This is a genomic window from Bradyrhizobium sp. WSM3983, assembly GCF_000473045.1.
Taxonomy (GTDB): Bacteria; Pseudomonadota; Alphaproteobacteria; order Rhizobiales; family Xanthobacteraceae; genus Bradyrhizobium.
On record NZ_AXAY01000001.1, the window covers coordinates 510,811 to 566,887 of the forward strand.

The following is a 56,077-nucleotide window of genomic DNA, read 5'->3' on the forward strand; positions in this document are numbered from 1 at the left end:
ACCGGCGTCAGGAAATCGTGTTCATCGGCCTTGCCGATCAGATGGACGAAATGGCCATCCGCGCCGAACTCGACGCCGCACTGACCGGCATGATTGATGCTTTCACGCCAGATGCCTGGTGTCATCTCCCCGATCCATTTCCCAGTTGGGACAGGCAAGTGGCGTGATGCGCGACATCCGAAGTTGCAGGAATATCACATCGCTTTGTCGAACGAGTTTAGCGGCTCGGCCAAGGTTGACATCGGTCAAGTCGCCCTGCGACTGTAATTCAGTTGGCAGAGGAATTCTGCCGGCGGCGGGGTGCATTTTCATATGATGTGGGTTCGGTCGAACATTCAGCACGGTGCCCGGCTCGCGCTGTTCGCGCTGCTGGTGCAGCTTGTGCTGACGTTCGGCCACAGTCACGGGTTCGCCCAGGCTGCCCCCGTCATTCACTCGTCACAACAACAAGCTGACAGTCACAAACGCAGTACGGCGATCGATCACGTGTCGGTCGACAAGCAGTCTCCGGCCGGTCCCCACCGGGAGCACCCGGCGGAAGACAATTGCGCAATCTGTGCCATGGTCGCGATGGCGGGCACGGTCGTGTTTGCCACACCTCCGTTGCTCGAACTGCCGCAGGCCGTTCAACTCCTCTACCTCACCACCGACGCCGAATTCATCCATCTGAAATCGGCGGGCCGGGCGTTCCAGCCCCGCGCCCCTCCTGTGTCCTGACTTCCAATATTTGATCACGCTCGCGCCGGTGCCGCCTCACACGCGGACGAAACCTGCAAGAGCAATCGAAGTGGAATTCCGTTGTGCATCGACGGCAGGTAAACCACCGATCGACCATTCCGATCGGCGCCTGAGTGGGAATTGAGACGGGGATTGGGACAATGATATTCTTTTCAAGACGCGCGCAGCATTTGGGCGGAGCGAGTCTGCTCATGCTGTGTGCCGGCGCGACGCCGGCGATCTCACAAGACGCGGCGCCAGCCGAGCTCCCCTCCGTAACGGTTACGGCGCCGAGTCCGATCGTGCGGCGACACCCGGTCGCGGTGCCGTCGCGTACTGCTGCCCCACGCGTCGCACGCAGGGCCCGCACTCCGCAACCGCAACCGGCGACGCCAGCTGCCGCAACTGTTGCCGCGGCACCCCAGCAGGGCGTGCTGCCGATCGTGACCGACCAGTTCGCAACAGTTACGGTGGTGCCGAATGAGGAGATCCGCAGGGAGGGTGGCGCCCAGCTTGGCGATCTCCTGTTCTCCAAACCCGGCATCACCGGTTCGAGCTTTGCGCCCGGCGCTTCCAGCCGGCCGATCATCCGGGGTCTCGACGTCAACCGCGTCGGTATCCTCGAGAACGGCACCAATGCCGGCGGCGCATCCGATCTCGGCGAAGATCATTTCGTTCCGATCGATCCCCTTGCGACCAACCAGGTGGAAGTGATCCGTGGGCCCGCGGCGCTTCGCTATGGATCACAGTCGATCGGCGGTGTCGTCGCCGCCACCAACAACCGGATTCCCGACGCGGTGCCGTCTTGCGCCGCCGCGCCCTTCCAAAGTTACGGCTTGCCAGTCAAGGCACCGCTGGCGTCAGCGCAAACCTCGCCCTGCGTCACGGCCGAGACCCGCACCTCATTCGACTCCGTCAACCGCGGCGTCGAGGGCGGTATCCTGCTCGACGGCGGCGGCAACAACTTCGCCGTCCATGCCGACGCCTACGGCCGCAACACCTCCGACTACTACATTCCGGGTTATCCCTATCTGTTCGACAATACGCGGCCTGTCGGCAACCATCAGCCGAACTCGGCAGCCCGGTCGGACGGCGCCTCGATCGGCGGCTCGTACTTTTTCTTCGGCGGCTTCATTGGCGCGGCGATCACGCAGAACGACGCGCTCTACCACATCCCTGGCATCGACGGCGCCGACCACCAGACCCGCATCGATGCGCATCAGACCAAGATCACCATGAAGGGCGAGTACCGGCCGGACGCGGCGGCAATCGATGCAGTCCGATTCTGGGCCGGTGCGACCAATTACCGCCACAACGAGATCGGGCTCGCCGACCCGGCCGATCTGACCACCTTGGGCGTCCGGCAGACCTTCACGAACAGGGAGGAGGAGATCCGGGTCGAAACGCAGCTGATGCCGTTCAATGTACGCTTTGCGGAGGTGACGACTGCGTTCGGCTTTCAGGTCGGCCATCAGGAGCTGACCGCGCCGAGCCCGGACGACCCGGGCACACTCTTCAACGGCCTGTGGGACCCGAACCGCAACATGCGCGAAGCGGGTTACGTCTTCAACGAGCTGAAATTCACCGACACGACCAAGGCCCAGATTGCCGGCCGCATCGAGCATGTCGATCTGAGCGGATCGACGCCCGATTTCCCGGCCGATTTCCTGCCGAACGGCGATCCTCAGACCAGCATTGCGCGCAACCTGCATTTTACGCCAAAGAGCGGCAGTGTCGGCTTGATCCAGATCCTGCCATACGACCTCGTCGGCAGCCTCACGGCGCAATATGTCGAGCGCGCGCCCAAGCCCGCCGAGTTGTTTTCGCGCGGCGGACATGACGCCACGGCGACGTTCGACATCGGCAACCCCAACCTGACGATCGAGACCGCCAAAACGGTCGAGGTCGGCTTGCGCAAGGCGACGGGACCATTGCGATTTGAAGCAACCGCCTACTACACGCGCTTTGACAATTTCATTTTCCGCCGCCTCACCGGCGTGATGTGCGACGGCGACTTTGCCTCGTGCGGAGCGCCCGATGCAGAGCTCAACCAGGCAGTTTATTCGCAGCGGAACGCGATCTTCCGCGGCGGCGAATTCCAGAGCCAGGTCGATGTCGGGCCGCTCTACGGCGGCATCTGGGGATTTGAGGACCAGTTTGACATCGTCCGGGCCACCTTCACCGATGGCACCAACGTTCCCCGGATTCCGCCGGCGCGTATCGGTGCCGGCCTGTTCTGGCGCGACTCCAATTGGCTGACGCGCATCAACCTGTTGCACGCCTTCCCGCAAAGCAATGTCGCGGAGATCGCCGAGACGCCGACGGCCGGCTATAACCTTCTGAAGGCGGAGGTCACCTACAAGACCAAGCTCGGGCCCAACTGGATCGGCGCGAAAGAAATGTATGCGGGCCTGATCGGCAACAATCTTCTCAACGAGAAGATTCGCAATTCGGTCTCCTACAACAAGGACGAGGTCTTGATGCCCGGCATCGGCGTGCGGGCGTTTGCGAACTTCAAGTTCTAGGCTTGTTCCAGTCGGGGCCCTAGCGGCCCCGACGTCTGGTCCTCTCCGCCAGCGCCGCTTTGCGAGCGCCCGCCAATCACCTGCGATAGGCGACGCAGTCGATCTCCACCTTGCAATCCACCACCATGCTCGACACCACGCAGGCCCGCGCCGGCGGATTGGCGCCGAAATATTCGGCGAAGACCTTGTTGAAGCTTTGAAAGTCTCTGGGATCGTCGAGCCAGACGCCGCAACGCACGACATCCCCGGGCTCATAGCCGGCTTCAGTCAGGATGGCGAGCAGGTTGCGGATCGCCTTGTGCGATTGGGGGATGATGCCGCCCTCAATCACCTCGCCGTTTTCCATCGGCGTCTGCCCCGAAACGTAAAGCCAGCCGTCGGCCTCGACGGCGCGGGCAAAAGGAAGGTGCTGGCCGCCGGTGCCAGTGCCGCCGGCCGCGCCGTATCGTTTCAAGGTCATGGGTCTTGTCCTGTGTGTGGTGATTGGACTTGCGGGGCCGTCATCCCGCGATCAAGGCCCGGCCCGGCCGCGCGAACGTGCTGCGTCCGTCTGTGACCACGGCCTCGCCTGCGACGAATACCGAACGGATGCCTGCGGGCATTTCCGTCGGCGTCTCGAACGTCGCCTTGTCCATGATGGTCTCGTCGAACAGCGTGAGATCCGCGATCATGCCCGGCCGCAGGATGCCGCGGTCGGACAGGCCAAAGCGCTGGGCGGGCATCGCCGTCATCCGCCGTACGGCATCTTCCAACGTCAGCCAGCCTTGCTCGCGCGTCAGGCGGCCGGCGACGCGCGGGAAACTGCCATAGGCGCGCGGATGCGGCTTGGTGCCCGGGCGCGGAATGCCGTCGGAGCCGACCATGTGCAGGCGATGGGTGAAGGCCGCGCGCAGATCGGCCTCATCGAGCTGGAACATGATGATGCCGGTCTGGCCCTGGTCCTCCTCGATGCACCGAACCATGAGATCGAACGGCGAGATGCCCAGCTCGCGCGCGGCATCGACCATCGACTTGCCCTCGAGCGGCTTCAGCGCGGGATTGCCGGTGCCGGAGATGCGCACATTGTGCCAGCCGATCAGCACGATCTTGGACTGCGCCGCATGCGGATCGGGATCGCCCTCCTCCACCAGCATGCGCAGCGCCTCGCGCTCGGCCGGATCGCGCAGCCGCGCACGCAGCGCGTCGATGCCGCCTTCGAGCGCGGGCGGCGGCAGCAATTGCAGCATGTAGGAACTGCCGGCGGGATACGGATACATGTCGAAGGAGATATCGATCCCCTCCGCGCGCGCGGCCTCGAGCCGGTCGAGCGCCTTGGGGATCGCGCCCCAGTTCGGCTTTCCCGCCGATTGCAGATGCGACAGCAGCCCCGCCGCGCCCGAGGCGCGCAGGATCGCGATGAACTCGTCGATGGATTGCAGCAGACCCGCCTCGTAGCTGCGGATATGCGCGGTGAGCAGCTTGCCGTGAGCCCGCACCGTCTCCGCCAGCGCGCACAGCTCGTTGGTGTCGGCATAGGCGCTCGGCGGATAGACGAGGCCGAGCGACAGGCCGGCGGCGCCTTGGGCGAGCTGCTGCGCGAGCAGCGCCTGCATCGCCGCGATCTCCGGCTCCGTCGCCGCGCGGCGGTCGTAACCGAGCACGGCGAGCCGGATTGCGGCATGCCCGACCAGCGAGACGAAGTTGAGCGCCACGCCCGGCCCTTCCAGCGCCAGCCGGTAGCCGTCAAAACTGTCGAAGACTTCGTTCGCCCGGGTTTCGCCGGCGAGACCCGAGAAGTGCAGGCGCAGCATCTCGGCGGAGCCTGCGGTCGCCGGATAGAGCGAGAAGCAGCAATTGCCGACCACAAGCGTGGTCACGCCCTGCAACGCCTTCTCGGGCCGATCAGGCTCGCGCAGGCAGATCAGGTCGTCATGGCAATGGGCGTCGATGAAGCCCGGCGCGAGATAACATCCGCGCGCGTCGATGATGTCGGCCCCCTCCGCCGGCAGCGAGCCGCCGATCGCCGCGATGTGGCGACCACTGATGCGCAAATCGGCCTCGAACCACGGTGCGCCGGTGCCGTCGATCAGCCGGGCATTGCGGATGAGCGTGTCCTTAGCCCTGCTTTGGCTTGTACCTTGGGGCATGCCCCTCTCCTCATTGGGCCGGCACGACGTCCGGCGGCAGCGTTTCGGCGAAATCGGGAATCGATTCGATCCGCCCCAACACCACGACATAGAAGAAGATACCGATCAGCAGCACGACGCCGGCGATCATGAAGGCACCGGCAAAGGATTGCGTCCAGTCGACGACGATACCAGTCACGATCGGCGCGAGCACACCCATCATGTTATTGGTGAAATTGAGAATGCCGCCGACAGTTCCCGCGCCGCCCTTCGGCGCGATCAGCGACACGATCGAGGACCCGACGGGCGCGGCGGCGGACAATCCCGAGATCGCGATCGACAGCCACAGCAGCGCCCAGCCAGGCTTCACGGTGAAGGCGGCGCCGATGACGGCAAGCCCCATCAGCATGCCGACGATGATCACCGACTGGCGCACCCGCGTGCTGTCGTAACAGCGCGTGATCAAATGATCCACCAGGAACCCGCCGATCAGGAGGTCCGACAGCGTCGCGAAAATCCAGGGAATCGTCGAATAGCCCGCAGCCGACATCAGATTCATATGCATGGTCTGGGCGAGATAGCCCGGCAACCATGTGAGGAAGAGATAGAAGGTGTAGCCATAGGCGGAGAACCCGATGGTCAGGCCCCAGACCTTGCGGTTGCGCAAGAGGTAGCCGAGCATGCGGCTCTGCCCCGCCGTGGCAGGACCTTCCGGCGTGCCGCCGCCGGCGATGATGTAGTCGTGCTCCGCCTTGGAGAGCTTCGGATCTTCGCTCGGATTTCGATAGATGACGTAGTAGGCGACGAAATACAGAAAGCTCAGCAGCGCGGTGACGCCGAAACCCCAGCGCCAGCCGTAGAGAAAGATCACATAGGCGACCAGCGGCACGCCGATCACGTTGGAGAATTTGGCGGCGGAATCGAAGATCGCAGTCGAACGCGCGCGTTCGTCGAGCGGAAACCAATGGCCGGTCGCCTTCTGGCTGGCCGGAAAGGCCGGTGCTTCCGCGACGCCGAGCAACAGGCGCGCGCCGGCGATGCCCCAAAGTCCGCTGGCAAGCGCGGTGATGGTGGCGGCGACCGCCCACAGGAAGGTGCTGGCGCGGCCGACCATGGTGACGCCGAAGCGGTCGAGCACCATGCCGCCGGGGACTTGCAGCAGCGAATAGGTCCAGAAGAACGCGCTGCCGAGCAGCCCGATGTCCGTGGCGGAGAGGCCAAGCTCCCTGGTGAGTTCGGGCGTCGCGGCGGAGAGCCCGACGCGATCGATGTAGTTGATGAGAATTCCGACGCCGAGGAGGCAGCCGATCAGCCAGCGTCGCCCGGGTACCTGTTGGCCTGCCTTCGCCATTTTGAATCCTCGCTTGGAACGCAGGCTCGCGTCTCTCGCCCCGAATGGGAACGAGAACTTCGCCGCGCCTGCTGTTGCATTGTCTCTTATAGTGGACAATATTATCTTATAGCGTCACGTTAGATATTCTGGCGGCGTGATGTCAAGAGTGGACATGCGAGGGCGCGATCGGCCCGCAGCCGGGACGCGCGACGACGGCGCTACGGCCCGATGCAGGTGCATCGGCCGCAGCGCTGCCGCTCGACTGAATTCAGGGACGATCCGAGAGTTCGGTTGCGGTGGCGACGAGGTCGTCGAGCAGCGCAGTCCTGCGCTCCTTCACCGAGTCCGCGGGAACGACGAAGCAAAGCGTCGCGACCGCGACACCCTTCTTGTCGCGGATGGGGGCGGCAAGACACGACGTGAACCGATCGGACAGCGCCGTCGTCACGCATTTGCCGTCACGTCGCGCGCGCGCGACGTCCTTGATGAAATCGTCGATATCGAGGACGCGGCCGTCCGGAAGGCGGAAATCCTCTTTCGGAACGAACGCGCGAATGTCTGTCGGGCTCATATGATCCAACAGCAACCTGCCGGATGCGGTCCACGGCAGCGGCACCTCGATGCCGACATCCGTCGTGATCCGGAACAGGCCCGACCCGTCCCTTGTATCGACCACAACGTATTTGCGGCCACGCAACGCACAGAGTTGCGCGGTGGCACTATGCTGGGTCGCCAGCCGGTCGAGGGCTTCGCGGCATCGGCGATGCAGCGGATTGGCCTCCGCATAGGCGCGCCCGTAGAGATGCACGGCCTTGCCGAAATAGACCTGACCGCCTTCGCCAACGCTCTCCAGCAGGTCCGCCTGGATCAGGCGGTTGGCGATGGCATAGACGGTCGATCGCGGCGCGCCCATTTGCTTGGCGAGGTCGCTGAGCCTGGAGGGCGCGCGCAAATGCAACAGCGCTTCCAGGAGATCGATGGTCCGATCAATCCCGTTCTGGCGTTCCGCGGGCGAGGTGCCCTTTTTGGATGCGGCCAAACCTCACATATCCTTCGTCAGCTTCGCCTGCGGTTTTTGGCATAAACCGCGCCGACGGTATAGCGTGTCCGGCTTTTCCGCTTTCAGAATTCGGCTTAAAGTTGCTCAGCGCCAGCCGACGGTGTTGCCGTCGGTGTGGCACCGGTGAGTCACGAGCCCTGCATCTAGCGAACGGGGTTCTCAGGATCCAATTCGAAGATGCCGGCAACCTCCGCGAAGAGGGTCGATACGGCATCTTGCCTCGGGCATTCCTCGATGGAAATAGCGCGCCTCGACTACCCGCGCGCCTTGCTCCAGTCGGGCGCGACCGTGCCCGAGACGCCTTCGAGGGCGCCGTCGACGAGCTCGAACACCAGGACGCGGGCGGCATCGACCGGGCCCGGCATGGTGACGCGTCCCTTGGGGACGAGCTTGAAACCGACGCGGCTGTAATAGAGCTCGTCGCCGACCAGCAGCACGAGGCGATGGCCTTTGTCCCTGGCGTCCTTCAACGCCCGCTCCATCAGCATGCGGCCGATGCCGCGGCTGCGAAATGGCGGCTCGACGGTGAGCGGCCCGAGCAGCAGCGCCGGCGTCTCACCGATCATGACAGGCAATTGCCTGACGGAGCCGACCAGCAGCGTGCCGATGCGGGCCGTGAACGAGACGTCGCGCACATGGTCGACGTGTTCGCGGATGCGATAGGCGCTGAGCACGAAGCGGCCGGGGCCGAAGGTGCGCTCGTGCAGCCGCTCGATCGCCTGGGCGTCGCCTGGGGCTTCAGGACTGATGGTGATTGAGAGATCGTTCATATGACCAGAGCGTTTTTCGAGCGAAGTGAATCCCGATTCGCGTTCAGAAAACGCGTCAATACAGGAATCGGAGTAGCATCTGCGTATGTGGAGGTCCATGGGCGTTGCGCCCGACTTCAGTCCCTTTTCGGCGCCGGCTGGGACAGATAGGCCAGCATCTTCATCTCCCGCCGTCCCCGCGTCACGGTATCGAGCACGAGGCCCGACGAGACCGACAACATCGCCACGATCGTCAATCCCATCGACAGCACGGCGGTCGGCAGGCGCGGCACGAGGCCGGTTTCGATGAATGTGACGACGATCGGGATCGCAAGGATGATCGCGGCCAGCGCCAGCAGGATCCCGATCACGGTGAAGAAACGCAGCGGCCGCTCCGAGCGGTACAGCTTCAGCATGGTCCCGAGAATGCGAAAGCCGTCGCGCCAGGTGTTGAGCTTCGAGAACGAGCCCTCCGGCCGCGCGTAATAGGGCGTCTCGACCTCGGCGACCGGCAGCGACAGTTCCAGCGCGTAGACCGCGAGCTCGGTCTCGATCTCGAAGCCATCGGACAGCACGGGGAACGATTTGACGAAGCGCCGCGAGAACACGCGGTAGCCGGAGAGGATGTCCTTGAAGGCGTGGCCGAAGGTCGAGGACAGGAAGCCGGTCAGCATGCGGTTGCCGGTGCGATGGCCGAGACGGTAGGCGGCCTGCGACTGGTCGATGCGGAGCCCGACCACCATGTCGAGATGTTCGTCGAGCAGCTTATCGATCATGCGCGGGGCGCTCGGCGCATCGTAGGTGGCGTCGCCGTCGACCAGCACGTAAATGTCGGCCTCGACGTCGGCGAACATGCGGCGCACGACATGACCCTTGCCCTGCCGCCGTTCGCTGCGCACGATCGCGCCGGCCTCGCGCGCGACAGCCGCGGTGCTGTCGCGCGAATTGTTGTCGTAGACATAGATCTCCGCCGCGGGCAGCGCCTTGCGGAAGTTGGCGACGACCGTCGCGACCGCCGCCTCTTCATTGTAGCAGGGCACCAGCACGGCGATGCGGGGTTGGGCAGATGTCATCGCGGCAGCGCTCCCAGACTGGCCGGCTCGCAGCCAACCGATGCAGCCTCACGCATCTCGGCCGGTTGCGAGAGCCGGGCAAACGACAGCGTCCACAGTGACAGCATCGCGATCGGCACGACGTAGTACGGCGTGAAGATCGGATGGCTGAGGAAGAAGCCGAGATTGACGACGAGGTTGCCGGCAACGACGAAGGCGCCCTGCCGCTCATGCCCCTCGCCGGACCACAACAGCGAGAGCGTCGCGCCGATCGCAAGCACGACCAGCACGATCTGCATGTCGCGCAGATACTGGCCGAGAATCGCGAGGTCGAACGCCGGCGCGACCACATCGGCGCTGCCATAGGTCGTCGCCAGCGCGCTGCCGGCGTTGATGGCCTGGGCGGCCAGCGTCGGCGCCATGCCGACGAGCACGCCGGCACCGAAGGCGAGGCCCTGCACGAATATCGCGAGCGAGCGCGTCCACAGGAAGGGAATGCCGAGGAACAGGAAATAGCCGGCCGCGAGCAAGGCATTCGGCAGTCTGAAATTGACGGATGCGCCGAGCAGGAGACCGATCAGCGCGATCAGCAGGACGCTGCGCTTGCCCCTGGCCAGCCACAGTGCCGTCAGGAAGCCCGCGACCGCGCACAGCGCCATGGTCGGTGCAACCGAATAGCTCGCTTTCGCCGGATTGATCATGAGGTAGACAGCAAGCGCGCCGAACAGGCCTGCGCCCAGGATCGACGGCAGCGTCCGCGCCATGGCAATGCCCGATAGCGCGAGACCGCACACGATCAGGCTCGCGGCAATGTAGAGCGGCACGACCTGGTGGCCTTCTGGAAACAGCGCCAGCAGAAAGCCGGTGCCCGGCGGATATTGCAACACGACCTTGCCGTCCGGCATCGGATTGTGGCAAGGCCAGCGGATCGGATCCTTCCATTCGGCGAAGGCAATTTGCTTCAACTTGCCTTCGAAATAACGGTCGTCGTCCCTGACCGCATTGGTGTCGAGCCCACCGGCGCCAAAGCGCTGGAACAGATGCGCCTGCCGGAGATAGCAGATGTCGTCATAGACCCCGCGCGCCTCGCTCCAGCGCGACATTGTCGCAATGTTGCTGGCGAGGATCGCGAGGCAGATCAGGCCGAAGGTGAGTTTCGCGGCTTTCATCAGGTTTCCGTGGCGCCCATTCGGACTGGTACTAGCATAGCTCGCCCTCAGCGCCACGTCGCAATCAGGGGCTTGCCGTGAAGCACTTCCGCGATCCGCAGCCGCGTGCCGGGGGTTGCCTCCTCCGGCAGCGCAGCGGTGTCGAAGAAGCCGCATTCGATGATCTCGTGATTGGGCGCCGGCAGCCGGTCCTGCCGGAAATGCCTGACCACATAGACCGCGACATGGTCGCGGCGGGAGATATGGCTGTTGAGGAAGATGCCGTGCAGCACAGCCTCGCCGGTCAGGTCGATATCGCCCTCCTCCTTGAGCTCGCGGCGCATCGCCTGCTCCATGGTCTCGCCATAGTCGACGCCGCCGCCGGGCAGATACCAGCCCGAGACGTAGCTGTGCTTGACCAGAAACACCTTGTCGTCGGCATCGAGCACCACCGCGCGGACGCCGAGCGTCATGCCGCGGACCAGCAGGAAATAGGCGTGGAAGACATGCCGCAGCAGCGGCTCGAATCTCTGTCGGATCTTGTCCAGGCGTTCCCCCATCAGACTCTCTTGACGCGCCCTTTCAGGCGTCCCTTGCGCAGTCGTCGCGACCTTGCCATTACAGCAAGGGAATAGCGAGGCAATCGCGCGCCATGGCACCTTTCACGCTCGCCCATCTGTCCGACCCGCATCTGCCGCCGCTGCCGAAGCCGCGGCTGATCGAACTCGCCGGCAAGCGCGCGCTCGGCTACGTCAACTGGACGCGCAACCGTCACAAATACCAGCGCCGCGAAGTGCTCGACGCGCTGGTCGCCGACGTGCAGGCACAAGCGCCCGACCACATCGCGGTCACAGGCGATCTCGTCAATCTGGCGATGGAGGCGGAGTTCGCGCCGGCACGCGCCTGGCTCGACGGGGTCGGCGCGCCCGACCGCGTCACCACGATTCCCGGCAATCACGACGCCTATGTCCGCGCAACGTATCACCGCTTCGGTGAGACCTTTGCGCCCTACCTTGCCAGCGACGATGGCGGCGTCGGCTTTCCCGGCGTGCGCCGGCGCGGCCCGGCTGCGCTGATCAGCCTCTCCAGCGCCGTGCCGACGCCGCCCTTGATGGCGACGGGCACGCTCGGACGCGATCAGCTCGACGCGCTCGAGCAGGTGCTCGACGAGCTCGCCGCCGAAGACGTCTTCCGTGTGCTGCTGGTGCATCATCCCCTGAAGTCCGATGCGCGCCAGAAGCGGCTGACGGATTCGGCAGCGCTGCTGGCGCTGCTCAAGCGCCATGGCGTCGAGCTGATCCTGCACGGGCACGACCACATTCACTCGACGATGTGGTTCGAAGGCCCCAATGGCAACATTCCCGCGATCGGCGTGCCGTCGGCCTCGGCGCTCGCGCACGGGCGCTATCCGGCAGCGGCCTACAATCTGTTCGCGATCGAAAGGGATAATGCCGGCTGGCACTGCGAGCAGATCGTGCGAAGCATCGATCATGGCCTGCAGATCCGGGAGATCAAGCGCGCGCGGCTGCTTTGAGGCGCGCGCGTCAGCGCGAGCACGGACGACGGCAAGCAATCACCAGCTCCGCAGCGCCGCGAGCACGGCGACGCCGAACAGCCCGGCGACACCGAGGATGAAGCCGAACACGAACGGCCACACCCGCGAGTGGCGGCGCGGCTCCGCGACCTCCAGCTTCGGCTCGGGCAGCACCACCATCGCGCGCTCGCGCTCGATCATGCGGCGGGCGACATAGTCGGTCACGGCGTCCACGATCACCGAAGTGTCGTGCGATTCGGCGAGCACGATGCGGCCGAAGCGGGTGTCCTGGACGAAGCGGTACATCCGCTTGTCGCGCCCCATCATGATGTGGGCGACGACGTCGATCCAGAGTCGCGGCGTATCACCCTGGCTGATACCGCGGTCGAACAGATCGATCTGCTCGGGCACCTGGGCGAACAGCGGGTCGAGCGCGTCGTTGAGGATCTCGAGCCGCGCCACCTCGGCGTCGCGCAAATCGACGACGACGCCGGTGCGGTCGGCGGCCTCGATCCGCGCGCGCAACAGCGCATCGCGCAGCCGCACCGGGCGCGGCTGGCTGGGATGGGTCCCGCTGGTTTCGGGCTCTGACATTGTCGGCCTCGTTCTCACTCGACGCCGTTAACCTATCAGCAACCATCACGTCCGCAAAGCGCCCATCATTCCAGATACTTACGGCGCCCACAGGGGCGTCACCTGTGCCAAAAACAGACGATCCCACCCGGCTTGCGCCGGATGGGACCCTCCGTCCTTGGACGTCTTCTTAGATTTTGTCAGGCAGCCGTCAGGCCGAGACCCGCGACGGCTCTTCCACGATCGAGAAACGGACGCCGGCCTTGTGGCGGTTCTCTTCCGAAACCGAGCGCCAGGCATCTTCGGCTTCCTTGCGGGTCTTGAACGGACCCTGCACCTGGGCCGAGCCTTCGACGAGCTTGTGGAAGTTCATCGAGCCGAACTCACCGCCGATCACCCAGAAATTGCTGCCTATGGTCATTGTCAGTCTCCTGTTGCGTGGCGTTAGCCGAACTGGTTCATCGTGTTGTGGGCGCCGCCCGCCTTGAGGGCGGCTTCACCTGCGAAGTATTCCTTGTGGTCGTCGCCGATATCGGAGCCGGCCATGTTCTGGTGCTTGGCGCAGGCGATGCCCTGACGGATCTCCTGGCGCTGGACGTTCTTGACGTAGCCAAGCATGCCCTGCTCGCCGAAATACTCGCGTGCGAGGTTGTCGGTGGACAGCGCGGCCGTGTGGTAGGTCGGCAGCGTAATCAGGTGGTGGAAGATGCCGGCACGCTTGGCCGAATCCGCCTGGAAGGTACGGATGCGCTCGTCGGCTTCGATCGCCAGCGGCGTATCGTCGTATTCCGGCTTCATCAGCTCGGCGCGGTTGTACTTCGAGACATCCTTGCCGGCTTCCTTCATCGCGTCGTAGACCTGCCAACGGAAGTTGAGCGTCCAGTTGAACGAGGGCGAGTTGTTGTAGGCGAGCTTCGCGTTCGGAACGACCTTGCGGATGCGGTCGACCATCTTCGCAATCTGCTCGATATGCGGCTTCTCGGTCTCGATCCAGAGCAGGTCCGCACCGTTCTGCAGCGAGGTGATGCTGTCGAGCACGCAGCGGTCTTCACCCGTGCCGGGACGGAACTGGTAGAGGTTCGAGGGCAGCCGCTTCGGACGCATCATCTTGCCGTTGCGGTTGATGATGACGTCGCCATTGCGGGCGTTTTCAGCAGTGATTTCCTCGCAGTCGAGGAAGCTGTTGTAGAGGTCACCGAGGTCGCCCGGCTTGTGGCTGACGGCGATCTGCTGCGTCAGGCCGGCGCCGAGCGAGTCGGTGCGGGTGACGATGACGCCGTCTTCGACGCCGAGTTCGAGGAAGGCGTGGCGGCAGGCACGGATCTTCGCGATAAACACCTCGTGCGGCACGGTGACCTTGCCGTCCTGGTGACCGCACTGCTTCTCGTCGGAGACCTGGTTCTCGATCTGCAGCGCGCAAGCACCCGCCTCGATCATCTTCTTCGCGAGCAGATAGGTCGCCTCGGCGTTGCCGAAGCCGGCGTCGATGTCGGCGATGACGGGCACGACATGGGTCTGGAAGTCGTCGATCTTCGCAATCAGCTCCTTCTCGCGGGTCGCGTCGCCTTCCTTGCGCGCCTTGTCGAGCAAACGGAAGATGTCGTTGAGCTCACGGGAATCCGCCTGACGGAGGAAGGTGTAGAGCTCCTCGATCAGCGCCGGCACCGAGGTCTTCTCGTGCATCGACTGGTCGGGCAGCGGCCCGAACTCGGAACGCAGAGCCGCAATCATCCAGCCGGACAGGTACAGGTAGGTGCGATCGGTCTTGCCGCCGAAGTGCTTCTTGACCGAGATCAGCTTCTGCTGGGCGATGAAGCCGTGCCAGCACCCGAGGGACTGGGTGTACTTGGTTGGATCGTTGTCATAGGCCGCCATGTCGGCCCGCATCAGCGCCGCGGTGTAGCGGGCGACGTCCAGGCCGGTCCTGAAACGGTTCTGGAGGCGCATGCGCGCGACGGCTTCGGCGGTGACGCCATTCCAGGTGTCCTTGGTCTTGAGGAGCGCCTCGGCGGCCTCAATCTCGCTCTGATACGACGCCGGCCCCTGGATGGTCTGATCATTGATCCCGCGTGGCTGGAAGTTCATCTGCGTGCTCTCTCTCGACATTTTTGACAGTGCATTGCGAAATGCGTGACATGAGCTAAACGCGAGAAAGAGAAGTTCGTACAGAGGGCTTGTATCTGAATGGTGATGTCATGTAACATCAGAACTTGTAATAGATGTAATATTGTAAATATTGTCAAAAATATGGGTTAGCCTGTCTGTCCTTAACGCGTCTGGAGGCCTGAAAATGCCCGCCGAGTCCGGGAAAAAGCTGTTCGTCGGTCCCCGCTTCCGGCGGATCCGGCAGCAATTGGGGCTGTCCCAGACCCAGATCGCCGAGGGGCTCGGGATCTCTCCGAGCTACGTCAATCTGATCGAGCGGAACCAGCGCCCGGTGACGGCGCAAATCCTGCTGCGGCTGGCCGAAACCTACGACCTCGATCTGCGCGATCTCGCGACCGCCGACGAGGACCGCTTCTTCGCGGAGCTCAACGAGATCTTCTCCGATCCGCTGTTCCGCCAGATCGACGTTCCCAAGCAGGAGCTGCGCGACCTCGCCGAGCTCTGTCCTGGCGTCACCCATGCGCTGCAACGGCTGTACGCAGCCTATACCGAGGCGCGTCAGGGCGAGACGTTGGCGGCAGCCCAAATGGCCGATCGCGACGTCGGTACGCGCTATGAGGCCAATCCGGTCGAGCGCGTGCGCGAGCTGATCGAGGCCAACCGCAATTATTTCCCGGAGCTCGAGCAGGCGGCCGAGACCTTGCGCGACGAGTTGAACGTCCCGGCCGAAGGGCTCTATGCCGCGCTCGCCGCGCGCCTGCGCGAAAAGCATTCGATCCAGACCCGCATCATGCCGGTCGACGTGATGCGCGAGACGCTTCGCCGCTTCGACCGTCATCGCCGCCAGCTCCTGATCTCCGAGCTGGTCGACCCAGCCGGCCGCGCGTTCCAGCTCGCCTTCCAGCTGGGCTTGGGCGAATGCACGCAAGCCCTGGAAACCATCATCAGCCGCGCCGGCCCGCTCGACGACGCGCCGCGACGGCTGTTCCGCATTACGCTCGCCAACTATTTTGCCGCCGCCGTGATGATGCCTTATCCGACGTTCCTGGCTGCCGCCGAAGCGCTCAACTACGACATCCACGTGCTGGCGCAGCGCTTCAATTCCGGCTTCGAGCAAGTCTGCCACCGCCTCACCACGCTGCAACGGCCGAACGCGCGCGGCATTCCGTTCTTCCTGCTGCGGGTCGACAATGCCGGCAACGTGTCGAAGCGGTTTTCGTCGGGGACGTTCCCGTTCTCGAAATTCGGCGGCACCTGTCCGCTGTGGAACGTGCACTCGACCTTCGACACGCCGGATCGCCTGTTGAAGCAGGTGATCGAGCTTTCCGACGGCACGCGCTATTTCTCGATCGCGCAGATGGTGCGCCGGCCCGTCGCGCCGCACCCGCTGCCACAACCGCGCTTCGCCATCGGCCTCGGCTGCGAAATCCGCCACGCTACGCGCCTGACTTACGCCGCCGGCATGGATCTGGAGAAGACGGAAGGCACGCCGATCGGCGTCAACTGCCGGCTCTGCGAGCGCGAAAACTGCGCCCAGCGCGCCGAGCCGCCGATCACGCGCACGCTGATCCTGGACGAGACCACGCGACGTGTGAGCTCGTTCGCGTTCTCGAATGCACGGGAGTTGTGAGGGGCGGTTGCACGTTTGGCGGACGGCTGGCATCACAAACTCGCTGTCGTCCCGGCGAAGGCCGGGACCCATAACCACAGGCCGTGGTTTGGCGACGACAGGCCACTCCGATCTCGCGCCACACTCCTTCCTGGGGTTATGGGTCCCGGCCTTCGCCGGGACGACACTGCGGGGAGAGTTCGCGCCTAACGCCTACGCCAGCGTATGCACGATCACCGGCCCCGCGGCGGCACTCGCATGCCCCGCCAGCAGCGGGCCCAACTCCTTCTCGATCCAGGCGATCGCGCGCCGGTTCGCCTCCTCCGCCTGCTCGAACTTGTCGAAGATGGAGATCGCGGTCACCGTGTCGTCGCCGGCATAGACCACGTAATAGGCCCTGAAACCGTCGACATCGCTGATGATCGGAACGGCGCCGTCCTTGATGCGGCGCGCCAGCTCTTCGGCGCTTCCACTTTTCGCCTTGGCCTGACGGATGGCGGCATACATGGCATCCTCCCTTCCGGCTTCTGATGTGGGGCGTGGTGCCCGCCGGCATGTTACGCCGAAGTGCGCGGCCGATCTACGGCTTGGTTAATCCTGCCCTAATGCACCTCCGCGATCTGCAACCAACGATTAAGCACGCCTCAACATCGGTGCCTTAGTCTCGCCCCACTCACTTTTCGCAAACAACGGCAGCCTATCCTGCCGCGTGAAGTGACATCAGGGGGTTCATCATGCGCATTGCGTTGCTGCTGACCGCGACCATCGTCGGCGCGCTGTTCGCCAATCCGTCCAACGCCGGCTCGCTCGACGTCGCGTCCGCCGATGCCGCGAAGGCGCTGCCGCCCGGCTTCCAGAGCTATCGCGGCTACATGTTCGACGTGTCGGAGAATTCCGATCGCAAGGACGTCGACAAGCTCACCGCGAATCTGAAGCAGCAGATCGACGTCGTCGAAGGCGCCGGTTTCTCCCCGCGTGTGCTGCGCTTCTTCCGTACCGTCCCGATCATCGCGAGCGAGCTGGCCTGCCTCGACGAAGGCGCCGCGACCGCGTGCTACGGCCGGGTCACGCCGGACATCCAGCGCACCACGCCGCGCACGCTGACGGTCTGGGACCACGACAAGCAGCGCTGGACCAACCCGAACGCCGTCGACCTCGCGGTCGATTCCGGGCTCGGCGTGATCATGGTCCGGCCGGACATGATGCGTTACGAGAAAGAGGCCGTGCTGCTCCACGAGATGCTGCACGCCTATCACGCGCGGCTGCTGCCGGACGGCTACGCCAACAAGGGCGTGATCGGCTATTATGCCTATGCCAAGTCCAAGGATTTCCTGCCCAAGGAAGCCTATGCGCTGAAGAACCACATGGAGTTCTTTGCGGTGACCGCCAGCATCTTCCTGGCCGGCAAGAGCGAATTCCACGATCCCAAGACCCGCGAAGCGCTCAAGGAAAAGATGCCGGACTATTACAAATATCTGGTCGGCGTGTTCGGCTTCGACCCTGATCCGGCAGCGGCTTCGAGCGGACCGGTCGCCTCGCTGAAATAAGGCCGACACGGCGCGCCTCGCGCCAGACCAATGCCAAAAGCCGCGCGACATGCGCGGCTTTTCTGGTTTGGTAACCGGAAGCTGCGGATGACGCCCGGGCGGGAATTGCCAAGGTGGGGCCTGATCTGCATAGTCCCGCCGCATCGATTGGGACTGTTTCGAAGAGGATAGAAGACATGGCGGAAGCCGACCTGGATGTCGTGATCCGGCAACTGGCCAGACAGCTGCAGACGGGCCTGATGACCCGCGCCAAGGAGCGGCGGGATCGCTTCAGCGGCCTTGCGGCCAAGGCCAAGGGCAAGGAGACCGGCAACCGCTTCAAGATGATGGCCAAGGCCACCATGGAGCAGGCCACCGCCGCTGCCCGGCGCCTCCAGATGTCCGCCGACAACGTCGCCGACAGCTACGCCCGCGCCATGCGAGTAGCCGCCAGCACGCCTGTCGAGGCGAAGGCCGAGAAGCCGGCCAAGGACAAGCCGGCGAAGAAGGCTGCAAAGGCGAAGAAGGCCAAAGCCAAGAAGGCGAAGTAGTCGCCGCTTGCCCTTCACCTCGCCCCGCTTGCGAGAGGAATTCATTTCACCGCCGCGGTGTGGAGACCTGGGTCGGCTCAGCGTGCGCGAGCTCGGCGAGTTTGGCGCGCGCTGCGTCGCGTGTGCGGCTGTCCTTGCCGGGCGGCAGCGTGAGGGCGACTTCAAAATCAGCGCGGGCATCATCGGCCTGGCCGCGGGCAAGGAACGCAAGGCCGCGATCGAAGCGGGTCCGCGCGTCCGTTGGGGCAAGGCGGACCGCTGTGCTGTAGCTCAGGATCGCGCGATCGAGATCGCCCTTGGCGGCGAGTGCGAGGCCGCGCTCGTGATAGGGCATCGCTGGCTTTGGATCGAGCGCGATCGCCTCGTCAAAATCGGCAATCGCAAGACTCAGCTCGCCGTTCTGACGGTACGCCTGCGCGCGGTCGCGATAGAGCGAGGCGCGGTTGGGATTGAGGTGGATGGCCTCGTTGAAATCGGCGATCGCCCGGCCGTTGTTGCCGTGGCGCAGCGCGATCCGTCCGCGCCCCTCATAGGCGAAGGCGATCAGGGAGCCGCGAAACGGCGAGAAGCCGATCACGGCCGAACAAATGTCGGGCTCGTCCTCATCGCCGCAATTCACGACCGTATGCGTGGACAGGCCAATGGCCACGCCCAGGACGATCAACAATGGCACGGTGACTCTGGTCATCTTCGACGGTGACCGGCGACAGACCGACCACACATCCCCTTTCGAAGGAGTACTCTCGATCGGGTGTTAACACCGGCCGGGCCGGCCCTCTGTGCGCCAGGTCACAAAGCAGGGCAAAATCCGGCCGGCTCGTATCAGCCCCAAGGACCACGTGCAGGCCCGTTTGAAGGACCTCGCCATGATGAGCGGCCCCACGGGCCCTGCGGCGGATAGTTCTCGTTGGCGCCGACCGACGGCGCAGCATGAGCCCCGAGCTCGGCCGCGAGCTGCCGGAGCGCCGCGATGCGGTTCTGCGTCGAGGGATGAGTGGCGAAGAGACTGTCGACGCCATGGCCAGACAGCGGGTTGATGATGAACATATGCGCGGTCGCGGGATTTCGTTCGGCGTCATAATTCGGCACCTGATGCGCGGCGCCCTCGATCTTCACCAGCGCCGAGGCGAGCCACATCGGCTGTCCCGCGATGCGCGCGCCGAGATTGTCGGCGGCATATTCGCGGGTACGGCTGATCGCCATCTGCACCAGCATGGCGCCGAGCGGGGCCAGGATCATCATCAGGATCGAGCCGACGATGCCGGGGCCGTTGTTGTCGCGGTTGCCGCCGAAGAACATGCCGAACTGCGCCAGCATGGAGATCGCGCCGGCGATGGTCGCGGTGATCGTCATCAGCAGCGTGTCGTGGTTCTTGATGTGCGCGAGCTCGTGCGCGATCACGCCGGCAAGCTCTTCGCGGCTGAGCTGGTTCATGAGGCCGACGGTGACGGCGACGGCGGCATTCTCGGGATTGCGGCCCGTCGCGAACGCGTTGGGCTGTGCCTCGTCCATCACGAACACGCGCGGCATCGGCAAGCCGGCGCGGCCAGCAAGCTCGGCAACGAGCCCGACCAGCTCCGGCGCGCTTTGACGGTCGACCTCATGGGCGCCGTACATCGAGAGCACCGCGCGGTCGGAGTTCCAGTAGGTGAAGAGATTGGTCGCGGCAGCAATGACGAGCGCGATCATGGCGCCGGTGGCGCCGCCGATCAGATAGCCCACGCCCATGAACAGGGCGGTGAGGCCTGCGAGTAGCATTGCGGTACGCAGATAGTTCATGGTCGTCTCCCGGAGCCGGCCGCGGCCGTTTGGCGGCCGGCCATGACGAGGTAGGAATGACCCCTGCCCGGCCGCAAGGTTTCCGGGTGCGGCCCGAAGACGCGGCACTGGTTTGGGCCCGATCATTCCATTAAACTTCGTCAAGAATCCTCGCGCCTTCCCCCCTCCGGAAACCTCATGTCCAAGACCCGATTTGCGATCGCGGCCGCCGCTCTGCTCGCGCTCTCCGTTCCCGCCGCCGCCCAGTTCGCACCGCCACCCGCAAGGCCTGTGGCGCCGAAGGCCACCGCGCCCTCGCCGCGCGCCGCGTCGTGCCACAATGGGCAGAGCTTCGATCGCTTCCTCGCCGACGTGAAACAGCAGGCGGTTGCCGCCGGCGTGTCGCAGCGAACGATATCGGAGGCGTCGCCCTACCTCGTCTACGACCAGGGCATCGTCAATCGCGACCGCGGCCAGCGCGTGTTCGGCCAGCTCTTCACCGAATTTTCCGGCCGCATGGCCGCGCCCTATCGCATGCAGAACGGCCAGCAGCACATCAAGCAACACGCGGCGGCGTTCGCGCGCGCCGAAAAGGAATACGGCGTGCCGCCGGCGGTGATCGCCGCGTTCTGGGGCCTGGAGAGCGATTTCGGCGTCAACATGGGCAATCTGCCGACGCTGAAATCGCTGGTGTCACTCGCCTATGACTGCCGCCGTTCGGAGATGTTCGTGAACGAGACCATCGCCGCGCTGAAGATCATCGATCGCGGCGATCTCACGCCCGACGAGATGATCGGCTCCTGGGCGGGCGAGCTCGGCCAGACGCAGTTCCTGCCCGTGCACTACGTGAACTATGCCGTCGACTATGACGGCGACGGGCGGCGCGACCTCTTACGCAGCGAGGACGACGTGATCGGCTCGACCGCGAACTACATCGCCAACGGGTTGAAGTGGCGACGCGGCGAGCCGTGGCTCGAAGAGATCAAGGTGCCGCAGAACCTGCCATGGGATCAGACCGATCTCAGCGTGCAGCTGCCGCGTTCGAAATGGGCGCAGTTCGGCGTCACCTATCCCGACGGCCGGCCGCTGCCGAATGACAATCTCGCGGCGTCCGTGCTGCTGCCGATGGGACGCAACGGGCCGGCCTTCATGGCGTATGCGAATTTCGCGGCCTACACCGAATGGAATAACTCGCTGATCTATTCGACCACCGCGGGCTATCTCGCCTCGCGCATTGCGGGCGCTGCGCCGATGCGCAGGCCGGCCGGACAAGTAGCGCAGCTGCCGTTCAACGAGCTCAAGCAATTGCAGCAGCTTCTGGTCCAAGCCGGCTTCAATGTCGGCAAGGTCGACGGCGTGCTGGGCCAGCAGAGCCGCGCCGCCGTGAAGGCGATGCAGATCAAACACGGCCTGCCGGCCGACTCCTGGCCGACCGCCGAGCTCCTGGCTCGCATGCGCGGCGGCACGGCACAGGCGCAGCCGGCGGGGGTGGTGCGGTAGAAATTTCGCACCGCACAGGCCGCTTTGGCGATTGTATTATTCCATGAGGCTCCCATGTGAGTGGCTCAGGTTTTCCCCTGAGATTTCCCACCATTTGAAGCGAGCATCACATGTCCTTCCACGACGCCGTCGTCCCCGCCTATCTGCAGATGCTGAACAGCCTCACCGGCCTGCTCACCAAGGCCGAGGCGCATTGTGCGGCCAAAAAGATCGACCCGAATGTCATGCTCGGCTCGCGCCTCTTCCCGGACATGCTGCCGTTGTCGAAGCAGATCCAGCTCGCCAGCGATTTCGCCGCCAAGGGCTGCGCCAGGTTGACCCATAGCGAGGTGCCTTCGATGCCCGACACGGAAAAGACGTTTGAGGAGCTGAAGCAGCGGCTCGCCAAGACGATCGACTACGTGAAATCGTACAAGCCTGAGCAGTTCGAAGGCGCCGATACCAGGGACGTGACCTTCCCGGCCGGCCCGGACCGGACCATGACGCTCAAGGGCCAGCAGTTCTTCAGCGCGGTCTCGCTGCCGAACTTCTATTTCCACACCACCACCGCTCACGGCATTATGCGTCACAACGGCGTCGAGATCGGCAAGCGTGATTTCCTCGGCGCGAACTGAGTTTCAAGTCGCACGGCCACGGCAGCGGAAATCCGCTGCCGCGGCCGAAGATGCGCATGAATTATGCTGCGCGGGCCTGCCGCGTAGCTCGCCTGCACTTTCCGTATGGCTCGTCCCTTGCGCTGATTGCCGCAATGCACAAGTGTTCCGGACCTCTTAACCCCTGGAAGCACACCAATGAGCCGTTCGACCAAACTGTTTGAGACCTACAAGCTCGGCCCGATCACGCTGGCGAACCGCCTGGTGATGGCGCCGCTGACGCGCAACCGCGCGGCGCCCGGCACCTTCGTCCCCTCGCCGCTCGCCGCCGACTATTACGGCCAGCGCGCTTCCGCAGGCCTGCTGATCACCGAAGCGAGCCAGGTCTCGCAGCAGGGCCAGGGCTACCAGGACACTCCCGGCATCTATTCGAAAGACCAGGTCGCCGGCTGGCGCAAGGTCACCGACAAGGTGCATGAGCGCGGCGGCAAGATCTTCATCCAGCTCTGGCACGTCGGCCGCATCTCGCATGTCGATCTCCAGGCCAATGGCGCAGCCCCGGTGGCGCCGAGCGCGATCCGCGCCAAGGGCAAGACTTTTGTGAACGGCACCTTCGCCGACGTCTCCGAGCCCCGCGCGCTCGAGCTTTCCGAAATTCCGGGCATCATCGACGACTTCAAGCGCGCGACCAGCAATGCGCTCGAAGCCGGCTTTGACGGCGTCGAAATTCATGGCGCCAACGGCTATTTGCTTGAGCAATTTGCCAAGGACGGCACGAACAAGCGCACCGACGCCTATGGCGGCTCCATCGAGAACCGCGCCAAGCTGATGCTGGACATCTCCAAGGCCGTCGTGACCGAGGCCGGCGCCGACCGTACCGGCATCCGGATCTCGCCGGTGACCCCGGCCAACGATATCTCGGACTCCAACCCGCAAGCCTTGTACGACCATATTGTCGACGGCCTCAGCGCGCTGAAGCTGGTCTATCTCCACGTCGTCGAAGGCGCCACCGGCGGCCCGCGCGACATCGCGCCATTCAACTACGCGAGCCTGCGCAAGCGCTTCTCCGGCGCCTACATGGCCAACAACGGCTACGACTTCGACCTTGCGACCAAGGTGCTCGACGCAGGCGCGGCCGATCTCATCGCGTTCGGAAAGCCGTTCATCTCCAACCCCGACCTCGTCGAGCGGCTGAAGAAGGGCGCGACGCTGAACGATTGGGACAAGAACACCTTCTACGGCGGCGGCGCGAAGGGGTATACGGATTACCCGACGCTGGAGGCGGCGGAGGCGGCGGAGTAAGGGGCCATCCGCACGACGGCTGTCATGCCCCGCGAAGGCGGGGCATCCAGTACGCCGCGGCTTCTCGGTTCAATCACGACCGTCTCGGAGCACTGGATTGCCCGCCCCAGTGCGCAACTGCGCACAAGGCGGGCAATGGCAGCGAGTGTGTGAAACGCACTCGCGCCACAAGCACCAAGACAAAAGGCCGGGATCGCTCCCGGCCTTTCGTCGTTGCGGATGGCGTGGGCTGGTGCGCCTTACTGCAGCGAGGCGCGCTTGGGCGGGGTGGCCGGCCACGACTTGATCAGGGTGTCGTAGTCGACCGTTTCGCCCTTCGGCTTCTCGTTGGCGAGCTTGCGCTGCGGCGCGATGGTGCCGTCCTTCTGGGCCTTGGCGAACCAGAACTCAGCCGACTCCTTCTTGTGCAGCTTCGGACCGCAGGCGCCCTGCACACCGGACTTCTCGATACGCTCCATGACGGAGTCCTGCGCGGCGGCAAGAGCATCCATCGCGGCTTGCGGCGTCTTCGTACCGGACGACGCATCGCCGATGTTCTGCCACCACAGCTGCGCGAGCTTCGGATAGTCAGGCACGTTGTTGCCGGTCGGGGTCCACTGCACGCGCGCGGGCGAACGGTAGAACTCGATCAGGCCGCCGAGCTTCGGCGCACGCTCGGTGAACGACTTGTCCCAGATGTCGGATTCACGGATGAAGGTGAGACCGACATGGCTCTTCTTCAGCGACACCGTCTTGGAGACGATGAACTGGAGATAGAGCCAGGCAGCCTTGCGGCGATCCGCCGGGGTCGACTTCAGAAGCGTGAGCGAGCCCGCGTCCTGGTAGCCGAGCTTCATGCCTTCCTTCCAGTAAGCGCCATGCGGCGACGGAGCCATACGCCACTTCGGCGTACCGTCCGCGTTCATCACGGCGATGCCCGGCTTCACCATGTCGGCGGTGAAGGCGGTGTACCAGAACATCTGCTGGGCGATGTTGCCCTGCGCCGGGACCGGACCCGACTCAGAGAAGGTCATGCCCTGCGCCTGCGGCGGAGCGTACTTCTTCATCCACTCGAGATACTTGGTGATCGAGTAGACCGCCGCGGGACCGTTGGTGTCGCCACCACGCTCGATCGACGAACCGACCGGGCGGCAGCCTTCCATGCGGATGCCCCACTCGTCGACCGGCAGGCCGTTCGGAATGCCCTTGTCACCGTTGCCGGCCATCGAGAGCCAGGCGTCGGTGAAACGCCATCCGAGCGAGGGGTCCTTCTTGCCATAGTCCATATGGCCGTAGACCTTGACGCCGTTGATCTCCTTGATGTCGTTGGTGAAGAACTCGGCGATGTCTTCATACGCGGACCAGTTGACGGGCACGCCGAGATCGTAGCCATACTTGGCCTTGAACTTGGCCTTGTAGTCCGGGTTGGTGAACCAGTCGTACCGGAACCAGTAAAGGTTCGCGAACTGCTGGTCGGGCAGCTGGTAGAGCTTGCCATCCGGCGCCGTGCCGAACGACTTGCCGATGAAGTCGTTGACGTCGAGCTGGGGATCGGTGACGTCCTTGCCCTCGCCGGTCATGTAGTCCGACAGCACGATGGTCTGGCCGTAGCGGAAGTGCGTGCCGATCAGGTCGGAATCGTTGATCCAGCCGTCATAGACATTCTTGCCGGACTGCATCTGGGTCTGCAGCTTCTCGACGACGTCACCTTCCTGGATGATGTCGTGCTTGAGCTTGATGCCGGTCAGCTCGGTGAACGCCTTGGCGAGCGTCTGCGACTCATATTCGTGGGTCGCGATGGTCTCGGAGACGACGTTGATCTCCATGCCCTTGAAGGGCTCGGCGGCCTTGGCGAACCACTCCAGCTCCTTCTTCTGGTCGTCCTTCGAAATGGTCGAAGGCTGGAATTCCGCGATCCACTTCTGGATCGTGGCATCATCCGCGGCGCGGACCGGCGCCGAGGCAGCGAACGCGGTGGCGAGAATGGCCGCGGCGCTCGATACGGTCAGAAAACTGATCTTGGTCAATGGACCTTTCCTTCTCCTAAACTGTCGCATGTTGTTCCTCCGTTGCAGCGACAAACTTTTATACAGGCCCGGGTTGCCCCCGGATCTGGCCGTCCCTTCGCGAGCTTCAGACCGTGCGAAAAACAAGCACGGCCGTGACCAGCGAAATTCCACTTGCGAGCCACAGGCTCGAAATCTCAATCCCGTCCTCGCCGAGCGGCAGCGAGGCGATCGGGTCGGTGCCGACGAGGCCGATCCACACGAGGTGGATGACGGCAGCCAAAATCAGCGAGATGAACAGGCGATCGCCGCGCGTGGTCGGAATGCTGAGCACGCCGACACGCTCGGCTTCGGGATAGACTGCCGCGAGCCACGTCATCACCGCGAGCGTGCAGGCGAGCGCGACGAAGAAGATCGCCGTCGGCAGCGTCCATGCCATCCATGCGATGGATTCCATAAGCGCCTCCCTAAACTCTGCCGAGCGCAAAGCCGCGCGCGATGTAGTTGCGGACGAACCAGATCACCAGCGCACCCGGAATGATGGTGAGCACGCCGGCGGCCGCCAGCAAGCCCCAATCCATGCCGGCCGCCGACACCGTGCGGGTCATGATCGCCGCGATCGGCTTGGCCTGCACCGAGGTCAGGGTCCGCGCCAGCAGCAGCTCGACCCAGGAGAACATGAAGCAGAAGAAGGCGGCGACGCCGATGCCGCTCGCGATCAGCGGCACCAGGATCCGTATGAAGAAGCGCGGGAAGGAATAGCCGTCGAGGAAGGCAGTCTCGTCGATCTCGCGCGGCACGCCGGAGACGAAGCCCTCGAGGATCCACACCGCCAAGGGCACGTTGAAGATGCAGTGCGCCAGCGCAACCGCCCATGGCGTATCGAACAAGCCGATCGCCGAATAGAGGTTGAAGAACGGCAGCGCGTAGACCGCTGCCGGCGCCATACGGTTCGACAGCAGCCAGAAGAACAGATGCTTGTCGCCGAGGAAGCGGTAGCGCGAGAACGCGTAGGCCGCCGGCAACGCCACCGAGATCGAGATGATGGTGTTGAGGATGACGTATTCCAGCGAGTTGATGTAGCCGGAATACCAGCTCTCGTCGGTGAAGATCCGCTTATAGTGCTGCAGCGTCGGCGCATGCGGCCACAGCGTCATCGTCGAGACGATCTCGGCGTTGGTCTTGAAGCTCATGTTGACGAGCCAGTAGATCGGCAACAGCAGGAAGATCAGGAACAGCGCCATGATGAGGCGGCGGCCGGGGATCGAGTGCATCAGACCACTCCTTCCTTTGGCTTGAGCGCAGTCACGGGCTTGAGGCTGGCCGAAGGCTTGGGAACCGCTGCCGGCTCGCTCTCCGCCTGGACTTTGCGCTCGGCGCCGGCATTGGTCATGACCGTGTAGAAGATCCAGCAGACGATCAGGATGATCAGATTGTAGACCAGCGAGAGCGCTGCAGCCTTGCCGAGGTCGAACTGGCCGAGCGCGATCTTGACCAGTTCGATCGACACGAAGGTGGTCGAGTTGCCGGGGCCGCCGCCGGTGACGACGAACGGCTCGGTGTAGATCATGAAGCTGTCCATGAAGCGCAGCAGCACGGCGATCAAGAGCACGCGGTTCATCTTCGGCAACTGGATCGCCTTGAACACGGCCCAGCGCGAGGCGCCGTCGATCTGCGCGGCCTGGTAATAGGCCTCGGGGATCGACTTCAGGCCGGCATAGCAGAGCAACGCGACGAGGCTGGTCCAATGCCAGACATCCATCACGATGACGGTGACCCAGGCGTCGACGGCGTTGGACACGTAATTGTAGTCAATGCCCATCGCATTGAGCGTATAGCCGAGCAGGCCGATGTCGGGCCGGCCAAAGATCTGCCAGATCGTGCCGACCACGTTCCATGGAATCAGCAGCGGCAGCGCGAGGGTGACAAGGCAGGCCGCGACGGTCCAGCCCTGCCGCGGCATCGACAGTGCGACGACGATGCCGAGCGGCACCTCGATGGCGAGGATCACCAGCGAGAAGAACAGATTGCGGCCGAGCGAGGCCAGGAAGCGGCCGCCGAGATCGGTCGAGGGATCGAGCAATTCCTTGAACCAGCCGACGCCGTTCCAGAAGAACTGGTTGTTGCCGAAGGTGTCCTGCATCGAATAGTTCACCACCGTCATCAACGGCAGCACCGCCGAGAAGGCGACGACCAGGAACACCGGCAGCACCAGGAACCAGGCTTTTTGGTTGATGGTCTTGTCCATCAGGCGGCTCCTTCCACCAGAAGGCTGTCCGCATAGACGTGGACATGCGCCGGATCGAATTTCAGCCCGGCCGTGCCGTCGGAGCTGGTGAAGCCTGCCGGAGCCCGCGCCGCGAGCTTGGCGTCGCCAAGACGCGCACGCGCAAAACGGATGCGGCCGAGATCGTCGATACGCTCGATCTTCGCGGTGAGCAGCCCCGCTGTGGGCGCGACGACCTCGACGAATTCCGGACGCACGCCGATCTCGATCTTGGCGCCTGCCGGAAGATTGTCGTAAGCGCGGTTGAGCGCGATGACGTAGCCGCCGATCCGCGCCTCGCGCCCCCTCACTTCGGCCGGCAGGATGTTCATGCCAGGCGAGCCGATGAAATAGCCGACGAAGGTGTGGGCCGGCTTGTCGAACAGCTCGGCCGGCGTGCCGCTCTGCACCACGCGGCCGTCATGCATGACGACGACGGTGTCGGCGAAGGTCAGCGCCTCGGTCTGATCGTGGGTGACGTAGATCATCGTGAGGTCGAGCTCGCGATGCAGCGCCTTCAGCTTGGAGCGAAGCTGCCATTTCAGCTCGGGATCGATCACCGTCAGCGGTTCGTCGAACAGCACGGCGGCAACATCGGAGCGGACCAGGCCGCGACCGAGCGAGATCTTCTGCTTGGCGTCGGCGGTGAGCCGCGTCGCCTTGCGGTTCAAATAGGGCTGAAGATCGAGCAGACGGCCGATCTCGGCGACGCGCTTGTCGATCTCGGCCTTCGGCACGCCACGGTTCTTCAGCGGAAACGCCAGGTTCTGCCCCACCGTCATGGTGTCGTAGATGACCGGAAACTGGAACACCTGGGCGATGTTGCGCTTCTGGGTTGACAGCGGTGTGATGTCCTTGTCGTCGAACAGGATTTTCCCCCGCGACGGCGTGATGATGCCGGAGATGACGTTGAGCAGCGTGGTCTTGCCGCAGCCGGACGGGCCGAGCAGCGCATAGGCGCCGCCCTGCCGCCAGGTCATGGTCACCGGCTTCAGCGCAAAGCTTTCCTGCGGCGCGTCATTGCCGCCGTAGGAATGGGCGAGATCGACGAGGTCAATGCGGGCCATATCGCACCTCCCTCACGAGCTTTTACTTGTTGACGCGTTTTCTTCACGCGAACCGCTACGCGCTTCGCTTGAAAACGCTACGGCAGGCGCCGCGACGAGGCGATCGGCCGCGTCGAAGACAAAGACGTCATTGGGGTCGAGCACGGCGTCGATGGTCTGGCCGGGCTCGAACTCGTGCACGCCGTGCAGCACCGCAACCCAGTTCGATCCGTCACGGGTCAAATGCACGAAACTCTCCGAACCGGTGATCTCGGTCACCGTCACCGTGGCATGGAAGGCGTGACGATCAGTCTGGCCATTGGCGAGTGCAAGCTGATGCGCGCGAAAACCGACGCGATAGGCGCCATCGGCGAGTGAGGAATAGAGACCGGAAGCCGGCGCGGCGATGCCGCCCGCATATTGCACCGAGCCATTCCTCTTCTCGATGCCGACAAGATTGAGCGGCGGATCGGAAAACACCTGCGCGACCCGCAGGGTCTGCGGCCGGCGATAGACGTTGGGTGTCCCGCCGATCTGAAGCGCCTGCCCTTCCCACATGCAGACCGTGTTGCCGCCGAGCAGCAGCGCCTCGGTCGGCTCAGTCGTGGCATAGACAAAGATCGCTCCCGACGCCTCGAAGATGCGCGGCAGCTCGGCGCGCAGCTCCTCGCGCAGCTTGTAGTCGAGATTGGCGAGCGGCTCGTCGAGCAGCACGAGATCGGCACCCTTCACCAGCGCGCGCGCCATCGCGGTGCGCTGCTGCTGGCCGCCGGAGAGCTGGAGCGGCGTGCGCTTCAGGAACGGCTCGAGCCGCAGCAGCCGCGCGGCCTCCGCAACACGCGTCTCGATCTCCCCACGCGGCTTGCCCTGCACGCGCAAGGGCGAGGCAATGTTCTCATAGACCGTCAACGAGGGGTAGTTGATGAATTGTTGATAGACCATCGCGACCGAACGCTGGCGCACGTCGACGCCGGTGACGTCCTTGCCGTTGACCAGCACCTTGCCCGTGGTCGGCTTGTCGAGGCCGGCGAGCAGCCGCATGATCGAGGTCTTGCCCGACAGCGTCGGTCCGAGCAGCACGTTGAGCGTGCCGCTTTGCAGCGTCAGCGAGACATCGCGGATGTGCGGGACTCCGTCGACGGTCCGCGTCACGTGATCGAGTGTCACGCTCATGAGCGTCCTCCTGCTTCCAGCAGAGGACTTTGCGACACAATGTGGGTCCTGATCCAGTCGTCCAGGGCGGCAATTTCGTCGGCAGATAGCCGCAGGCCAAGCTTGGAACGGCGCCAGACGATATCCTCGGCGGTCACCGCCCATTCGTTGGTCATCAGGTAGCGGACCTCGCGTTCGGTCAGAGTTGCGCCAAAGGCCTGGCCGAGATCGGCGGCCGATTTGGCGTCGCCGAGCAGCTTGATGGCGCGGGTGCCATAGGCGCGCGCGAGGCGTCGCGCATGCTCATGGCTCAGGAAGGGATAGCCGCGCTGGAGCTCGGCGATCAGGCCGTCGACCGCCGACACGTCCATGTCGCCGCCCGGCAGCGGCCATTTGCCGGTCCAGCCTTCGCGCGCTTTCGCACTGCGAAGATAGGGCGCGAGCCGCTCCAGCGCCTCTTCGGCGAGGCGGCGATAGGTCGTGATTTTGCCGCCATAGATCGACAGCAGCGGCGAACCGCCGGGCGTGTCGAGCTCGAACACGTAGTCGCGGGTCGCAGCCTTGGCCTCGCTGGCGCCGTCGTCATAAAGCGGCCGCACGCCGGAATACGTCCAGACCACGTCCTCTGATGTCACCGGCTTGGCGAGATATTCGCTTGCGGCGGCGCAGAGATACTGGATCTCCTCCGCCGTGGCCTTCACCTTGGAGGGATCGCCGTCATAGTCGCGGTCGGTGGTGCCGATCAGCGTAAAATCGTCCTGATACGGGATGACGAAGATGATGCGGCCGTCGGCGTTCTGGAACATGTAGGCGCGGTCGTGGTCGTAGAGCTTCTTGACCACGATGTGCGAGCCCTGCACCAGGCGCACCTTTGCTTTGGCGTTGACGCCGGCACCGCGCCCGAGCACGTCCTCGACCCAGGGGCCGCCGGCATTGACCAGCGCGCGGGCCTGGATCGACGAACGCGCGCCGGTCAGCGTGTCGACCATGCTGACGGTCCAGATGCCGTCGGATTGCTTGATATCCGTCGCGCGGGTGCGGGTGCGAATCTCGGCACCCTTGTCGGCGGCGTCACGCGCATTGAGCACGACGAGACGGGCGTCATCGACGAAGCAGTCGGAATATTCGAAGGCGCGGCGATAGCGATTCGGGATTAGCGGACGGCCGACCTCATCGCGCCTGAGATCGAGCGAACGGGTCGCCGGCAGCAAATGACGGCCGCCGATGTGATCATAGAGGAACAGGCCGAGGCGCAACAGCCAGGCCGGGCGCAGGCCGGCGTGATGCGGCAAAACGAAACGTAAGGGACGGATGATGTGGGGCGCGATGCCCCAGAGAATCTCGCGCTCGATCAGCGCCTCACGGACCAGCCGGAACTCGTAATATTCGAGATAGCGCAGGCCGCCATGCACCAACTTGGTCGACCAGGACGACGTCCCGCTCGCCAGATCGTTCATTTCGCACAGGAAAACAGTATTCCCGCGGCCGACCGCGTCACGCGCGATGCCGCAACCGTTAACACCGCCTCCAATGATGGCGAGGTCGAAAATCCGCTCCAACAGACGCATCCCCCGGCGACCACTCGTTCCGTCGAGTGGGTACTTTCGCTTTTGATTAGATCACACCGAAAAACGAAAGCAAGATGAAAGAGAGGCGAAAGGAAGCGAAAGTGGAACTTTTTCTCCACCAGAATGACGCAGAAATTGGCAGACAGACGGGCGGATTCAAAGGCAATCGGCGTGATTGGACGGCATGTGGACCATGACCGAGCCAATGAGCCTGCTCGCGGCCTTGAATGTAGAAACATGCCTACATATACTTGCCTGTGACACCGCCGCAACTGGGAGCGCAGACCATGGTGACCACCCTCACCAGCCGAGAATTCAATCAGGACACCAGCGGCGCGAAAAAAGCTGCATCGCAAGGACCCGTCTTCATTACGGATCGCGGCCGCCCGGCCCATGTGCTGCTGACGATCGAAGATTATCTGCGCCTGAGCGGCGAACACATGAGCCTTGCCGAAGCTCTGGCGCAAGCAAGCGCGGACTTTGATTTCGATCCGCCTCGCGTGTCCGGCGGGGTCTTCAGGCCCGCCGATCTCGATTGATGTTTCTACTGGATACCAATGTCATTTCCGAACTCAGGCGACCGGATAAAGCCGATCGCAATGTCGTCGCTTGGGCCAATGCAGCTCCCGCGGCGAATTTCTTCATGTCTGTCATCTCGATTCTCGAGATTGAACTTGGCGCGCGTCTGATCGAACGCAGGGACGCTGCGCAAGGCGCTCTCTTGCGCGCGTGGATCGACGATCAAGTTCTGACTCGCTTCGAGGGGCGCATCCTGGCCATCGATACGGCCGTGGCACAGCGCTGTGCGCAACTTCACGTTCCCAATCCGCGGGCTGAACGCGACGCTCTCATCGCAGCGACGGCGCTTGTTCACGGATTGACGGTTGTCACGCGCAATGTCGGGGATTTCGAACCTGCGGGCGTGCCGCTGCTCAATCCGTGGGGCGCCGCCTGAGGCGCTATCTCAGCCGCACCACCGGCCCGGCCTCGGGCGCGGCGTCCTGCGCTTCGGCCTGAGCATCATCGATATCTCCCGCCCCCTTCGGCATCGCTTCCACCACCTCGATGCCCTTGCTGTGGCAGATGGTGGCGAGGCGCTCGGGCAGCTCCTGATCGGTGACGAAGGTCTGGATCTGGCTGATATGGGCGATGCGGACCGGCGCGCTGCGACGAAGTTTTGTGGAATCAGCCACCAGCATGACGCTGCGGGCATTGGCGATGATGGCCTGCGCCACCTGCACCTCGCGATAGTCGAAGTCGAGCAGCGCGCCCTCCTCGTCGATCGCGGACGCACCGATGATGGCGTAATCGACCTTGAACTGGCCGATCAGCTGCGTCGCGGTCGAGCCGACCACGGCGCCGTCGGCGCGCCGCACGGTGCCGCCGGCGACCACCACCTCGATGCGGGGGTGACGGTAGAGCAGCATCGCGACGTTGAGATTGTTGGTAATGACGAGGAGATCCTCGTGCGAGGTCAGCGCGCTCGCCACCTCCTCCGTCGTCGTGCCGATGTTGATGAAGAGCGAGCAGCCATTCGGGATCAAGGAGGCGGCGGCAGCGCCGATCGCCTTCTTCTCGTCGGCGGCGACGAACCGTCGCGCCTCGTAAGCGAGATTTTCGACGCCGGAGGCGATGATCGCGCCACCATGGACGCGGGTCAGGGAACGGCGCTCGCAGAGATCGTTGAGGTCCTTGCGGATGGTCTGCGCCGAGACTTCGAAGCGGCGTGCCAACTCCTCGACCATGACACGGCCCGAGGCGCGCGCGATGTTGAGAATTTCAGCCTGGCGGTGGGTCAATCCGGTCACGACGACGGCCTCAAATCAGAATGCTGCATGGTGCGGCGGTTCGCGCGCGCGGTCAATGCGCGCGCCGATCACGGTTAATGGATGACGCCCCTCACCGCGCCATCGCGGAAGCGAGCCGCGCGAGCAACGTCGGATCGTCGAAAGCGCTGGCGGAGGCAACCGCGCCGGCGCCAACAAGGTCAGCATCGCTGAGGCTGGTCCGGATGCCGATGGTCGGAATCCCGGCCGCGGTCGCCGATTGCACGCCGGAGCGGGAATCCTCGAACGCGATCGAGGCGGCCGCGCTGGCGCCGACAAAGCGCAGCCCCTCCTGATAGGGCAGCGGATGCGGTTTGCCATGCGGCAGTTCGTCGCCGATCACGAGCGCCTTGAAGCGCTGCGTGATGCCGAGACCGGACAACAGCAACTCGGCATTGAGACGCGGCGCGTTGGTGACGGCAACCATGGGAATGCCGGACGCGTCCGCGCGGTCGAGCAGCGCCATCAGGCCCGGCAGCGGCTCGATCTGCCCCGCGACCAGCGTGCGGAAGACTTCCTCCTTTTCGCCGAGGATCACGGCGCGCCGCTCCAATGTTTCATCGGGCAGAAAACGCTCGCCGATCGACGCATTGGCGAAGCCTTGCAGCTCCCTGGAGAAGCGCGCGTGGTCGAAGACGTGACCGCGAGGACCGAGCACCTGGTTGAACGCCTTCAGGTGCAGCGGGTCGGTGTTGGCAAGCGTGCCGTCGATATCGAACAGCAATGCCCTGCCGAGACTCTCGATCATGTCCGTACTTTCCCCAATGCGCGGCGCATCCATGCCGAAGACGTATCAATAGAGCCTCGCGCGCGCAATGACGCGGACGCATGACGACCACGCGCCACTCGACAAAGCCGCGCGCGGCTGCAACACTCCATACAAGATCAAAAAGGAGGAAACGATGACGATCAACCGACGCGATCTGGCTCTCTCGACTCTCGCCGTCTCCGCGCTTGCGCTCTTGACAGCCGCGCTCGCCGCTTCGGCTGACGAAGAAGCCGTGGCGAAGAAGGTCGAGGCCTTCCGGCTCGCCCAGATCGCGGCCGACCCGAAGGCGCTCGGCGCGCTGTGCTGGGACGATCTCAGCTACAGTCATTCCAGCGGCAAGGTCGAGGACAAGGCGACCTTCATCGCCAATGCCACGGATGGCAAATCAAAATTCCTGTCGATCGCCTATCAGGACCCGACTATCAAAGTGGTTGGCCCCGCCGCGATCGTGCGTTTCCACTGGGTCGCGGAACAGGAGATGGCGGCCGATGGGAAAAAAGTGCCGACCAACCTTCACATCCTGATGAACTGGCAGAAGCAGGGCGACGAGTGGAAGCTCTTGTCGCGTGCAGCTACGAAGCTGTGATGCGATTCTTCCCTCTCCACCTGTGGGAGAGGGTGGCTCGCCGCAGAGCGGCGAGACGGGTGAGGGGTTGCCGCAGCGAATACGTGTCTCGCTTCTGAGTGCGCAGATCGAACCCCTCATCCGGCGCTTCGCGCCACCTTCTCCCACAAGGGGAGAAGGAAGAAAGGCTACGCCGCCTCCCTCACATCACCGCTAACCAGCCTGCGCGCAGCGCGCTCGGCCTCGCGTGCGTTGCGGAAGAGCTGGCCTTCGAGGCGATTGAACTGGTGAGACGAGGCGAAGAAGCAGTAGCCTCCGTGACCGCGAACGACAATGCCCGCGGTCTCTGAATTCACTTCGATGATGTAGCTGTCCGGCATGGCCCGTAGATTCCTCACTGCGGGCAAATAACCGGTTCCTTGCCCGAAAGTTCCGCAGGCAAATCAGCCGGTTTCCACCCCGAATCGACGCGTCATTGAGTACGCCGGGACCTCATCCGTTTTATGACTGGTTGTTGGCGAAGCCGCGGCACGATGACTCAGTCACGCCGCGTTTCTTAACACCGCACGTCTTCGTGAGATGAGACGCAAAACCGCGCGCGGTTACGTCGCGATCACCGGAGTGTCGCGCTGGATCGCTTGCGGATGGCCGTTATCGTCGATCGAGACGTAGGTGAAATTGCCGTCGGTCACGAGGATTGGTTGCAGCTCGCGCCGCCGCAGCGCCCAGGCTTCGAGATGGATGGTGAGCGAGGTACGGCCGACGCGCACGAGATTGGCGTAGACCGAGACGAGGTCGCCGACATACACGGCCTTGCGAAAATTCATCGCCTCGATCGCAACCGTGACGGTGCGCGACTTCGCGACCTTCGATGCGAACACGCCGCCGCCGACGTCCATCTGGCTGAGCAGCCAGCCACCGAAAATGTCGCCATTGGCATTGGTGTCGGCGGGCATCGCCAGCGTGCGGATGCAAAGATCGCCGCTCGGCTCGGTGTCGGCCTGTTCGCTCATGTGCCTCTCACTTGAAACTGTCCCAGCCCGGATCGGGCGCGAAGCGCCCACCGAATCGTTCGACCAGCGCGCGCAAGGTCGATACGACATTCTCCACGCCGCGTGCACGCGCATAGTTCAGCGGACCGCCGCGGAACGGCGCGTAGCCGGTGCCGAAGATCATGGCGCCGTCGACCGCATCGGGATCGTCGACGATGCCTTCACGCAGGGCCGCGACGCAGACATTGGACATCGGCAGCACCAGGCGGTCGATCATCTGGTCGGTGACGCGCGGGCCGGTCTCTGGCAATGGTGCCTTCTCGGCCTTGCCGTCCTTCCAGCTGTAAAAGCCCTTGCCGGTCTTCCGGCCGAGCTCACCCTTGGCGACTTTTTCGCGCAACCAGGCGGGCGTCGCTGGCAGCAGGTCACCGAACCTGGTGCGCAGCATGTCGCCGACGTCGAGGCAGATGTCGAGGCCGACCTGATCGGCGAGCTCGATCGGCCCCATCGGCATGCCGAACTGTTCGGCAGCAGAATCGATCAGGCGCGGGTCGATCTTCTCGTCCAGCATCACCATCGCTTCCAGCATGTAGGGCGTCAGCGCGCGGTTGACGAGGAAGCCGGGCGAGCTCTTCACCGACAGCGGCAGGCGGTCGATCGCACCAACGAAGGCGAGTGCTTCTTTCAGGACTTGCGCATCGTTGCCGTCGTGGCTGACGATTTCGACCAGTTGCAGCCGCGACACCGGATTGAAGAAATGCAGGCCGACGAGGCGCTCCGGGCGCGCCAGCGTGGTGCGCAAGTCCTGAAGCGGAATGCTCGACGTGTTGGTCGCAAGGATCGCGCCCGGCTTCATCTTGGGCTCGATGCCGGCATAGACCTTCTGCTTGAGCTCGAGCTTTTCCGGCACCGCTTCGATGATCAGATCGGCATTGCGGACGCCCTCGCCGTCCATATCCGGGATCAGCCGATCGAGCGCATCGCGGACCTCGGTCGGCTTGCGGATGATCTTGCCGTACAGCTCGGCGGCGCGCTCCACCGCGGCCGCAATCGGCTCGGCCTTCATGTCGGCGAGCGAAACGCGGAGCCCCTGTCCCGCGCACCAGGCCGCGATATCGCCGCCCATGGCGCCGGCACCGATGACGTGGACGTGCTTGATGCTGTTGCCGCTTCCGGCGGCCTTCTTCATCTGCTCGCGCAGGAAGAACACGCGGATCAGATTCTGCGCAGTCGGAGTCACCATCAGCTTGGCGAAGGACGTCTGCTCGGCCTTCAGCATCGCGGCCTTGCTGCCGCCATGCGTTTCCCAGAGATCGATCAGCGCGTAAGGCGCGGGATAGTGCTCGCGCGGAGCCGCCTTCGTCGCCTCGCTGCGCATACGCTTTGCGAGGAGCCCGCGCACGAGACCAAAGCTGGCCGCGCGGGTGAGCAGGCGGGGCTTGGCCCGCTTCAGGCGGCCGAACAGCACATCGTTCACGGCGTTGCGGACGTGGCGCTCCTGCGTCACGCTATCGACAAGGCCGAGCGATTTGGCGCGGCGTGCATCGATGGTGCGGCCGGTCAGCATCAGCGCCATCGACTGGGTCGGATTGACTAGCGCTGTAAAGCGCGCGGTGCCGCCGAGGCCGGGATGCAAGCCCAGCATCACCTCCGGAAAGCCGAAGCGCGCGCCGTCGATGGCGATGCGCGACTGGCAGGCCAGCGCAACTTCGAGCCCACCGCCGAGGCAGAAGCCGTGGATGACCGCGACCGTCGGCAGCTTGAGCGCTTCCAGATGGTCCACCACCGCATGCGCGGCGCGGATGCGCGTCTCCACCAGCGCGGGATCGGTGGCGCCGCGGAATTCATTGACGTCCGCGCCCGCGATGAAGCCGGACGGCTTTGCCGAGCGGATCACGAGGCCTGCGGGCCGTTCGGTCTCGATCGCCGCGAGCGCGGCGTCGAACTCCTCCATCACATCGGAGGAGAGGGTGTTGGCGCTAGCGTCGGCGCGGTCGAACAGCAGCCAGGCGACACCGTCGGCATCGCGCGTCAGCTTGAAGTGCTTGTAGGGACCGTCTGCTGCGGACTGAGGCCCAAGCGAGAGCATACGGTCGCCGAGCGCGGTCATGATCTTTGAATCCATGGTCACACCGCCTCGATCAGCATGGCACCGCCGAGCCCGCCGCCGATGCATTCGGTGGCAATCCCGCGCCGCGTGCCGAGCCGCTTCATCGCGTTGACGAGATGCAGCACGATGCGATTGCCGGAGGTCCCGACGGGATGGCCGAGCGAGATCGCACCGCCATCGACATTGAGTTTTTCGCGGTCGATCTCGCCGGCCGCGCCGTCGAGTCGCAAAATCTCGCGACAGAACTTGTCGTCGTTCCAGGCGGCGAGGCAGCCGAGCACCTGCGTCGCAAAGGCCTCGTTCAGCTCCCAGGTTTCGACGTCCTGGAGGGTGAGATTGTTGCGGGTCAAGAGCGGCGTCGCCGACATCACGGGGCCGAGCCCCATGATGCTCGGATCGAGCGCGGCCCAGTTGCTGTCGACGATCGCAGCCTTCGGCGTCAGTCTGTGCCTTGCGACCGCCGCGTCGGAAGCGAGGATCACCCATGAGGCGCCGTCGGTGATCTGCGAGGAATTGCCCGCGGTGACCTGGCCCCAGGGGCGTTCGAACACCGGCCTCAGCTTCGTGAGTGTCTCGGCCGTGGAGTCCGGACGCACGCCGTCATCATGGTCGAAGAACTTTCCGTCGCGGGAGAAGGCGGTCTCGACCTCGCCCTTCAGAAAGCCCTCGGCCTGCGCGTGCGCAAGGCGTCGATGGCTCTCGGCGGCATAAGCATCCGACTGGGCGCGCGTAATGCCGAAGAGATGGCCGACGACTTCCGCAGTCTGCCCCATGTTCAGTTCGGTGATGGGATCGGTCAGCCCGCGCTCGAGCCCAATGATCGGTTTGAGATAGCGCGGCCGCAGCTTGAACGCGGCGGCGAGCTTCGAGGCCACGCCCTTGGCGGTGGCAAGACCGGCAAACCAGCGCACGCCGGAATTCGGCCACACCAGCGGCGCGTGGCTGAGCGCCTCGGTGCCGCCGGCGAGGATCATGTCCGCATGGCCTTCGCGGATGTAACGGTAGGCGGTATCGATCGACTGCATGCCGGAGCCGCAATTGATCTGCACGGTGAAAGCGACCATGTCCTCGCCCATGCCGAGCCGGAGTGCGGCGACGCGCGCCGGGTTCATCTCGTCGGCGATCACGTTGACGCAGCCGAGGATGACCTGGTCGAAGTCGGTTGGCGAAAACGGCTGGCGCGCCAGGAGCGGCCGGCCGCACTGCACTGCGAGATCGACCGGCGTGAACGGCCCCGGTCCGGAGCGCGCTTTCAGAAACGGCGTCCGGCTGCCGTCGACGATGAAAACCGGTCGTGCCATTAGCTCGCCGCCCTCTGTTCACCGAGTTCCTGGAAGAACTGATGCACGTCGCCGGTTTTCTTGTAAATCGGCGACAGCGCCTCCGGCGCAAAATCGTCGACCTCGATGACTTTTGTGACGGCTTCGTGGGCGGCCGCCAACTGCTCGCCTTCGGCCTGCGTGATCACGCCCTTGGCGACGGCCTCCTTCCAGTCCCTTACATGCGCAGCGCGCATACGCTTGGCGATCGCGTCCGTGCCGGTAACCAATTTGAACGCCCGCTCCAGCCGGGCAAAGCCGCTGTCGTCATCAACATGAGCGAGATCCGGCGTGAGGCGCTCGCGCGCCGCGGACGGCTCCAGCACGAGGCTAGCGCATTGGTGCACGACGCGGTCGGACGGGCCGAGCACGCGGGCGCCAAACGGCTGGACCACGAGCTTGAGGATCACGGCGACGAATCGGTTCGGCAGATTGGCGAGGATTTCGGCGAGCCGGTTCTCGATCGTCTTGAAGCCGGTCGCCATGCACCATTCCAGAGCGGCGAAATCCTCCTTCTGCCGGCCCTCGTCCTGCCAGCGTTTTAGCGCGGCCGAGAGCAAGTACAGCTCGGAGAGGATGTCGCCGAAACGCGCCGACAGCATCTCCTTGCGCTTGAGAGCGCCGCCGAGCGTCAGCAGCGCCATGTCGGCGCAGAGCGCGAAGGCCGCGGAGTAACGCGAAAGCTGGCGATAGAACGGCGTGGTGTCGCCCGCATCGGGCGCGAGCGCGAAGGCGCCAAAAGTCCAGCTTCGGCCGAAGGCGCGGAATAGCGTCTGAAAACTGTGGCCGACATGTTTCCAGAACGCCTTGTCGAAGGCTGTGAGACCGCGCTCGCGATCGGTGTCGGCGAGCGCATTCATCTCGTCGAGCAGATAGGGATGCGCGCGGATCGCGCCCTGCCCGAACACGATGAGATTGCGCGTGAGGATGTTGGCGCCCTCGACCGTGATGCCCACGGGAACGGCGCGGTGCAGATTGCCGATATAATTTTGCGGACCGTCGATCACGGCCTTGCCGCCATGGATGTCCATGGCGTCGTCGACCGCGATGCGCATCCGCTCGGTCGCGTGCAGCTTCATGATGCCGGAGATCACGGCGGGATGAACGCCGGCATTGAGCGCCGCGCAAGTGAGCCGCCGCGCCGCGTCGAGCTGATAGGCGGTGGCGACGATGCGCGCGAGCGGCTCCTCGACGCCTTCGAATTTTGAGATGGAAATGCCGAACTGCTCGCGGATGCGGGCATAGGCGCCGGTGGTGCGCGCCGCATAAGCGGCGCCGGCCGCGGAGAGCGACGGCAGCGAGATGCCGCGGCCGGCGGCGAGCGCGGTCATCAGCATCTTCCAGCCCTGCCCGAGCCGCTCCTGGCCACCGATGACATAGTCGAGCGGGATGAAGACGTCGCGGCCCCAGTTCGGGCCGTTCTGGAACACCTGCATCGACGGCAGATGACGGTGGCCGATCTCGACGCCGGGCAGATTGGTCGGGATCAGCGCGACGGTGATGCCGAGCTCTTCCTGATCGCCGACGAGATGATCGGGGTCATAGGCCTTGAAGGCGAGGCCGAGCAGCGTCGCGACAGGTCCGAGCGTGATGTAGCGCTTGTGCCAGTTGAGCCTGAGGCCGACGACCTCTTGCCCCTCGAAGACGCCCTTGCAGATGATGCCCGTGTCGACCATCGAGGCCGCGTCCGAACCGGCTTCCGGGCTGGTTAGACCGAAGCAGGGAATGTCGCGGCCGTCAGCGAGGCGCGGCAGCCAGCGCTCCTGCTGCTCCTTGGTGCCGAAGCGCATCAGGAGTTCGCCAGGTCCGAGCGAGTTCGGCACCATCACGGTAACGGCAGCCGCGATCGAGCGGGTCGAGATTTTTCGTACCACTTCCGAATGCGCATAGGGCGAGAAGCCGAGGCCGCCAAATTCCTTCGGGATGATCATGCCGAAGAATTTCTCGCTCTTGACGAAGTGCCAGACGTCAGGCGGCAAGTCGCGCCACTCCCAAAAGATCTTCCACTCGTCGAGCATGGCGCAGAGTTCGTCGACAGGGCCGTTGAGGAAGGCCTGCTCCTCGTCGGTCAATTTCGCCTGCGGAATCTTGAGCAGCTTCGACCAGTCGGGATTGCCGGTGAAGAGATCGGCGTCCCACCAGACGTCGCCGGCCTCCAGCGCCTCGCGCTCGGTGTCGGACATCGCCGGCAGCACGCGGCGCGCCCAGGAGAAGATCGGCTTGGTAATGGTGTCGCGGCGGAAGCTCATGGCGGACCTCATGCAACGGCGCGGTTAGGGCATTTTAGCGGAAACTGGCCGGCAGAAGCGAACACTTCGCCTGCAAAATGATGCGAATTGACGCGGCCGGGCGGCCGCCCACGGACCATAACGGCCGGGGCGCGCTGGCAGTTCCGGGAGGGGATGGGGCTGAATGCCTCCCCTTGTCATTCCGGGGCACGCGAAGCGTGAGCCCGGAATCCATCAGACGGTAGCGTTGGTTGATGAATGGATTCCGGGCTCGCGCCTTGCGGCCGCCCCGGAATGACGTGTGGAGAGAGCGGCGGCCGGCCTAATCCGGCCGGACCATCTCGAACATGTTTTCCGGCTTGATCTCAAAATAGTCGCCGCGGCGGCCGGCCCGCACGATCGGGCGGGCGGCGGCGGTCTGGTAGACGCCGTCCTTGATCATGGCCTTGTCGATGTGGACGGCGACGACCTCGCCCAGCGTCAGCCAGGCGTCGGCCTCCTTGCCGTCGGCGCCCTTGAGCCGGACGATGTCGGACACCCTGCACTCGAAGGCGACCGGGCTCTCGCCGACGCGCGGCACGTTGACGAGCTTGCCGGGCACGGCGGTAAGGCCAGCGATCTCGAACTCGTCGACCTCAGGCGCAACATGCGCCGCCGTCGCATTCATGTGCTTGGCGAGATCCATCGTGGCGAGATTCCAGACGAATTCGCCGGTCTGCTTGATGTTCTCGACCGAGTCTTTCCAGTTGGTGGAGGAGAAGCCGATGATCGGCGGCACGTAGCAGAACGCGTTGAAGAAGCTGTAGGGCGCGAGATTGACGTGGCCCTTGGTGTCGCGCGACGAGATCCAGCCGATCGGCCGCGGCGCGATGATGGCGTTGAAGGGATCGTGCTTGAGGCCGTGGCCCTTGGCGGGCTCGTAGAAATACAGGTCTTTGTCGGTCACGCGCTGCTTCTCCGTTTTCCGTCATTCCGGGGCGGTCCGACGGGACCGCGCGAGCGCGGCCCGGAGGACCGAACCCGGAATCTCGAGATTCTCAGGTGCGCAATTGCGCACCGGAGTTCGATGCTTCGCATCGCCCCGGAATGACGGTCAACTCAAAACATTGGTCAGTGGCGCGGGGACAGACCCGCGATGACGAAATCGATCATCTGATCGATGGTCGGGCCCGGCTTGGTGGCGCACTGGGCGATCATCTGGGGATGGAAGAAGCGCATCATGGCGGTGCAGGCGCACAGCGATGCCAGCTGCAGGTCGGGCGCCTCGAACTCGCCGGTGGCCGCGCCTTGCGCGATCATCTGGCCGATCGTCCCGGCGATGCACTCCATATGGGTGACGCAGACGTCCCAGTCCTCCTGCATGGCGATCTCGACCATCTCATGCAGCTTGGAATCACCGACATAGCGCTCGGTGTTCATGCGATGGATGGTGGTCAGCAGCTCACGGAAGCGCTCCAGCACCGGACCGGTCCCAGCCACGATCCGCTGTGCTTCCAGCTCGACTTCGCCCATCAACCCCCGTGCCACCGCCTGGTGAATCGCCCTCTTCGATTCGAAGAAGCGATAGACGTTGGCGGGGCTCATCCGGAGCTCTTTGGCGATGTCGCCGACCGTAGTCTTCTGATAGCCGATTACGCGGAACAGCCGCTCGGCCACCTCGAGAATACGATCCCGGGTGTCACCTTCGATATGTTCCGCAACCAGTGTCATGTTTCAGGACTCGTTCGTCGGTAGTCTTCTCACTTATTCAGCCGCTTCAGCAAGCGGAATTGCGTGCTCGTCATCGCTCCCATGCTGCGGCGCGGCAGGTTGCTCGGGGGTGCCGGCCTCATCCAGGCTCTTCCTGAACCACAGGGCATAGAGGCCCGGCAGATAGAGCAGCGTCAGGAAGGTCGCGACGAACAAGCCTCCCATGATCGTGATCGCCATCGGGCCCCAGAACGCCGAGCGGGACAGCGGAATCATGGCGAGGATCGCGGCGAGCGCCGTCAGCACCACCGGACGGGCGCGGCGGACGGTGGCCTCAACGATCGCCTCGCGGCGGGTCAGGCCGTGGGAGACGTCGGTCTCGATCTGGTCGACCAGGATGACCGCGTTGCGCATGATCATGCCGGCAAGCGCGATCAGCCCGAGCAGCGCCACGAAGCCGAACGGGGCATTGGCGACGTTGAGGCCGAGGGAGGCGCCGACGATGCCAAGCGGTGCGGTCAGGAACACCAAGAACAGGCGCGAGAAGCTCTGCAGCTGGATCATCAGCAGCGTCAGCATCACCATGACCATCACCGGGAAGAGGATGAAGATCGAGGCGTTGCCCTTGGCGGATTCCTCGAACGCCCCTCCCGGCTCGATGCGGTAGGCCGGCTCGAGGTAGTCCTTGATCTGCTGCAGCTTCGGCGTGATCTGGCTGGTGACATCGGGCGCCTGCACGCCGTCGACGACGTCGGAGCGCACGGTGATCGCCATGTCGCGGTTGCGCCGCCACAGGATCGGCTCCTCATGGGCATACTCGATCTTGGCGATCTGCTGCAGCGGAACAGCGACGCCATTGCGCGTGGTGATGGTGAGATCGCCGACGCCGCCGAGATCGAGGCGTTCGGACGGGACGGCACGGGCGACCACGCCGACCTTCTCGATGCCGTCGCGCACGGTCGTGACCTGTGCCCCCGAGATCAGCATCGACAGCGCCTGTGACACGTCCTGCGGGGTGAGACCCATGGCGCGGGCGCGATCCTGGTCGACGACGAGCTTGAGGTAGGGCGACTGCTCGTTCCAGTCGAGCTGAACGTCCTTGACGTTCTTGTTCTCGCGCATGACGTCGCGAACCTGGTAGGCGATCTCGCGCACCTTGTTGGCGTCGGGGCCGATCACGCGGAACTGCACGGGGAAGCCGACCGGCGGACCGAAGTTGAAGCGGTCGACGCGGACGCGCGCCTCCGTCAACATGCCGTCGGCGGCCGCGTTCTCGATCTTGGCCTTGATGCGCTCGCGTGCCTCGACACCCTTGGCGACGATGACGATCTCGGCAAACGCCTCGTTCGGAAGCTGCGGATTGAGGCCGAGCCAGAAGCGCGGCGAGCCCTGGCCGACATAGGCCGTGTAGGTCTCGATGTCCTGGTCGTCCTTCAGCAGCGTCTCGGCCTTCTTCACCGCCTTTTCAGTGACGTTGAAGGCGGTGCCCTCAGGCAGGCGGAGCTGGAGGAACAGTTCGGGCCGCTCGGAGAGCGGGAAGAACTGCTGCTGGACGTGGCCGAAGCCGACGATCGAAGCCACGAAGACGCCAACGGTCGCGACCACCACCGTGATGCGATGACTGACGCACCACTGCACAACGGCGCGCAGGCCACGGTACATGCGGGTCTCGTAGACCGCGTGCGGATCGTGGTTGTGGTGCACCTTCATCTCCGGCAGCAGCTTGACGCCGATATAGGGCGTGAAGATCACCGCCACGAACCAGGACGCGACCAGCGCGATCGCCACGATCCAGAAGATGCTGCCGGCATATTCGCCGACCGCGGAATTGGCAAAGCCAATGGGGAGGAAGCCAGCGGCCGTGACCAGCGTTCCCGTGAGCATCGGAAACGCAGTTGATTCCCAGGCAAAGGACGCCGCACGCATGCGGTCCCAGCCCTGCTCCATCTTCACCACCATCATCTCGACCGCGATGATGGCATCATCCACCAGCAGGCCGAGCGCGATGATCAGCGCACCGAGCGTGATGCGGTGCAGGTCGAGCGACATCACGTTCATGACGATGAAGACGATGCCGAGCACGAGCGGGACCGACATGGCGACCACGATGCCGGTGCGCCAGCCGAGCGCAAGAAACGACACGAACAGCACGATGACGAGTGCCTCCATGAAGGAGTGCACGAATTCGCTTACCGCGTGCTCGACCACCTTGGGCTGGTCGGCGATGAGCCGGACGTCGACGCCCTGCGGCACCGCCTTCATGAATTCGGCGGTCGCCTTCTCGACGTCCTTGCCGAGCTCGAGGATGTTGGCGCCCTTGGCGGTGACGACACCGATACCGATCGCGGCCTTGCCTTCCTGGCGCACGACGAAACTCGGCGGATCGACATAGCCGTGGGTGACGGTGGCGATGTCGCCAAGGCGGAAGACACGGCCATTGCTCTCGACCGGGGTCTCGGCCACCGCCTTGACGCCGTCGAGCGCGCCGGTCACGCGCAGCGGCACGCGCTGCGACGAGGTTTCGACCGTGCCGGCCGGCGTCACGTTGTTCTGCTTGGCGAGCGAGTCGAACAGCGCCTGCGGCGTGATGCCGAGCGTGGCGAGCTTCGCGTGACTGAACTCGACGAAGATGCGCTCATCCTGGTTGCCGTAGACGTCGACCTTGGTCACGCCGGGCACCTTGAGCAGGCGCTGGCGGAAGCCTTCGGAGACCTTCTTGAGCTGGGCGTAATCGGCGCCGTCGCCAGTCATCATGTAAAGAATCGAATCAACGTCGGAGAACTCGTCGTTGACGACCGGACCGAGGATGCCGGCAGGCAACTGGCCTTGCACGTCGGCGAGCTTCTTGCGCAGGAGATAGAAGAGATAGGGCACATCCTTCGGCGGCGTGGAGTCGCGGAAGGTGACCTGGAGCGCGGTGAATCCAGGCTTGGAATAGGTCTGCACCTTCTCGAAATAAGGCAGCTCCTGGATCTTCTTCTCGATGGGATCAGCGACCTGGGTCTGCATCTCCTGCGCGGTCGCGCCCGGCCACAGCACGGAGACGTTGACCACCTTCACCGTGAAGAACGGATCTTCGGCGCGGCCGAGCTTCTGATAGGAGAAGAAGCCGGCGACGCCGAGCACCAGCATCAGGAACAGGACCAGCGTCGGATGGCTGACGGCCCAGGCCGAAAGGTTGAAGCGCTTCATCGCTCTCTCCGGAAAAAACGATCCAATTGCCAAAAACGACAGCCGCTCTGTTCAACCCGTCGTCGCGAGGCAGCGAAGCAATCCAGGGGGCTGGGCAGGTTCTGGATCGCTTCGCCGCTTCAGCCTTCGCATTTGCGCTCAGGCCGAAACTCACCTCACACGACGGTACTCGTAAACTTTAGAAAGACAGCGACGACACGACCCGCACCTTCTGGCCGGGATCAAGTTTCTGGACACCGAGGGCGACGATCTTGGCGCCCTCTTCGACGCCGCTGGTGATGACGACGTCGTTGCTGTCGTAGGACTTCACCGCGACAGGCTTCAGCGTGACCGCGCCGTTGTCGTCGACGACATAGAAGGACGGCTTGCCGCCTTCGTTGAACAGCGCCGACAGCGGCAGCCGGGCGACGCGCTCGGTGGCAGCGTCCGACAGCGTCAGCGTCGCGGTCATGCCGAGCGAAACCTTGTCGTCGGCCTCGGGCAGCGAAAATTTGGCGAGATAGGTGCGCGTGGCCGGATCGGCGGTGGGCGCGATCTCGCGCAGCTTCGCCGTATATTTCTTGTCCGGCTCCGACCAAAGAGTGACGCTGGCGGCGCCCGACTTGGCACGTCCGACCAGCGTCTCAGGGATCGCGACGACCGCTTCCTTTTCGGCAAAGCGGGCGACGCGGATCGAGGCCTGGCCCGCGGCGACCACCTGGCCGGGCTCGATCAGCGTTGCGGTGACGACGCCACGGGCGTCGGCATTGAGCGTCGCGTACGAAAGAGAATTCTTGGTCAGCTCGACCGAGCGGACGGCGCGGTCGAGCCGCGCACGTGCCTCGTCGGCGGCGGCGCGGCTCGAATCCATCGCGGCATCGGTGGTCCAGCCCTTTGCCTTCAAATCCTTGGCGCGCTGCTCGGCAGCGGCGGCCTGGGCCAGCACGCCGGTGGCGGCGGTCTGCTCGGCGACGGCCTGCTCGGCCTGAAGCTTCAGATCGACCTCGTCGAGGGTGGCAAGCGCCTGCCCCACCTCGACGGTCTGGCCGACCTCGACCAGTCGCTTATCGACCTTGCCGGCGACGCGAAAACCGAGATCGCTCTCGATCCGGGGCCTGATGGTGCCGACGAAGCTGCGCTCCGGAGTCTCGGCATCATAATGGGCGGTTGCGACCAGGACCGGCCGCGGCGGGTCAGCCTTTTGCGCCACGGTATCATTACACCCGGCCAGCGCAGCGGCCATCAGAGCCAGCGATACACCCGCCAAGAGCTTGGAATAGCTGGACAAAACGGACCGAACGAACATCGGAGGACACTCCCGCGCTGCAATAGGAGGAATGTCGACTAATTACTGATAAAAGTCAATAATCGTCAATCATCAGAAAAGCGTGATCATTAGGGGGTGGTAACCCTTCTCCCGTCGCCCTGGCGAAAGCCGGGCCCATTACCCCTGAAGTCGGTTGCCGGAAGAATACGTCTCCCCACGCGCGCCCCAAGAGGAGCCGCGGGGTACGTCGCCCTGGCTTTGGCCAGGGCGACGTAGGTTCACCGCCCCCGGTCGGCGAACTCGTGCTTGCTCTCGTGGCCGCCGATGAAGGCCAGGATGCCGGCCAATAGCGGCAGCACCGCGAGCACCAGAAGGCCGGTCGAGGTCTGGCCAGTGGCTTCCTTGACCCAGCCGATCAGATAGGGACCGCCGAAGCCGGCGAGGTTGCCGACCGAATTGATCAGCGCGATGGCGCCGGCAGCGGCCGTGCCGGAGAGCCAGGCGGTCGGCAGGGTCCAGAACACGCCGAAGCAGCAGAACACCCCGATCGCGGCGACTGTCAGCACCACCATGGTCATAGTGGGATCGGTGAGGTAGCTGGAGACGGCGAGCGCGACGGCGGTGAGCAGCAGCGGGGCGCCGACATGCATCACGCGCTCGCGCGTGGCATCCGAATGCCGCGCCCACAGGATCATGGCGACGGTGCCGAACAGATAGGGAATCGCGGTGACGAAGCCGGTCTGGGCGTTGGTCAGGCCGAATGCCTTGACGATCTGCGGCAACCAGAACTGCATGCCATAGAGGGCGCCGACGAAGCCGAAATAGATCAGGCTGAGCGCGATCACCTTCGGCGACGACAGCGCTTCGCCGAGCGAGGGGTGCTTTACCGCCTGTTTGATTGCGATTTCGGAATCGAGCCGGGCCTTGAGCCAGGCTTTCTGCTCGGCCGAGAGCCAGTCCGCCTTCTCCGGCCTGTCAGTGAGGTAGAACCAGGTGACGATGCCGAGCAGCACCGAAGGGATGCCCTCGAGAATGAACAGCCACTGCCAGCCCTTCAGCCCCATCGCGCCGTCGAGCCCGAGCAAGAGGCCCGAGATCGGCGCGCCGATCACGGTCGAGACCGGCACGGCGATCGCGAAGGCCGCGAGGAAGCGGCCGCGATATTCGGCCGGATACCAATAAGTGAGGTAGAGGATGATGCCGGGAAAGAAGCCGGCTTCCGCCACGCCGAGCAGGAAGCGCAGCACGTAGAAGCTGGTCACGCCGCTCACCAGCGCCATCAGCGCCGAGATGATGCCCCAGGTCACCATGATGCGGGCGATCCAGCGGCTCGCGCCGAACTTCTCCAGCGCGAGATTGCTCGGCACCTCGAAGATGAAATAGCCGATGAAGAAGATGCCGGCGCCCCAGGAGAAGATCAACGGCGTGAACTTCAACTCGGCATTCATGGTCAGCGCGGCGAAGCCGAGATTGACGCGGTCGAGATAGGAGAAGAAGTAGGCCAGCACCAGGAACGGGATCAGGCGCCAGGAGATGGCGCGGATGGTCGATGTCTCGATTTCCGACTTGGCTCCTGTGGAACCGATATAGGTTGTGGTCTGGCTCATGGCTTCCCCCGGTTTTTTGCTTTTGTGAGCTAGAAAGATTCTTGATTTGACGCGTTTTCTTCACGCGAACCGGTATCCACTTCGCTCGAAAACGCTTTCGCAGGCGGTTTTCAGCATCGTGGGCAAAGAGTCAATGGAAGCCATGCAAGGAGCGCAGCCAGTCAACACCATTACGCTGCGACGGAAGATGCTGATCCGAGCCGGGCTGGCGCTGGTGGCGATCGCCTGCGGGCTGTCCCTACGCTGGTACGGTTTTCCGCTCGGCCTTCCCGCCTTCGTGGTGAAGTATGGCGGCTCGCTGCTGTGGTGTTGTTGCTGGTCGGGGCTTTGCTGCCGTGGCTGACACGAAGCCAACTCGCGGCCATCGCCGTTGCAATCGCGGTGGTCGTCGAGTTTTCGCGGTTGGTGCATACGCCGGGGCTCGACGCGTTCCGGCTCACTACGGCGGGCGCGCTGCTGCTCGGGCGCATCTTCTCGCTGTGGAATTTGGTTGCCTACCTCACCGGTGTCGTGGTCGGCCTCTGGCTCGATCGACTCATGGAGAAGCGCGGCGCGGGCAAAAGCTAGCCAGCCAGCTTTTTCCGGGTGGCGCGAAGAATCTCATCTGACAATTTGGGATCGCTCACCGCGCGGGCGAGCACGAGCGCCCCGACCAGAGAAACAAGAGTCACGATCGCATCCTCATCGCGCCGGCGTTGCCTGGTCCCCGAACCGATTCGTGCGCTGAGCCACCCGATCATGCCCTTCACGCCGGCGGTAAATCGTTCTCGCGCGCCTTGGCTTTGGCGCTGCATTTCAGAGCACAGCGCCGCAAACGGGCAGCCGCTTCCCGGGTCGTCCCGGTGCGCCGGCGAAAGATATTCCGAAACGTAGTCATCGACCGTGGTCGTTTCACAGAGCTCTCGTCCCTTGGAGGCGATTGCCTCGGCGACCGCTTCTTCGACAAGCCGCTGCTTGGAGCCGAATTGACTGTAGAGACCACCGTGGGTCATGCCGGCGGCCTCGGTCAGCGCGTCGACACCGACGCCGGAAATCCCGCGCTCCCGGATCAGGCGCGAGGCCGTCGTAAGAATTCGTTCGCGGTTGTCGGCCGCCTTTTCCTTGGAAACACGCATGTCGAAGGTCCTGATCAGAGGGTCTTGACATTTATAATTACGATCATCATCTAATTCAATCATTACGATCGTCATCAAAACTGGCAAGCGCAGCGTTGAACATCAGGAGAAGGTCATGACCAAGGTAAAGATTGCTCTCGTGACAGGCGCCTCGTCGGGCATCGGCGAAGCCACCGCACAGCGGCTCGCTGCGGACGGCTACAAGGTCTACGGCACCAGCAGACGCGGAGTTCAGGCAGGCAAGCGGTCGTTCGAGATGCTGGCCCTCGACGTGACCAGCGACGAATCCGTGGCGACGGCAGTTAGCGAGGTGATCCGGCGCGATGGTCGCATCGATCTGCTGGTGAATAACGCCGGATTCGGCGTTGCGCCCGCCGGAGCGGAGGAGAGCTCGATCGAGCAGGCGCGATCGATCTTCGAGACGAACTTTTTCGGGCTGATCCGGATGACGCGCGCTGTCCTGCCGCAGATGCGCCGCCAGGGCAGCGGACGCATCATCAATATCGGCTCTGTGCTCGGCTTTCTGCCGATGCCCTATGGGGCGCTCTATGCCGCGACCAAGCACGCGGTGGAAGGCTATTCGGAATCGCTCGACCACGAGCTGCGCACGCGGGGCATCAGGGTCTCCATCATCGAACCCGCGTACACGAAGACGCCATTCGACGCGAACTTCATCGAGCCGGACGTCAAGCTCGACGAGTATCGCGAAGCGCGTGCGGGCGTAAGCAGGCGGGTGAATGAGGTCATGGCCACCGCGGAATCGCCGGATGTGGTCGCCGAAACCGTGTTGAAGGCGGCGAACGCGGCGCATCCGAAAATTCGATACGCAGCCGGCAAGCTCGCGAGCCGGCTGCGATTTCTTCGCAGATTTGCGCCCGCTGGCCTGGTCGATGCCGGGATTCGAAAGGACCTCCGGCTTGATGCACCGCAGGCGTCACAGTCCCCCCGTCCCGCACGAGCTTTTTGACGGCACGCGGGCGCCCCGCTACCGGCGTAGACCCATCGGACACAGAGAACAGAGACATGAAAGCGCTCATCTTCAAGCGTTATGGCAAGGCCAATCAGCTTGCTTTCATCGATACGCCCCGGCCGACGCCGAAGCCGGATGAAATTCTCGTTCAGGTCCACGCCGCCGGTTTGAATCCGATCGACAACATGATTCCAAAAGGAATGTTCAAGCCCATCCTGCACTTTCAGCTCCCGGCCGCATTGGGCAGCGACTTGGCTGGCGTCGTGGTGGAGGTCGGAAATCGCGTTACCCGATTCAAGCCGGGCGATGAGATCTTCGCCAGCATCTTCGACCTGGGCACGGGCGCGCTTGCTGAATTCGCGGTCGTTCCCGAGACTGCCGCCGCGCTCAAGCCGCCCAACCTGGACTTTGTGCAAGCGGCCTCCATCCCGATGGTCGCACTAACGTCGTGGCAAGCGCTGACGGAGCGTGCGCGCCTCAAGCCCGGCCAAAAGGTTTTCATTCCCGCAGGATCCGGCGGGATCGGCACCTTCGCGATCCAACTTGCGAAATATCTCGGAGCGAAGGTGGGAACGACAACCAGCAGCGGAAACGTGGACCTGGTGCGGAGCCTCGGAGCCGATGACGTGGTTGATTACAACAAGCAGCAGTTTGAGACCGTGCTGCGGGACTATGATGCCGTGCTGGGCACAATCAGGGGCGACGCAATCGAGAAATCCCTTGGGATATTGAAGCGTGGAAGCACCGTCCTCTCGCTCATCGGGCCCCCGGATGCTGCATTCGCCCGTGCCCGCGGCATGAACTTCTTCATGGTGTTCCTGTTCGGCTTGCTGAGCCGCAAGATCATTCGCTGCGCCCGAAAACGCGGCGCCGAATATTCATTCCTGTTTGTGCATCCAGATGGCGGTCAGCTCTCGCAGATCGGCGAGATTCTCAAGGCGGGCCGCATTCGGCCGGTGATCGACAAGGTCTTTCCATTCGCGGAGGCCAAGGAAGCCCTTGGCTACCTTGCGAAGGGCAGGGCCAAGGGGAAAGTCGTCGTCCAGATGAGGTGAGGTCACCCGACGCTCGCTCCGCCAGCTGAAACCGCTCGAAGCGGTCGAGCTCGCCCGTTGCTGTTAGGGCGGATCTTCTCGCTGCGAAATTTGTTAGCTTACCTGATCGGTGTTGCGGCCGGCATCTGCATCACGAGATTGGTCGCCCTGCGGAGCAAGCTCATCTCGCAAGAGACCGGCTCGACCCGCGAATGATCAGCTCCGTCGGCACGGTGAGACCACGGCCGCGCTCGATTTCGTCGCCGCGCATCCGCTCCAGCAGCATTGTCGCTGCGTGGCGGCCCATCGCCGCCAGATCCCACTCGATCGCGGTGATCGGCGGGGTATGCAGTTCAGCCAGGTCGGAATCGCTCCCGGCCACCACGGAAATCCCATCCCCAACGTCAATGCTCATCGTCCGCAGCGCTCTCAGGCAGCCGCCGAGCATGTCCATAGCCGCGACGAAGAGCGCCGTCGGCGGATCCGCGAGATTCATGAGCGACGCCGTCGCCCGATAGGCGTCTTCGCTCGAGAGCACATTGTGTCGTAACAGCCTCGAATCCGGCGTGATGCCCGCCGCCGAATACGCCTCACGGAATCCCTCCAGGCGGCTGCGCGACGGAAAGGCCTTGATATCGCCGACCAGCATGGCGATCCGCCGGTGCCCGAGACCGAGCAGATGGCTGGTCGCAAGGCGTGCGCCCAGGCGATGATCGGCCGTGACGCGATCGAGCGCCTCGATGCTGTCTCTGTCGATAAGCAAGACCGGCATCGGAGCCTCCGCCAGCGCCTGGCGCACGTCCCGGTGCGCCTCATCACTCAGCGTCATCATCACGCCATCCACCCGGCGCCTGCGGAAGGCGCGCAGCAAGGAGATCTCGACTTCGGGGCGGTTGGTCGTGCTCGCCAGAAGCAGGGTATATCCGGCCTCGCGCAGGACCGCCTCGGCCTCCTTGATGAAGAGCGCGAAGCGCGGGATGTCGAAGTCGCGAATGGCGCAGGCCACGAGCCGCGACCGTCCCGCGCGCATGCTCTGCGCCGTGACGTCGACCTCATAGCCGAGATCGGCCATGGCCCTTTCGACGCGCTCGCGCAGCTCTCTGGTCACCGTGGGACGATCGTTGAGTACACGGGATACCGTGCCGACCGCGACGCCGGCCGCTCGGGCCACGTCCCTGACTTTCACGGTTTGCGGGCGGCGAGGCTGCGACGTCATGCTCCCACATGAACCGGTTCACTATTTTAAGCAAGTCTCTCGGCCACTATCTACCGAAATATTAGCCAGCTCTGATATTGCGGGAGTAAGATTGTCTCGGATGATGAACCGGTTCATTGACTCCGGCGCCGAACTTGGCACAATGGCCGCGATGAAGCCGTGCGCGGAGAGGAGACCTCACCCTTTCCGTCGAGCGGTCCGGAGAAGTTGCAGCCATGCCGCAGCCCAAGGTCGCCTTTGTTGGATTTGGCGAAGCCGCGCAATGCTTTGCGTCGCACCTGGCAGCTCAGACCGGAGCGCCGATCGTCGCGTTCTGTCAGGGCAAGACCAACGCACCGCCCTACTCCCAAGCCTTTCTTGCGGTCGCGGCCAGATGTGGCGTCACGCTGGTCGAGCGGCTCGACGACCTGTCGGAGGCGGACGTAATATTTTCCGCCGTAGTCGTTGCCGTCGCGACCGAGATGGGAGAGGCCATAGCCAGAATTGTGCGTCCCGGCGGCCTCGTAGTGGACATCAACGCCGCGACCCCGAGAACGAAAAAGCGTGTCGCCGAGGTCGTGGAGGCGCGCGGCGGCGTGTTCGCGGATGCGAACCTGATGGGCTCGGTCGATCTCTATGGCGCAGCAGTCCCGCTCTACACGTCGGGCAGCGGCGCCGAACGCTTCGCAGAGACGTTCAGGCCATTTGGCTTCCACATCGAGGTGGCCGGCTCCGAAGCCGGAACGGCAGCGGCCGTGAAGATGCTTCGGAGCGTGGTGACGAAGGGTATGGAGGCGCTGCTGGTCGAGGCTCTGACCGCCGCAACGCTCGCCGGCGTGCGGCGTGAAACCATGCGCGGGCTTTGCCAATCCATGGATGCCACCACATTCAGCAAGTTCCTGGACATGTGCGTCCGCTCCGACGTGCTGCATGCCGAGCGCCGCGCAGTGGAAATGGACGGCGTGGCGGCGGGCCTGCGGGAATTGGGCTTCGATCCCCTCATGACGAGCGCGACAGCGGAGCGACTGAGGGTCTCGGCGCGACTGGAATTGCGCGAGGAGTTCGCGCGACGCTCGGGCTATTCGGCCGACGAAGTGCTGGACAGGTATGCGCATATGCTGTCCGACCTTGGCCGCGAACCGCGAGGCACGCGCGACCTCCAAGAAAGGCCGTAGACTGGGCGACGGTCACGCTCACTCCGCGAGCTGAAACCGCTCAAATCGCTCGAGCTCCTCCTCGATCTTCTGCTTGAGCTCCTTGCGCCCCGCTATCTTCTTGCCCTTCCCGAGCCAGGTCCATTTCTGCATCAACAGCTTCTTGGCCTGCCGGTCGGTCTTGAGGTCGAGCGCGGCGATGATCTCGTCGCCGACCAGCACGGGCAGCGCGAAATAGCCGAGCTTGCGCTTGGCCTTCGGCACATAAGCCTCGAACAGATGATTGTAGCCGAAGATGAGATTGGTGCGCTTGCGCTGGATGATCAGCGGATCGAACGGCGAAAGGATATGGACGAGATCAGGCGATACCTCGCCAGGCTCCAGCGCCGCGGGGCTCGCCCAATGCTCCTGCTTACCGGCGCCCTCGACCGCGACAGGCACGAGCTCGCCGCGGCGGACGCGCGCGGCGATCAGGCTTGCCACAGCTTTCTTGCTCGGCGCATCGAGGTGGCAGATCGAATCGAGGCTGACCACGCCTTGGGAGCGCAACGCGCGATCGAGCAGATAGGCCGTGATCTCCTTGGCTGAGGCCGGCTTCGGCAGCTTGTCCCAGCCGAAATGCCGCGTCATCAGATCATAGGTCTTGAGCATGCCCTGGCGCGCACTGATGGTCGCGACGCCGGTATAGAAGGCAAGCTGAAGTGCCCGCTTCGAAGGCTTGCGGCTCTGCCACAGATGCTCCTTCTCGGTGAGCACGTCGTCCTCGATGTCGCGGATCGTCAGCGGGCCGGCCCGCAACAGCCGCATCACCTTGCGCGTGTCGGCTGGCGTCACCGAGACATACCATCTGTGCCCCTCGCGCTTGTGCTCGCGCATCGCCGGCAGGAAGATGCGAAAATCGCTCGACGGCACATAGGACAGCGCATGGGTCCAGTATTCGAATACGCTTTTGTCGACGCTCTGGGCATGCCGCAGATCGGCGCGGCGGTAGGACGGGATGCGGCTGAAGAGGATGTGGTGATGGCAGCGCTCGATCACGTTGATGGTGTCGATCTGCACATAGCCGAGATGGGCGATCGCCTCCGCCACGGCCTGCGCGCCCTCCCCGAACGGTTCGCGCGTGTCGAGCCGCTGCGCATGCAGCCAGATCTGCCGGGCCTGCGTCGTGCTGAGGGGGATCGGTTTGGGCGCGCGTGACATTGCAACACGCAATGTAGCGGGATTCGCGCCAAGCGAAAGAATGGGCAAAGCGGCGGTCAAATAAAAAGCCGCGCTGCCATCTGCTGACAGCGCGGCCGGCTGGTGCGC

General features: G+C 64.1%; 52 protein-coding genes and 1 pseudogene (1 of these 53 cut by a window edge). 17 read left to right on the forward strand and 36 right to left on the reverse strand.

Going from position 1 to position 56,077, the window contains the following annotated elements:
• The 3 genes from YUA_RS0102480 to YUA_RS0102490 all read left to right on the forward strand — a co-directional run.
• On the forward strand, positions 1 to 167 hold the final stretch of the coding sequence (locus YUA_RS0102480; RefSeq protein WP_027529224.1) for a GTP-binding protein. Its footprint begins 1,063 nt before the window's first position; 167 of the gene's 1,230 nt are visible here — the last part of the coding sequence; the start codon falls outside the window, past its left edge; its stop codon occupies positions 165 to 167.
• Positions 168 to 312: 145 nt separating this feature from the next.
• The gene (locus YUA_RS0102485; protein WP_027529225.1) at positions 313 to 717 is read left to right on the forward strand and encodes a DUF2946 family protein; all 405 of its coding nucleotides are present in this window, start codon (positions 313 to 315) and stop codon (positions 715 to 717) included.
• A gap of 161 nt (positions 718 to 878) precedes the next feature.
• A complete protein-coding gene (locus YUA_RS0102490) occupies positions 879 to 3,242 on the forward strand; it encodes a TonB-dependent receptor (protein ID WP_027529226.1) in 2,364 nt (787 codons plus the stop codon).
• Between the two features lie 76 nt (positions 3,243 to 3,318).
• On the opposite strand, the gene YUA_RS0102495 is transcribed toward YUA_RS0102490, so the two are convergent.
• From YUA_RS0102495 to YUA_RS0102530, 8 genes are all read right to left on the reverse strand, one after another.
• A complete protein-coding gene (locus YUA_RS0102495; protein WP_035970324.1) occupies positions 3,319 to 3,702 on the reverse strand; it encodes a RidA family protein in 384 nt (127 codons plus the stop codon).
• 40 nt (positions 3,703 to 3,742) lie between these two features.
• Positions 3,743 to 5,368, reverse strand: a complete 1,626-nt coding sequence (locus YUA_RS0102500) for an amidohydrolase family protein (protein WP_035970325.1) — start codon at positions 5,366 to 5,368, stop codon at positions 3,743 to 3,745.
• Positions 5,369 to 5,378: 10 nt separating this feature from the next.
• Entirely contained in the window at positions 5,379 to 6,698 is a 1,320-nt protein-coding gene (locus tag YUA_RS43365; protein WP_051383078.1) for an MFS transporter, read from the reverse strand.
• A 250-nt stretch (positions 6,699 to 6,948) separates the two neighbouring features.
• Positions 6,949 to 7,719 (reverse strand): IclR family transcriptional regulator, encoded by a 771-nt coding sequence (locus tag YUA_RS0102510; protein WP_027529229.1) that lies wholly within the window; start codon positions 7,717 to 7,719, stop codon positions 6,949 to 6,951.
• A gap of 275 nt (positions 7,720 to 7,994) precedes the next feature.
• Complete coding sequence (locus YUA_RS0102515) at positions 7,995 to 8,510, reverse strand: GNAT family N-acetyltransferase (protein WP_027529230.1); 516 nt, start codon at positions 8,508 to 8,510, stop codon at positions 7,995 to 7,997.
• Between the two features lie 116 nt (positions 8,511 to 8,626).
• Positions 8,627 to 9,562 carry a glycosyltransferase family 2 protein gene (locus tag YUA_RS0102520; RefSeq protein WP_027529231.1) on the reverse strand — a complete coding sequence of 312 codons (936 nt, stop codon included), beginning with the start codon at positions 9,560 to 9,562 and terminating at the stop codon, positions 8,627 to 8,629.
• Positions 9,559 to 10,710: a hypothetical protein gene (locus YUA_RS0102525; RefSeq protein ID WP_027529232.1), complete on the reverse strand. Its 1,152-nt coding sequence runs from the start codon at positions 10,708 to 10,710 to the stop codon at positions 9,559 to 9,561. Before YUA_RS0102525 ends, YUA_RS0102520 begins: the two co-directional genes overlap by 4 nt.
• Before the next feature lie 47 nt (positions 10,711 to 10,757).
• On the reverse strand, positions 10,758 to 11,249 hold the full coding sequence (locus tag YUA_RS0102530; RefSeq protein ID WP_027529233.1) for an NUDIX domain-containing protein: 492 nt from the start codon (positions 11,247 to 11,249) through the stop codon (positions 10,758 to 10,760).
• A 92-nt stretch (positions 11,250 to 11,341) separates the two neighbouring features.
• Here YUA_RS0102530 and YUA_RS0102535 point away from each other — a divergent pair, with 92 nt between their 5' ends.
• Positions 11,342 to 12,223 (forward strand): metallophosphoesterase, encoded by an 882-nt coding sequence (locus YUA_RS0102535; RefSeq protein WP_027529234.1) that lies wholly within the window; start codon positions 11,342 to 11,344, stop codon positions 12,221 to 12,223.
• Positions 12,224 to 12,262: 39 nt separating this feature from the next.
• On the opposite strand, the gene YUA_RS0102540 is transcribed toward YUA_RS0102535, so the two are convergent.
• From YUA_RS0102540 to YUA_RS0102550, 3 genes are all read right to left on the reverse strand, one after another.
• A complete protein-coding gene (locus tag YUA_RS0102540; protein WP_027529235.1) occupies positions 12,263 to 12,817 on the reverse strand; it encodes a hypothetical protein in 555 nt (184 codons plus the stop codon).
• 190 nt (positions 12,818 to 13,007) lie between these two features.
• Positions 13,008 to 13,217: a hypothetical protein gene (locus tag YUA_RS0102545; RefSeq protein WP_027529236.1), complete on the reverse strand. Its 210-nt coding sequence runs from the start codon at positions 13,215 to 13,217 to the stop codon at positions 13,008 to 13,010.
• Between the two features lie 23 nt (positions 13,218 to 13,240).
• Positions 13,241 to 14,881, reverse strand: coding sequence for an isocitrate lyase (locus YUA_RS0102550; protein ID WP_027529237.1), 1,641 nt, complete (start codon positions 14,879 to 14,881; stop codon positions 13,241 to 13,243).
• 205 nt (positions 14,882 to 15,086) lie between these two features.
• Between YUA_RS0102550 and YUA_RS0102555 the strand changes: the two genes are divergently transcribed.
• Complete coding sequence (locus YUA_RS0102555) at positions 15,087 to 16,532, forward strand: short-chain fatty acyl-CoA regulator family protein (RefSeq protein ID WP_027529238.1); 1,446 nt, start codon at positions 15,087 to 15,089, stop codon at positions 16,530 to 16,532.
• A gap of 192 nt (positions 16,533 to 16,724) precedes the next feature.
• Here the strand turns inward: YUA_RS0102555 and YUA_RS0102560 are convergent, their stop codons facing one another.
• Complete coding sequence (locus tag YUA_RS0102560) at positions 16,725 to 17,018, reverse strand: antibiotic biosynthesis monooxygenase (protein ID WP_027529239.1); 294 nt, start codon at positions 17,016 to 17,018, stop codon at positions 16,725 to 16,727.
• A gap of 227 nt (positions 17,019 to 17,245) precedes the next feature.
• Between YUA_RS0102560 and YUA_RS0102565 the strand changes: the two genes are divergently transcribed.
• Positions 17,246 to 18,058 carry a hypothetical protein gene (locus tag YUA_RS0102565; RefSeq protein WP_027529240.1) on the forward strand — a complete coding sequence of 271 codons (813 nt, stop codon included), beginning with the start codon at positions 17,246 to 17,248 and terminating at the stop codon, positions 18,056 to 18,058.
• Positions 18,059 to 18,234: 176 nt separating this feature from the next.
• On the forward strand, positions 18,235 to 18,588 hold the full coding sequence (locus YUA_RS0102570) for a hypothetical protein (RefSeq protein ID WP_027529241.1): 354 nt from the start codon (positions 18,235 to 18,237) through the stop codon (positions 18,586 to 18,588).
• 46 nt (positions 18,589 to 18,634) lie between these two features.
• Here the strand turns inward: YUA_RS0102570 and YUA_RS0102575 are convergent, their stop codons facing one another.
• Both YUA_RS0102575 and htpX read right to left on the reverse strand, forming a co-directional pair.
• Complete coding sequence (locus YUA_RS0102575; protein WP_027529242.1) at positions 18,635 to 19,276, reverse strand: tetratricopeptide repeat protein; 642 nt, start codon at positions 19,274 to 19,276, stop codon at positions 18,635 to 18,637.
• A gap of 134 nt (positions 19,277 to 19,410) precedes the next feature.
• A complete protein-coding gene (gene htpX / locus YUA_RS0102580) occupies positions 19,411 to 20,367 on the reverse strand; it encodes a zinc metalloprotease HtpX (protein WP_027529243.1) in 957 nt (318 codons plus the stop codon).
• Between the two features lie 177 nt (positions 20,368 to 20,544).
• Between htpX and YUA_RS0102585 the strand changes: the two genes are divergently transcribed.
• From YUA_RS0102585 to YUA_RS0102595, 3 genes are all read left to right on the forward strand, one after another.
• Complete coding sequence (locus YUA_RS0102585) at positions 20,545 to 21,846, forward strand: lytic murein transglycosylase (RefSeq protein WP_027529244.1); 1,302 nt, start codon at positions 20,545 to 20,547, stop codon at positions 21,844 to 21,846.
• 110 nt (positions 21,847 to 21,956) lie between these two features.
• Complete coding sequence (locus tag YUA_RS0102590) at positions 21,957 to 22,460, forward strand: DUF1993 family protein (RefSeq protein WP_027529245.1); 504 nt, start codon at positions 21,957 to 21,959, stop codon at positions 22,458 to 22,460.
• Between the two features lie 177 nt (positions 22,461 to 22,637).
• Complete coding sequence (locus tag YUA_RS0102595) at positions 22,638 to 23,741, forward strand: alkene reductase (RefSeq protein WP_027529246.1); 1,104 nt, start codon at positions 22,638 to 22,640, stop codon at positions 23,739 to 23,741.
• 239 nt (positions 23,742 to 23,980) lie between these two features.
• On the opposite strand, the gene YUA_RS0102600 is transcribed toward YUA_RS0102595, so the two are convergent.
• The 7 genes from YUA_RS0102600 to glpD form a co-directional block, all read right to left on the reverse strand.
• On the reverse strand, positions 23,981 to 25,777 hold the full coding sequence (locus YUA_RS0102600) for an ABC transporter substrate-binding protein (RefSeq protein ID WP_035970326.1): 1,797 nt from the start codon (positions 25,775 to 25,777) through the stop codon (positions 23,981 to 23,983).
• Between the two features lie 76 nt (positions 25,778 to 25,853).
• Positions 25,854 to 26,183, reverse strand: a complete 330-nt coding sequence (locus YUA_RS0102605) for a DUF2160 domain-containing protein (protein WP_027529248.1) — start codon at positions 26,181 to 26,183, stop codon at positions 25,854 to 25,856.
• Between the two features lie 10 nt (positions 26,184 to 26,193).
• Positions 26,194 to 27,000, reverse strand: a complete 807-nt coding sequence (locus YUA_RS0102610) for a carbohydrate ABC transporter permease (RefSeq protein ID WP_027529249.1) — start codon at positions 26,998 to 27,000, stop codon at positions 26,194 to 26,196.
• Positions 27,000 to 27,974 (reverse strand): carbohydrate ABC transporter permease, encoded by a 975-nt coding sequence (locus tag YUA_RS0102615; protein WP_027529250.1) that lies wholly within the window; start codon positions 27,972 to 27,974, stop codon positions 27,000 to 27,002. The genes YUA_RS0102610 and YUA_RS0102615 overlap by 1 nt, the downstream gene beginning before the upstream one ends.
• Positions 27,974 to 29,059: an ABC transporter ATP-binding protein gene (locus YUA_RS0102620; protein ID WP_027529251.1), complete on the reverse strand. Its 1,086-nt coding sequence runs from the start codon at positions 29,057 to 29,059 to the stop codon at positions 27,974 to 27,976. Before YUA_RS0102620 ends, YUA_RS0102615 begins: the two co-directional genes overlap by 1 nt.
• A gap of 12 nt (positions 29,060 to 29,071) precedes the next feature.
• Positions 29,072 to 30,211, reverse strand: coding sequence for an ABC transporter ATP-binding protein (locus tag YUA_RS0102625; protein WP_027529252.1), 1,140 nt, complete (start codon positions 30,209 to 30,211; stop codon positions 29,072 to 29,074).
• Entirely contained in the window at positions 30,208 to 31,758 is a 1,551-nt protein-coding gene (glpD, locus tag YUA_RS0102630; RefSeq protein WP_027529253.1) for a glycerol-3-phosphate dehydrogenase, read from the reverse strand. The genes YUA_RS0102625 and glpD overlap by 4 nt, the downstream gene beginning before the upstream one ends.
• A 287-nt stretch (positions 31,759 to 32,045) precedes the next feature.
• On the opposite strand from glpD, the gene YUA_RS0102635 reads away from it, so the two are divergent.
• Both YUA_RS0102635 and YUA_RS0102640 read left to right on the forward strand, forming a co-directional pair.
• Positions 32,046 to 32,297 (forward strand): type II toxin-antitoxin system Phd/YefM family antitoxin, encoded by a 252-nt coding sequence (locus YUA_RS0102635; RefSeq protein WP_027529254.1) that lies wholly within the window; start codon positions 32,046 to 32,048, stop codon positions 32,295 to 32,297.
• Complete coding sequence (locus YUA_RS0102640) at positions 32,297 to 32,713, forward strand: type II toxin-antitoxin system VapC family toxin (RefSeq protein ID WP_027529255.1); 417 nt, start codon at positions 32,297 to 32,299, stop codon at positions 32,711 to 32,713. Before YUA_RS0102635 ends, YUA_RS0102640 begins: the two co-directional genes overlap by 1 nt.
• Positions 32,714 to 32,717: 4 nt before the next feature.
• Here YUA_RS0102640 and YUA_RS0102645 read toward each other — a convergent pair whose 3' ends face one another.
• Together YUA_RS0102645 and YUA_RS0102650 are read right to left on the reverse strand one after the other, a co-directional pair.
• Positions 32,718 to 33,566 carry a DeoR/GlpR family DNA-binding transcription regulator gene (locus YUA_RS0102645; RefSeq protein WP_027529256.1) on the reverse strand — a complete coding sequence of 283 codons (849 nt, stop codon included), beginning with the start codon at positions 33,564 to 33,566 and terminating at the stop codon, positions 32,718 to 32,720.
• A 91-nt stretch (positions 33,567 to 33,657) separates the two neighbouring features.
• Positions 33,658 to 34,332, reverse strand: a complete 675-nt coding sequence (locus YUA_RS0102650; RefSeq protein ID WP_027529257.1) for an HAD family phosphatase — start codon at positions 34,330 to 34,332, stop codon at positions 33,658 to 33,660.
• Positions 34,333 to 34,486: 154 nt separating this feature from the next.
• On the opposite strand from YUA_RS0102650, the gene YUA_RS0102655 reads away from it, so the two are divergent.
• Positions 34,487 to 34,939 carry a nuclear transport factor 2 family protein gene (locus tag YUA_RS0102655; protein WP_027529258.1) on the forward strand — a complete coding sequence of 151 codons (453 nt, stop codon included), beginning with the start codon at positions 34,487 to 34,489 and terminating at the stop codon, positions 34,937 to 34,939.
• Between the two features lie 167 nt (positions 34,940 to 35,106).
• Here YUA_RS0102655 and YUA_RS0102660 read toward each other — a convergent pair whose 3' ends face one another.
• The 10 genes from YUA_RS0102660 to YUA_RS0102705 all read right to left on the reverse strand — a co-directional run bounded on the left by YUA_RS0102660 (position 35,107) and on the right by YUA_RS0102705 (position 49,301).
• On the reverse strand, positions 35,107 to 35,298 hold the full coding sequence (locus YUA_RS0102660; RefSeq protein WP_027529259.1) for a hypothetical protein: 192 nt from the start codon (positions 35,296 to 35,298) through the stop codon (positions 35,107 to 35,109).
• Positions 35,299 to 35,520: 222 nt separating this feature from the next.
• On the reverse strand, positions 35,521 to 35,931 hold the full coding sequence (locus YUA_RS0102665; protein WP_027529260.1) for an acyl-CoA thioesterase: 411 nt from the start codon (positions 35,929 to 35,931) through the stop codon (positions 35,521 to 35,523).
• Positions 35,932 to 35,938: 7 nt separating this feature from the next.
• Complete coding sequence (locus YUA_RS0102670; protein WP_027529261.1) at positions 35,939 to 38,035, reverse strand: 3-hydroxyacyl-CoA dehydrogenase NAD-binding domain-containing protein; 2,097 nt, start codon at positions 38,033 to 38,035, stop codon at positions 35,939 to 35,941.
• 2 nt (positions 38,036 to 38,037) lie between these two features.
• Positions 38,038 to 39,321, reverse strand: coding sequence for an acetyl-CoA C-acetyltransferase (locus YUA_RS0102675; protein WP_027529262.1), 1,284 nt, complete (start codon positions 39,319 to 39,321; stop codon positions 38,038 to 38,040).
• On the reverse strand, positions 39,321 to 41,588 hold the full coding sequence (locus YUA_RS0102680) for an acyl-CoA dehydrogenase (protein ID WP_027529263.1): 2,268 nt from the start codon (positions 41,586 to 41,588) through the stop codon (positions 39,321 to 39,323). Before YUA_RS0102680 ends, YUA_RS0102675 begins: the two co-directional genes overlap by 1 nt.
• A gap of 301 nt (positions 41,589 to 41,889) precedes the next feature.
• Positions 41,890 to 42,513 carry a flavin reductase family protein gene (locus YUA_RS0102685; protein ID WP_027529264.1) on the reverse strand — a complete coding sequence of 208 codons (624 nt, stop codon included), beginning with the start codon at positions 42,511 to 42,513 and terminating at the stop codon, positions 41,890 to 41,892.
• A 164-nt stretch (positions 42,514 to 42,677) separates the two neighbouring features.
• A complete protein-coding gene (locus YUA_RS0102690; RefSeq protein ID WP_027529265.1) occupies positions 42,678 to 43,277 on the reverse strand; it encodes a TetR/AcrR family transcriptional regulator in 600 nt (199 codons plus the stop codon).
• 33 nt (positions 43,278 to 43,310) lie between these two features.
• A complete protein-coding gene (locus tag YUA_RS0102695) occupies positions 43,311 to 46,448 on the reverse strand; it encodes an efflux RND transporter permease subunit (RefSeq protein WP_027529266.1) in 3,138 nt (1,045 codons plus the stop codon).
• 178 nt (positions 46,449 to 46,626) lie between these two features.
• Entirely contained in the window at positions 46,627 to 47,733 is a 1,107-nt protein-coding gene (locus YUA_RS0102700) for an efflux RND transporter periplasmic adaptor subunit (RefSeq protein WP_027529267.1), read from the reverse strand.
• Positions 47,734 to 47,972: 239 nt separating this feature from the next.
• Positions 47,973 to 49,301 carry an MFS transporter gene (locus YUA_RS0102705; protein WP_027529268.1) on the reverse strand — a complete coding sequence of 443 codons (1,329 nt, stop codon included), beginning with the start codon at positions 49,299 to 49,301 and terminating at the stop codon, positions 47,973 to 47,975.
• Between the two features lie 142 nt (positions 49,302 to 49,443).
• Between YUA_RS0102705 and YUA_RS43370 the strand changes: the two are divergent.
• Positions 49,444 to 49,868 (forward strand): annotated as a pseudogene (locus YUA_RS43370) (DUF2809 domain-containing protein).
• On the opposite strand, the gene YUA_RS0102715 reads toward YUA_RS43370, so the two are convergent.
• Entirely contained in the window at positions 49,865 to 50,416 is a 552-nt protein-coding gene (locus YUA_RS0102715) for a TetR/AcrR family transcriptional regulator (protein ID WP_027529269.1), read from the reverse strand. The pseudogene YUA_RS43370 and the gene YUA_RS0102715 overlap by 4 nt on opposite strands.
• 115 nt (positions 50,417 to 50,531) lie before the next feature.
• Here YUA_RS0102715 and YUA_RS0102720 point away from each other — a divergent pair, with 115 nt between their 5' ends.
• Together YUA_RS0102720 and YUA_RS0102725 are read left to right on the forward strand one after the other, a co-directional pair.
• The gene (locus tag YUA_RS0102720) at positions 50,532 to 51,383 is read left to right on the forward strand and encodes an oxidoreductase (RefSeq protein WP_027529270.1); all 852 of its coding nucleotides are present in this window, start codon (positions 50,532 to 50,534) and stop codon (positions 51,381 to 51,383) included.
• A gap of 56 nt (positions 51,384 to 51,439) precedes the next feature.
• Positions 51,440 to 52,441, forward strand: a complete 1,002-nt coding sequence (locus tag YUA_RS0102725; protein WP_027529271.1) for an NADP-dependent oxidoreductase — start codon at positions 51,440 to 51,442, stop codon at positions 52,439 to 52,441.
• Positions 52,442 to 52,601: 160 nt separating this feature from the next.
• On the opposite strand, the gene YUA_RS0102730 is transcribed toward YUA_RS0102725, so the two are convergent.
• Complete coding sequence (locus YUA_RS0102730; RefSeq protein ID WP_027529272.1) at positions 52,602 to 53,636, reverse strand: LacI family DNA-binding transcriptional regulator; 1,035 nt, start codon at positions 53,634 to 53,636, stop codon at positions 52,602 to 52,604.
• A 215-nt stretch (positions 53,637 to 53,851) separates the two neighbouring features.
• Here YUA_RS0102730 and YUA_RS43375 point away from each other — a divergent pair, with 215 nt between their 5' ends.
• A complete protein-coding gene (locus tag YUA_RS43375; protein ID WP_051383079.1) occupies positions 53,852 to 54,790 on the forward strand; it encodes an NAD(P)-dependent oxidoreductase in 939 nt (312 codons plus the stop codon).
• Positions 54,791 to 54,808: 18 nt separating this feature from the next.
• Here YUA_RS43375 and YUA_RS0102740 read toward each other — a convergent pair whose 3' ends face one another.
• A complete protein-coding gene (locus tag YUA_RS0102740; RefSeq protein WP_027529273.1) occupies positions 54,809 to 55,969 on the reverse strand; it encodes a winged helix-turn-helix domain-containing protein in 1,161 nt (386 codons plus the stop codon).
• Positions 55,970 to 56,077: the final 108 nt, after the last annotated feature.

Excerpts from the sequence above, each read along its gene's own strand:
- YUA_RS0102485 (WP_027529225.1), top strand. The coding sequence starts at position 313 with ATGATGTGGGTTCGGTCGAACATTCAGCACGGTGCCCGGCTCGCGCTG.
- YUA_RS0102490 (WP_027529226.1), top strand. The coding sequence starts at position 879 with ATGATATTCTTTTCAAGACGCGCGCAGCATTTGGGCGGAGCGAGTCTG.
- YUA_RS0102495 (WP_035970324.1), bottom strand. The coding sequence starts at position 3,702 with ATGACCTTGAAACGATACGGCGCGGCCGGCGGCACTGGCACCGGCGGC.
- YUA_RS0102500 (WP_035970325.1), bottom strand. The coding sequence starts at position 5,368 with ATGCCCCAAGGTACAAGCCAAAGCAGGGCTAAGGACACGCTCATCCGC.
- YUA_RS43365 (WP_051383078.1), bottom strand. The coding sequence starts at position 6,698 with ATGGCGAAGGCAGGCCAACAGGTACCCGGGCGACGCTGGCTGATCGGC.
- YUA_RS0102515 (WP_027529230.1), bottom strand. The coding sequence starts at position 8,510 with ATGAACGATCTCTCAATCACCATCAGTCCTGAAGCCCCAGGCGACGCC.
- YUA_RS0102520 (WP_027529231.1), bottom strand. The coding sequence starts at position 9,562 with ATGACATCTGCCCAACCCCGCATCGCCGTGCTGGTGCCCTGCTACAAT.
- YUA_RS0102525 (WP_027529232.1), bottom strand. The coding sequence starts at position 10,710 with ATGAAAGCCGCGAAACTCACCTTCGGCCTGATCTGCCTCGCGATCCTC.
- YUA_RS0102530 (WP_027529233.1), bottom strand. The coding sequence starts at position 11,249 with ATGGGGGAACGCCTGGACAAGATCCGACAGAGATTCGAGCCGCTGCTG.
- YUA_RS0102535 (WP_027529234.1), top strand. The coding sequence starts at position 11,342 with ATGGCACCTTTCACGCTCGCCCATCTGTCCGACCCGCATCTGCCGCCG.
- YUA_RS0102540 (WP_027529235.1), bottom strand. The coding sequence starts at position 12,817 with ATGTCAGAGCCCGAAACCAGCGGGACCCATCCCAGCCAGCCGCGCCCG.
- YUA_RS0102545 (WP_027529236.1), bottom strand. The coding sequence starts at position 13,217 with ATGACCATAGGCAGCAATTTCTGGGTGATCGGCGGTGAGTTCGGCTCG.
- YUA_RS0102550 (WP_027529237.1), bottom strand. The coding sequence starts at position 14,881 with ATGAACTTCCAGCCACGCGGGATCAATGATCAGACCATCCAGGGGCCG.
- YUA_RS0102555 (WP_027529238.1), top strand. The coding sequence starts at position 15,087 with ATGCCCGCCGAGTCCGGGAAAAAGCTGTTCGTCGGTCCCCGCTTCCGG.
- YUA_RS0102560 (WP_027529239.1), bottom strand. The coding sequence starts at position 17,018 with ATGTATGCCGCCATCCGTCAGGCCAAGGCGAAAAGTGGAAGCGCCGAA.
- YUA_RS0102565 (WP_027529240.1), top strand. The coding sequence starts at position 17,246 with ATGCGCATTGCGTTGCTGCTGACCGCGACCATCGTCGGCGCGCTGTTC.
- YUA_RS0102570 (WP_027529241.1), top strand. The coding sequence starts at position 18,235 with ATGGCGGAAGCCGACCTGGATGTCGTGATCCGGCAACTGGCCAGACAG.
- YUA_RS0102575 (WP_027529242.1), bottom strand. The coding sequence starts at position 19,276 with ATGACCAGAGTCACCGTGCCATTGTTGATCGTCCTGGGCGTGGCCATT.
- htpX (WP_027529243.1), bottom strand. The coding sequence starts at position 20,367 with ATGAACTATCTGCGTACCGCAATGCTACTCGCAGGCCTCACCGCCCTG.
- YUA_RS0102585 (WP_027529244.1), top strand. The coding sequence starts at position 20,545 with ATGTCCAAGACCCGATTTGCGATCGCGGCCGCCGCTCTGCTCGCGCTC.
- YUA_RS0102590 (WP_027529245.1), top strand. The coding sequence starts at position 21,957 with ATGTCCTTCCACGACGCCGTCGTCCCCGCCTATCTGCAGATGCTGAAC.
- YUA_RS0102595 (WP_027529246.1), top strand. The coding sequence starts at position 22,638 with ATGAGCCGTTCGACCAAACTGTTTGAGACCTACAAGCTCGGCCCGATC.
- YUA_RS0102600 (WP_035970326.1), bottom strand. The coding sequence starts at position 25,777 with ATGCGACAGTTTAGGAGAAGGAAAGGTCCATTGACCAAGATCAGTTTT.
- YUA_RS0102605 (WP_027529248.1), bottom strand. The coding sequence starts at position 26,183 with ATGGAATCCATCGCATGGATGGCATGGACGCTGCCGACGGCGATCTTC.
- YUA_RS0102610 (WP_027529249.1), bottom strand. The coding sequence starts at position 27,000 with ATGCACTCGATCCCCGGCCGCCGCCTCATCATGGCGCTGTTCCTGATC.
- YUA_RS0102615 (WP_027529250.1), bottom strand. The coding sequence starts at position 27,974 with ATGGACAAGACCATCAACCAAAAAGCCTGGTTCCTGGTGCTGCCGGTG.
- YUA_RS0102620 (WP_027529251.1), bottom strand. The coding sequence starts at position 29,059 with ATGGCCCGCATTGACCTCGTCGATCTCGCCCATTCCTACGGCGGCAAT.
- YUA_RS0102625 (WP_027529252.1), bottom strand. The coding sequence starts at position 30,211 with ATGAGCGTGACACTCGATCACGTGACGCGGACCGTCGACGGAGTCCCG.
- glpD (WP_027529253.1), bottom strand. The coding sequence starts at position 31,758 with ATGCGTCTGTTGGAGCGGATTTTCGACCTCGCCATCATTGGAGGCGGT.
- YUA_RS0102635 (WP_027529254.1), top strand. The coding sequence starts at position 32,046 with ATGGTGACCACCCTCACCAGCCGAGAATTCAATCAGGACACCAGCGGC.
- YUA_RS0102640 (WP_027529255.1), top strand. The coding sequence starts at position 32,297 with ATGTTTCTACTGGATACCAATGTCATTTCCGAACTCAGGCGACCGGAT.
- YUA_RS0102650 (WP_027529257.1), bottom strand. The coding sequence starts at position 34,332 with ATGATCGAGAGTCTCGGCAGGGCATTGCTGTTCGATATCGACGGCACG.
- YUA_RS0102655 (WP_027529258.1), top strand. The coding sequence starts at position 34,487 with ATGACGATCAACCGACGCGATCTGGCTCTCTCGACTCTCGCCGTCTCC.
- YUA_RS0102660 (WP_027529259.1), bottom strand. The coding sequence starts at position 35,298 with ATGCCGGACAGCTACATCATCGAAGTGAATTCAGAGACCGCGGGCATT.
- YUA_RS0102665 (WP_027529260.1), bottom strand. The coding sequence starts at position 35,931 with ATGAGCGAACAGGCCGACACCGAGCCGAGCGGCGATCTTTGCATCCGC.
- YUA_RS0102670 (WP_027529261.1), bottom strand. The coding sequence starts at position 38,035 with ATGGATTCAAAGATCATGACCGCGCTCGGCGACCGTATGCTCTCGCTT.
- YUA_RS0102675 (WP_027529262.1), bottom strand. The coding sequence starts at position 39,321 with ATGGCACGACCGGTTTTCATCGTCGACGGCAGCCGGACGCCGTTTCTG.
- YUA_RS0102680 (WP_027529263.1), bottom strand. The coding sequence starts at position 41,588 with ATGAGCTTCCGCCGCGACACCATTACCAAGCCGATCTTCTCCTGGGCG.
- YUA_RS0102690 (WP_027529265.1), bottom strand. The coding sequence starts at position 43,277 with ATGACACTGGTTGCGGAACATATCGAAGGTGACACCCGGGATCGTATT.
- YUA_RS0102695 (WP_027529266.1), bottom strand. The coding sequence starts at position 46,448 with ATGAAGCGCTTCAACCTTTCGGCCTGGGCCGTCAGCCATCCGACGCTG.
- YUA_RS0102700 (WP_027529267.1), bottom strand. The coding sequence starts at position 47,733 with ATGTTCGTTCGGTCCGTTTTGTCCAGCTATTCCAAGCTCTTGGCGGGT.
- YUA_RS0102705 (WP_027529268.1), bottom strand. The coding sequence starts at position 49,301 with ATGAGCCAGACCACAACCTATATCGGTTCCACAGGAGCCAAGTCGGAA.
- YUA_RS0102715 (WP_027529269.1), bottom strand. The coding sequence starts at position 50,416 with ATGCGTGTTTCCAAGGAAAAGGCGGCCGACAACCGCGAACGAATTCTT.
- YUA_RS0102720 (WP_027529270.1), top strand. The coding sequence starts at position 50,532 with ATGACCAAGGTAAAGATTGCTCTCGTGACAGGCGCCTCGTCGGGCATC.
- YUA_RS0102725 (WP_027529271.1), top strand. The coding sequence starts at position 51,440 with ATGAAAGCGCTCATCTTCAAGCGTTATGGCAAGGCCAATCAGCTTGCT.
- YUA_RS0102730 (WP_027529272.1), bottom strand. The coding sequence starts at position 53,636 with ATGACGTCGCAGCCTCGCCGCCCGCAAACCGTGAAAGTCAGGGACGTG.
- YUA_RS43375 (WP_051383079.1), top strand. The coding sequence starts at position 53,852 with ATGCCGCAGCCCAAGGTCGCCTTTGTTGGATTTGGCGAAGCCGCGCAA.
- YUA_RS0102740 (WP_027529273.1), bottom strand. The coding sequence starts at position 55,969 with ATGTCACGCGCGCCCAAACCGATCCCCCTCAGCACGACGCAGGCCCGG.